The sequence below is a fragment of the Flavobacterium filum DSM 17961 genome (genome assembly GCF_000425465.1).
In the GTDB taxonomy this organism is placed as follows: domain Bacteria; phylum Bacteroidota; class Bacteroidia; order Flavobacteriales; family Flavobacteriaceae; genus Flavobacterium; species Flavobacterium filum.
Genome location: NZ_AUDM01000016.1, coordinates 1 through 57,671, shown reverse-complemented (window position 1 = coordinate 57,671; position 57,671 = coordinate 1). Strand labels below are relative to the sequence as shown.

Here is a 57,671-nt window from a genome sequence, read left to right as displayed (position 1 = left end):
AAAGTATGCAACTCAATTCCGAAATTTTATCCAAATTAGAAAATATAGTTGGTCAATCGTTTGTGTTTACAGATGAAGAAACCCGAAATCACTACGGTCATGATGAAACCGAAGATTATGTTTTTCCACCTCATGTGGTGATAAAACCATCATCAGCTTTAGAAATTTCCGAAATTCTAAAAATAGCCAATCAATATAAAATTCCGGTTGTACCAATTGGAGCTCGAACCGGTTTAAGTGGCGGTGCTTTATCCGTTCAAGGAGGAATAGGACTTTCGATGGAACGATTCAATAAAATTCTAAACATTGACGAACAAAATCTACAAGTTATCACAGAACCCGGAGTGATTACGCAAGTGCTTCGCGAAGCCGTTGCCGAAAAAGGATTATTCTATCCGGTTGACCCCAGTAGCATGGGAAGTTGTTTTATTGGTGGAAATGTAGCCGAAAATTCCGGCGGAGCTAGAGCTGTAAAATATGGCGTTACCAAAGATTATGTTTTGAATTTAGAAGTGGTTTTACCAACCGGAGAAATCATTTGGACCGGAGCGAATACACTAAAAAATTCAACGGGATATAATCTCACGCAATTGATGGTGGGGAGTGAAGGAACGCTGGGAATCGTTACAAAAATTGTATTAAAATTACTTCCTAAAAATACGCATAACGTTTTAATGTTGGTTCCGTTTTACAAAGCCAATGAAGCGTGTGAAGCAGTTTCAGCTATTTTTAGAGCTGGAATTGTTCCAAGTGCGTTAGAGTTCATGGAACGCGATGCCATTGATTGGACACTTCAATTTGTAGAAGGGTTGAACGTTCAAGTCAAATCGGATATTCAAGCACATTTGTTAATCGAAGTCGATGGAAATTATCCCGATATTTTGATGGTGGAAGCCGAAAAAATCATGACAGTGGTAGAACAATTTCATATAGATGACATTCTTTTTGCCGATACCGTAGACGAAAAAAATGCCTTGTGGAAAATGCGTCGCAGTGTGGCGGAAGCAGTGAAAGCCAATTCAGTTTATAAAGAAGAAGACACCGTTGTGCCGAGATATGAATTGCCAAAATTATTAGAAGGTATAAAATCCATCGGAAAAAAATATGGTTTTCAATCGGTTTGTTATGGTCATGCAGGCGATGGGAATTTGCATGTAAACATCATCAAAGGAAACCTAAGCGATGAAAATTGGAAAACAGAAGTGCCCAAAGGCATTCGGGAAATTTTTGAATTAACCGTCTCTTTAAACGGTACGTTGTCCGGCGAACACGGTATTGGTTTTGTTCAAAAAGACTTTATGGACATTGCTTTTTCGAAACCTCATTTAGAATTGATGGAGCGGTTAAAATATGTTTTTGACCCCAATGGAATATTAAATCCCGGTAAAATTTTGCCTTAAAATCAATAAAAAAGGGATTGATTTTTTAATCCCTTTTGTTTTTCTTCTCGCGTTTGGCCTCTTTTTTTTCCTTAGCTGTTTTTAAAGGCTCTTTTTTTACGTTTTTCTTTGCATCTTGACCTTTTGCCATATTTTTTTGGGAATACTATTTGAAGTACCAAGGTAAAGGTAGTGTTTATTTTTTGAGAAAACTATAATCCCAATTGTTTTTGAATTTCAGGAGCCAATACTTCATCAATAGAACGAAATTTTGAATTTTGTTCTATAAATTTCCATTTGTCCATGGATGAAGAATGGAAAAAAGCTACCCAAATCACATTCTCTTCAATGAAAAAACTATTGCGTTTGGCTTCATATTTCACAGACTTTATTTTAGGATTGGTTTGAAAGGAAGCTATGTTTTTTTGGATTTCCGCATCCGATAATTTATCGATAAAATTCACTCGATACGTATTTTTAAAAGAAATCACGCAATATTTTTTACCTTCAATTTCTTGTATCGTTCCAAATGTAAAATTCATGGTTGGAAAAACGAATCGTATTCCTGTTTTATCATTTTGAAATTGTTCATCTAATTTAGCGGTTATTTCCTCTTTCGTTATTTTTTCAAAATAACCGGGATGGTATAATCCTGCAATCCCTTCAAAATCCATGTTGTAATGAGCATCATAGAACTTTTTTGTTTCTAATTTTAATTGCTCCATCGTTTGGGAATAACCGTTCAAAAAAACCAAAAGAAATAAGTAAACTATATTTTTCATGTGATGAGATTTTTAACAAATATAAAAATCCCTGACAATTAATGTGCCAGGGATTTTAAAAAATGATTATAATTTAAGTTTATACTAAAACCCATTCACCACTTGCAATCAAGCTTTCCGCTTTTTTGTATTTCATGGATTCTGTTTTGCCGCTCATCACATGTTTTATCGTAACAGTGTCATTTCGATTGATTTTTGGCATTTCGCGAACTATCGTTTCGGTTACCGCTGGTCGCTGACTAGCCATTTCTCCGGCTTGTCTGTTGGCTTGAGCTCCGTCATTTATTTCAGTGGATGCTTTCGTTTCTGTATAATTTTCTTTTCTACGAACCTCTCGAGCTTCTTGAATATTGGTTTCATTACGATTAGGTAAATCACCTTTGAACAAGAAAGAAATTACTTCTTTATTAACCCCATCCAACATCGCTCTAAACAAATTGAACGCTTCAAATTTATAAATCAGCAACGGATCTTTTTGTTCGTGAACGGCCAATTGAACCGATTGTTTCAATTCATCCATCTTGCGAAGGTGTTTCTTCCAAGCTTCATCCACAATAGCCAACGTGATATTTTTCTCAAAATCAGCAACCAATTGTTTTCCTTCACTATCATACGCTTTTTTCAAGTCAGTCACCACATTCAACGTTTTTTGTCCGTCACTAAAAGGAACAATGATTCGCTCGTAATGATTATTTGGATTTTCATACACGTTTTTGATGATTGGAAACGCTTCTCTGGCATCACGTGCATTTTTTTCTTCGTAATGTGCCAAAACTGCTTTATATACTTTTCCTGTAATTTCCATCTCACTCAACTTATTGAATTCGCTTTCCGAAATCGGAGAAGTGATAGAAAAATAACGAATCAATTCAAATTCAAAATTCTTGAAATTAGAAGTTGCTTTGTTCTCATTCGTAATGTTTTCACATGTGTCATACATCATGTTTGCGATGTCCACTTTCAAACGTTCGCCATGCAAAGCGTGTCTTCTGCGTTTGTAAATTACTTCCCTTTGCGAATTCATTACATCATCATATTCCAACAAACGTTTACGCACACCAAAGTTATTTTCTTCCACTTTTTTCTGAGCCCGTTCAATCGATTTGGTCATCATGGAATGTTGAATTACTTCACCTTCTTTCAAGCCCATTCTGTCCATTACCTTGGCCACGCGTTCAGAACCAAATAAACGCATCAAATTATCCTCTAACGATACATAAAACTGCGAACTTCCCGGATCTCCTTGACGTCCCGCACGACCACGTAACTGTCTGTCCACTCGACGTGAATCATGACGTTCTGTACCAACGATGGCTAAACCACCGGCTGCTTTTACTTCCGGAGTCAATTTAATATCCGTTCCACGACCAGCCATATTGGTTGCAATTGTTACCACTCCGGGTTTTCCGGCTTCGGCTACAATTTCAGCTTCTTTTTTGTGCATTTTCGCATTCAAAACATTGTGCGGAACGTTTCTCATTTTCAACATTCTACTCAATAACTCTGAAATTTCAACCGAAGTAGTACCAATCAACACCGGTCTTCCGGCTTGCGAAAGTTTGGTTACATCTTCAATTACGGCGTTAAATTTCTCGCGTGTGGTTTTATAAATCAAATCTTCTTGGTCTTTTCTAGAAATCGGACGGTTAGTTGGGATTTCCACAACATCCAATTTGTAAATTTGCCATAACTCGCCGGCTTCTGTTACCGCTGTTCCCGTCATACCGGCTAATTTGCTGTACATACGGAAATAGTTTTGCAACGTTATCGTAGCAAATGTTTGGGTAGCCGCCTCAATTTTTACATTTTCTTTGGCTTCAATCGCTTGATGTAATCCGTCAGAATAACGACGGCCATCCATAATACGACCGGTTTGTTCATCAACGATTAAAATTTTATCGTCCATGATTACGTATTCTACGTCTTTTTCAAAAAGCGTGTAGGCTTTTAATAATTGAGTAAGCGTGTGAATACGTTCCGATTTGATAGAGAAATCTTGGAATAATTTTTCTTTTTCTTCGGCTTCTTGGTCTTTACTTAAATTTTGTTTTTCAATTCGAGCTATTTCAGTTCCAATATCCGGTAAAACGAAGAAGTTTTCATCTGTATCTGTAGATAAAAATTTTATTCCGTTATCGGTTAATTCAACCTGATTATTCTTTTCTTCAATCACAAAATACAAAGCTTCATCAACTTTTGGCATTTCGCGATTGTTGTCTTGCATGTATTGATTTTCGGTTTTTTGAAGTAATTGTTTGATTCCTTCTTCACTCAAAAATTTAATCAAAGGCTTACTTTTAGGCATGGCTCTGTAGGCTCTTAACAAGCTAAAACCACCGTCTTTTGTATTGCCTTCTTTGATTAATCGTTTCGCTTCGGTTAAAAATTGAGTCGCTAAATTGCGTTGTAAATTAACCAAATGATCCACTTTCGGTTTCAACTCATTAAATTCATGTCGGTCTCCTTGTGGAACCGGACCGGAAATAATCAATGGGGTTCTGGCATCGTCAATCAAAACTGAATCCACCTCATCCACAATCGCATAGTTGTGTTTGCGTTGTACTAAATCGTTTGGCGAATGAGCCATGTTGTCTCTCAAATAATCAAAGCCAAATTCATTGTTGGTTCCATACGTGATATCGGCCTCATAGGCTTTTCTTCTTGCATCAGTGTTGGGTTGATGATTGTCAATACAGTCAACAGTTAACCCATGAAATTCAAATAAAGGAGCTTTCCAAGTGCTGTCACGTTTGGCTAAGTAATCATTCACGGTAACCAAATGCACCCCGTTTCCGGTTAATGCATTCAAATAGAGTGGGAGTGTAGCTACCAACGTTTTTCCTTCACCCGTTTGCATTTCGGCAATTTTTCCTTGATGCAACACCACACCACCAATCAACTGCACATCGTAGTGAATCATGTCCCACGTAATTTCTTTTCCGGCAGCGTTCCAAGAATTAGCCCAAACAGCGTTATCACCTTCAAGGGTAATGTATGATTTTGAAGCCGAAAGTTCAATATCTTTTGGAGTAGCTTTTACTGTGATAGAGGTATTCTCTTTGAAGCGTTTGGCTGTTTCTTTTACCACCGCAAAAGCTTCCGGTAGGATTTCGTTCAAAACTTTTTCTGAAATCTCGTAAGCTTCTTTTTCTAATGCATCAATAGCTGTATATACCTCTTCGCGTTTATCAATGTCGGCTATTTTTTCAACTTCTGCTTTTAAAGAAGCAATTTTCGCATCTTTTTCCGCACGAGCTTGTTTAATTTTTTCTTTGAATGAAGTAGTTTTGGCTCTCAATTCGTCATGTGAAAGCGAAGAAAGACTGCTTTCAAATGATTTTATTTTGGTGATTAGCGGTTGAATCGCTTTTACATCTTTCTCCGATTTATCTCCTACTAATGCTTTGAGAATGCTATTGATGAAACTCATTTTATGTTGATTTATTTAATTATAAATTCCCGACACTTCGGGAGGCAAATTTATACAAAAAAAAAGCCTCAAATGAGACTCTTTTTAGTTGATTGTTTATTTTTGTCTAATATTCATCCTCGTTCCAAAGATAATCTTCGTCGGTTGGATAATCCGGCCAAATTTCTTCCATCGATTCGTAGATTTCTCCTTCATCTTCAATAGATTGAAGGTTTTCCACTACTTCAAGGGGAGCACCCGTTCTGATGGCGTAATCAATTAGCTCATCTTTGGTGGCTGGCCACGGTGCATCACTTAAATAGGATGCTAATTCTAATGTCCAATACATCTTCTATCGATTTAATTTTATGCAAAAATAAATTTTCTACTGAAATAGTCAAGTAAAAAGTAATTTATTTTACCAAAAAGTAATTTTTCATACTTTTTTAAAGGTAAGAACGTATTTGAAACAGTGTTCTGTGTTTAGTTTTTGAGCGGTCAATATCTAACTGAAAACTGACAACCGACAACAGTCTACTACTTCCTCGGAATCCATTTTACTTCATCCGCATGAAGGTCAAATGACAACTTTCGTGCCAAGACAAAAAGGTAGTCAGAAAGTCGGTTTAAGTATTTTAAAACCTGCTCATCTGTCGGTTCTAATTCGTGAAGGTGCACTGATAGGCGTTCGGCTCTTCGGCAAACACAACGAGCAATATGACAATATGACACGGTTGTATGTCCGCCAGGAAGAACGAAATGCGTCATTGGAGGCAAACTATCATTCATGGTATCAATTTCATTTTCCAATAATTGAATATCTTCTTCCGAAATTCGATTAATGTTTAAACGAGGTTGACCGTTTTTTAAAACTTCTTTTTCAGGTGGTGTAGCCAAAATAGCTCCAACGGTAAAAAGGCGGTCTTGCACTTCAATTAATACATTTTTATATAATGGATTGATGTCTTGGTCGCGAATTAATCCAATGTGCGAATTCAACTCGTCCACTGTTCCGTAACTTTCAATTCGAATGTGGTGTTTAGGAACACGTGTTCCGCCAAAAAGTGCTGTGGTTCCGCTATCGCCGGTTTTGGTGTATATTTTCATAAGTTAGTTGCTGAGGTTCTGAGTAGCTAAGTTGCTGAGTTTTTATTTGGCTAATTTACGAAGTTTTTTTTACTCAGCCACTCAGTATCTCAGCTACTCAATAACTTTTAAAAAAGCTTCCACAAATCGTTCTCTTGCTCCATCCGCTAAATCAAAATACAAATCGGGTTCAATGAGTTCGATTTCCATTAAATGAAGTTTGTTTTCAATGACAATGCCATCCACACGAGCATAAAGCAATTTTTCAGGAATTTTTGATAGAATTAATTCAGCTTGAAGTAGTAAATCAGCATTGGGTTCAATTAATGTATATTTTCCACCGTATTGAATTTGAACTCGAAAATCATTTTCTACCGGTTTTTTGTTAACAGCGTGCGAAAATTTCCCATCAAAAAAGATAAAAGAGGTTTCGCCCAATTCTTTTATTTCCGGACGAAATTCCTGAATGAGAAAATCTTTGGTTGCAAAATGTTCTTTGAATTCTGTTTGGATGGATTCAATTTCAGTTCGGTCAATTAATTTTGTTAAATAACTTCCGGCAGAAAATGCTGGTTTGATAACCATTTTCTCCCAACTTTTCGGAATTACATTGTGTAAATTTGAAGTTGAATTTTTTTCTAAAAAAATCGAAGGAAGTATTGAAATTCCTTCTTTTTCTAATTCTTTTAAATAAAATTTATGTTTGTTTTTTTGGATAACTGAAATCGGGTTGAACGTTTTAATTCCCAATAATTCAATTTTATGTAACCATGAATTAAATACTTCTTCTTTTTGATAATAATCCCATGTATTTCTGAAAATAAGGTAGTCAAATTCGGTCCAATCAACCGTTTCATCATCCCAAATAGCGGCTTTTGCAGTAATATTTTCCTTCGCAAAAAGCGGAATTAATTGTTGATCCGATTCTAAAAGTTCAGGTAATCGGGCACAAGTAAGTATTCCAATTTTCATTTTGAATCTTGTTTCTTTTTGGAATAATAATTCGTTTTGAAGTTGCGATTACGGCGAGTTCCTCTTTGTTTGTTGGCCATTCGAGTGACAATGATAACCGCCACAAAAAGAACGACCATGACAATAATTAGGGTTTTCATAAGGGATAAACTTTATGTAACAAAGTTACAAATTGTTTATTTTATCCGTTCGTCTTTTTCAATAATTCCGTCTCGCAAACGAATAATTCGGTGAGCATAAGCGGCAATTTCTTCTTCGTGCGTAACCAAAATAACCGTATTTCCATTTTTGTGAATTTCGCCAAACAAAGCCATGATTTCTTCCGATGTTTTGGAATCTAAATTTCCGGTGGGTTCATCGGCCAAAATGATAGAAGGCTTGTTTACTAAAGCTCTTCCAACTGCCACACGTTGCCGTTGACCACCCGAAAGTTCGTTGGGTTTGTGATCCATTCTATCGGCTAATCCCACTTGTGTTAAAACTTCTGTGGCACGCTCGTAACGTTCAGATTTGGAATAACCGGCATAAACCATAGGTAATGCAACGTTGTCTAAAGCCGTAGTTCTTGGCATCAAATTGAAGGTTTGAAATACAAATCCGATTTCTTTGTTACGGATTTCAGCCAACTCATCATCGTGCATTTTGCTCACATCTTTTCCATTCAAAATATAGGTTCCCGATGTGGGTGTATCCAAACAGCCCAAAAGGTTCATCAAAGTAGATTTTCCGGAACCGGAAGGTCCCATCAACGCTACATATTCTCCTTTGTTAATTTCCAAATCAATTCCTTTTAAAACATAAATCGTTTCACTTCCCAATACAAAGTTTCGTTTTAAAGCAGAGATTTTTATTAATGGATTGGCCATTGGATTGCAGATTTTAGCATTTTTACATTCAATATTGGATTAGTAGAAAAAAGTTGGTTTTTGTTACAAATCAAATTCGAATTCGTTCAAAAAGATGTGAACTGATGGTTTTATTTGGATTAATAATGAAATGTTCTTTGGTTTGTTCTGTTCTGAAAAAGACGATTCCCCATTGAAAAGTATCAATAGTAACGGTGACTTTTGGATGATTTTTAATGATTTCCCAAGCTTCTTCCATGTCTTTGGACCAGTGAATGTCATCGAAAATCCAAATGGTTTTATTTGTAGTTGTTTCAATTAGAATATCAAAGTATTTTAAAGTTGCTACTTTAGAGTGATTTCCATCAAAATAAACCATATTCCAATCGGTATCCGAAAATGACGATTTATCAAAATTATGGAGAAATATTTCAAATTCTGAATTAATAAAATTTATATTTTTTAACTGTTCTAAATTAAAACATTTTAAAAATTTATTGCTTGTGAATAGTGAAGTTTCCTTACATCCTTCAACTGAAATAATTTTTGTGTTTTTTAAAGCAATTGATGCAGAATATGTGGCAATACCTAAAGATGTTCCAAGTTCTAAAAATGTTGATGGTTGAAAATAATTAATTAATCTAAATAGTAGTTTTGCTCTGTAAGTTGAAATACCGGCAACTTTAGCAATTTTTGATACTTCTCGTTGATTGGTTTTGAAAACTCGTGAACCTGCTCCAAAATCAGTTACGTTAATTTTAGTTTTGTCTGCTATTAAAGATTTTTTATAATCAATAATATTTTCATATTCATAGTAATTCGTTTTATCATAAAAACATTTCGTCACCAAATCAAACACAAATGGAGAATGTATTCCATGTTCGTTTTTGGAATTTAGTAGAAATTTAAAATATGATTTAATAATTTGTATCATTTTTAGTCTCAGTCTCAGTCTCAGTCACAGTTTTCAGTCACAGTCACAGTCACAGTTTTCAGTTATAGTTTCTTAGTCTCAGTTTGGATTACAGCCAAATTTATCTGGATTATTAATCATGAAATTAATTAATTTTCCAATTTCTTTTGATTTTGATGTTAAATCTAAATGAATTTCATTTGAAATATAACCACATTCCAATGAAAAATCTAGCCAAACAGTAGTTTCAGAATTTTCTCCATCGCAATCCGTAAGCTTACTTATAAAATGATTAACATATCTCCTTTTTCGATAGGCTTCCGCCATATTAGCACAAACACTTCTTGATGATCGTCGTACTTGATCAGTTAATGAATATTTTTCTTCTTTTGGAAATAGATTACTGATTTTATAAATTTCCATGGCTAATAAAAATGCTTTTTGATAGGCTAATAATTCTTTGAAATCCATTTTTTATTCTTTTTATACTATATCATAATCAAATTGCGACTGAAAACTACAATTGAAAACTGCGACTGCGACTGCGACTGAAAACTGCGACTGCGACTGCGACTGAAAACTGCGACTGCGACTGAAAACTAATTATTCCATTTTTGAAGAAAGTTCAAACCAACGCTCTTCTTTATCTTCTAATTTCTTGATAATTGCTTTAAGCTCATTTGCTTTTTTCTCAATAGCATCATCAGCTACTTTTCCATCGGCAAATAGTTGTTCAATTTGCTTTTTCTCAAATTCTAAATCTTTGATTTCGCGTTCGATTTTTTGAAATTCTTTTTGTTCGTTAAATGTTAGACCTTCTTTAACTTGCTTTTCTTTCCAGTTTGTTTTTTCGGTACTTACGTTCGATAAATTTTTGGGTTCGGCACTATCTTCATACGCTCTAAAATCAGAATAATTTCCGGGAAAATCTTCAATGACTCCTTCGCCTCTAAATACGAACAAGTGATCGACGATTTTATCCATAAAATAACGATCGTGCGAAACCACCAATAAACAGCCGGGAAAATCCAATAAAAAACTTTCCAAAACATTCAACGTTACAATATCTAAATCATTCGTTGGTTCATCCAAAATCAAGAAATTCGGATTCTGAATCAAAACCGTACATAAATACAATCGTTTCAATTCACCACCGCTCAATTTTTCTACAAAATCATATTGCTTTTTAGCATCAAAAAGAAATCGTTCCAGCAATTGCGAAGCCGAAATGATTTTTCCTTTTGTGAGCGGAATATATTCGCCATACTCTTTAATAATATCAATCACTTTCTGACCCGGTTTTGGATTAATGCCGCTTTGCGTATAATAACCCACCTTAATCGTATCACCAATCACCACTTTTCCGGCATCAGGCAACATCGTTTTGGTTAAAATATTTAAGAAAGTCGATTTTCCGGTGCCGTTTTTTCCAATAATTCCAATGCGTTCGCCACGCTGAAAATCGTATGAAAAATTGTCTAAAATCACACGGTCTTTAAACTTTTTATACAATTTATGAAGCTCAATAATCTTGCTTCCCATGCGTTCCATGTTGATTTCCAACTCCACCACATTTTCTTTTCGGCGGCTTTCGGCTTTTTCCTTAATTACATAAAAATCATCCTGACGTGATTTCGATTTTGTAGTTCTCGCTTTCGGTTGTCTTCGCATCCAAGCCAATTCTTTCACAAAAAGATTTTGAGCTTTGTCGATACTAGCATTTTCAGAAGCAATTCGTTCTTCCTTTTTTTGCAAATAATAGGAGTAATTTCCCTTGTATTGATATAATTTCCCGTTGTCTAATTCGAGTATTTCGTTACAAACACGTTCCAAAAAGAAACGGTCATGCGTGACCATAAACAACGTGATGTTTTCTTTGGCAAAATAATCTTCCAACCATTCAATCATCTCCAAATCCAAGTGGTTGGTTGGCTCATCCAAAATCAATAAATCCGGACGGTTAATTAAAATGATGGCCAATGAAAGTCGCTTTTTCTGACCACCCGAAAGACTTTTGACTTTCAATTTAAAATCTTCCAACTTCAATTTGAACAAGATTTGCTTGAATTGCGTTTCAAAATCCCATGCATTGTGTTGATCCATTAAATCAAACGCTTTTTGGTACGCTTCTTCATCTTCAGGGTTTTCCAATGCTTTTTCGTATTGCTCAATCACTTTCAGCGTTTCATTATCGCTGGCAAAAACGCTTTCCTCAATGGTCAATTCATCCTGCAAATTCGGTTTTTGCGACAAAAAAGCCATTCGAATATTTTTACGAACCACCACTTGACCCGTATCCGGTTCATCAAAACCATTAATAATGTTCATAATGGTTGTTTTTCCTGAACCATTTTTGGCTATAAAAGCAATTTTTTGGTCTTTGTTTATGCCAAACGAAATGTTCTCAAACAAAACGCGTTCGCCGAAGGATTTGGATATATTTTCTACGGAAAGATAATTCATTTAATGTGTCAATGTGGCAATTTGCCAATTAGTCAATGGTTTTAAATGTGCAAAAGTAATGCTTTATTTTTTCTGAAACGAATTAGTAAAACTTCTGATTTTTATATGAATCCAAATAATAAATCACTATTTTTACTTTTTAAACATAAAGCCATGAGTAAAAAGAATCTAAACCACGAAAACAAAAACATCAACAAAGTTGAAGAGCCAATATCGGAATATAATGTAGAAAAAAATACTTTTCAAGAAGAAGAGTTGCATCCGATAATGATAAAAGTTTTAGAAAAATCGATACAAGACTCCAGAGAAGGTAAAGGCATTTCGCATGAAGAAATGCAAAAAAGAATTAAGAAAAAATACCCTTTTTTGAAATGATATATCAGATAATTTGGCAACCAAATTCTGAAATGTCTTATTATGATGAAATCGATTTTATTTACCGAAAATGGAATCATAAAGAGGTTCAAAAATTTCAGGATTTAGTATTTGAAAATTTGAAAAGACTTGCAGAAAATCCATTAATTGGAAATTATGATAATACGAGAAAAATATACTCAATAGTTATTTCTAAACAAACGAAACTTTTTTATACAATTGATACAAAGTGTAAAGTAGTTGATTTGCATTTATTTTGGAACAATTCAAAAAATCCGGAAGAATTAAATAAGTTGCTGTAAATTTGTCCAATGCAACTATCTGTCATCATCCTCAATTACAACGTTCGTTATTTTTTAGAACAATCTGTGCTTAGCGTTCAAGCTGCTTTGCAACACATTGATGGTGAGATAATTGTGGTAGATAATAATTCTTCAGACGATAGTTGCCAAATGATGAAAACGCGTTTTCCGCACATCAAACTCATAGAGAATAGAGAAAATACGGGATTTCCAAAGGGAAATAATATAGGAGTGGCTCAGGCCAAAGGTGATTACATTTGCATTCTCAATCCCGATACGGTTGTTGCAGAAGATACTTTCACTAAAATTTTTACCTCTCAACTCCCAACTTCCAACTCCCAATTCGGAATAATCGGTTGCAAGTTAGTTGACGGCACCGGAAAATTCCTCCCAGAAAGCAAAAGAGGTATTCCAACACCGTGGGTGGCGTTTACCAAGATTTTTGGGTTGTATAAAATTTTTCCAAAAGTTCGACTTTTCAATCAATATTACGCTCAGTATTTAACCGAAAATCAATCCGGAAACGTTGAGATTTTAGTTGGAGCTTTTATGTTGATGAAGCGTGATTTGTATACTGAATTGGGTGGATTTGACGAAAACTGTTTTATGTATTCCGATGACATCGACTTGAGCTATAGGGTGTTGAAAAAAGATAAAGTTAATTACTATTTCGCAAAGGCCACCGTTATTCATTACAAAGGCGAAAGTACCGTAAAAGACGGAACGTATATGAAGCGATTTCAAGAGGCAATGGAATATTTTTATGCCAAACATTTCAAAAAGTCAGCTTTTTTTAATGTTTTTATGAAAGTTGGAAGTCTCTTTTTTGCTTTTTTAAAGAAAAATAAAACCACTGAAAATAATAGAAAAATTGACAAGTATATTTTGATTTCTCAAAATGAGTTATTAAAAGAAAAACTAGAAAAATTGTTAGGAAAAAATGTAAGTCGACTTTACATCAATTTTAAAAATGAATTACCTTCGCTTTTAAAAGGAATTAATTCTAATGTGGAAGTTATTTTTGATCAAAATGATTTACCTTTTTCAACAATCATTTCCATTATGGAATGCTGTAAAAGTGAAAGAGTAACATTTAAAATTATTCCCAATCAAAGCAATTTTATGATTGGAAGCAACAGTAGCAATGACAGAGGAGAAGTAATTTTGATTAACGATTAAAGAATTTTGATTGTTGATTTTTGAAATTGATATTGACATTGATTTTTGACAATGGTATTGAAAATTTATTGATAATTTCAAAAATCAATCTTTTTTTTAGTAAATTCGCAAACTGAAATAAAAAATAAACCTTTAGGTTAACGATATGGCAAAATTTGAATTGAAATTGCCCAAAATGGGAGAAAGCGTTGCAGAGGCAACGATTACCAACTGGCTCAAAAAAGTAGGTGACAAAATTGAAGCTGATGAAGCAGTCTTGGAAATCGCTACCGATAAAGTAGATAGCGAAGTGCCATCTGAAGTTTCCGGGACATTAGTTGAAATCTTATTTCAAGTGGATGATGTAGTTAAAGTGGGTCAAACCATTGCCATTATTGATACCGAAGGCGGAAGTACTCCTGTAGATTCTCCAAAAGAAGAAGTAGTTGAAGCGGTTGCTCAAATTGAAAAAGCCATTGAAGTGGTGAAAGAAACGGTTCAAGCTGCTGCTCCGGCAGAAGTTGATTTCTCCGCATCTGAAAAATTCTTTTCGCCATTAGTAAAAAATATAGCCAAAGAAGAAGGTGTTTCTATCTCAGAATTAGAAAATATAAAAGGTTCAGGTAAAGAAGGTCGTGTAACCAAAGACGATATCATTGCTTATGTAAAAGAACGAACCAATAAACCTGCTGTTGCTCCAGCTCCAAAAGCAGAACCCGTTACAGTTGAAACTCCAAAAGCGGAAGTGAAAGTTGAAACACCAAAAGTAGATCCCGAAACTTCGGGACCAAAATCAGAACCAACTCCGGAGAAAAAAATCCCGGTTTCCGTAAATGGTCAAGACGAAATCATCGAAATGGACCGTATGCGAAAACTGATTTCAGGTTATATGGTGGCATCTAAACAAACATCGGCTCACGTACAGTCGTTCATTGAAGTGGATGTAACGAGCATAGTGAATTGGAGAAACAAAGTAAAAGATGCTTTTGAAAAGAGAGAAGGTGAAAAGTTAACGTTCACACCTATATTCATGGAAGCTGTGGCAAAAGCCATTAAAGACTTCCCGATGATTAACATTTCTGTAGAAGGCGATTATATCATCAAAAAGAAAAACATCAATTTAGGAATGGCCGCTGCATTACCAAACGGAAACTTAATTGTTCCGGTTATAAAAAATGCTGATATGTTGAATTTGGTTGGATTAACTAAAACCGTTAATGATTTAGCCAACCGTGCTCGAAACAACCAATTGAAACCGGATGAAATTCAAGGTGGAACATACACCGTTACCAATGTGGGAACTTTCGGCAGCGTTTTCGGAACACCGATTATCAACCAACCACAAGTAGCCATTTTAGCATTAGGAGCCATTCGAAAAGTTCCGGCAGTTATCGAAGCTCCAACCGGAGATTACATCGGAATTCGCCACAAAATGTTCCTGTCACACAGTTATGATCACCGTGTGGTAGATGGTTCGTTGGGCGGACAATTCGTAAAACGAGTAGCCGATTATTTAGAAGGATTTAGCGAGAATAGAGAATTCTAAAAATAAAAAGATAAAATTTTAACCCTTTCTTGTGAATAACTGAAAGGGTTTTTTTACGGAATACTTAAAATACTTTTAAAAAAAGTTAACCATCGTTCAAAGGTTCATTTAATCTAGTATATTTGCCCTCTAAATTTTCAAAATGGAACTCAAATTAAACCGACCCATTTGTTTTTTTGATCTCGAAACCACCGGAGTTGATGTCGCAAAAGACCGAATTGTCGAAATTGCAATATTCAAAGTTTATCCCAACGGAAACAAAGAAAGTAAAACCTGGTTGGTGAATCCGGAAATGAAAATTCCTTTTCAAGTTTCTCAAATTCATGGAATTACTGATGAAAAAGTGGCCAACGAACCCACTTTCAAAGAACTTTCGAGTCAGATTTACAACATGATTAAAGATGCCGATTTGGCCGGATTTAATTCTGACCGTTTTGATATTCCATTATTAGCTGAAGAACTATTACGTGCAGGAGTCGATTTTGATATGAAAAACCGTGTTTCGGTTGACATTCAAACCATTTTCCACAAAATGGAAGAACGGACCTTGAGTGCGGCTTATAAGTTTTATTGTGGTCAAACACTCGAAAATGCTCATTCCGCAGAGGCTGATACTATGGCAACATACGAAATTTTGAAAGCTCAACTCGATCGCTATTCTGAGTTGGAAAACGATATGAAATCGCTTTCTGAATTTACTACTCGAAAAAAATCGGTTGATTTTGCTGGATTTATTGCCTTAAATGATAAAGGTCAAGAAATATTCACCTTTGGCAAACACAAAGGAGCTTTAGTTGATAAAGTGTTGGAAGACGAGCCAGGTTATTTCGGCTGGATTCAAAATGCCGATTTTCCACTTTATACTAAAAAAGTGCTCACCGCCATTAAACTCAGAAAATTAAACAATAAGCTAACTTAGCACCCTAGTACCTCAGAACCTCAGCACCTCAAAAAATGAAAATCATCTGCATCGGACGAAATTACACCAAGCACATCGAAGAACTCCAAAACGAGCGACCTGATGAGCCTGTGGTTTTTCTAAAACCGGACAGTGCTATTTTGCTTAAGCAACATCCATTTGTAATTCCTGAGTTTAGTGATGACATTCACCATGAAGTAGAAATTATTGTGCGTATCAACAAAGTGGGTAAATATATCGATGCCAAATTCGCTCCTAATTATTATGACGAAATTGGTCTTGGCATTGATTTTACCGCACGTGATTTACAAGCTAAATTAAAGGAGAAAGAATTGCCTTGGGAAAAAGCTAAAGCTTTTGACGGTTCAGCGGTTATTGGCAACTTTTTATCGAAAAAAGATTTTAGTTCCATAGAAAATATTAATTTTGAACTAAAATCCAACGGAATTACCGTTCAAAAAGGGAATACTAGCCACATGTTGTGGAAAATTGACGAACTTATTGCCTATGTTTCTCAGTTTTTTACACTTAAAATTGGCGATATTATATTTACCGGAACACCTGAAGGCGTGGCTCGTGTAAAACCAAATGATATTCTCGAAGGATTTATTGAAGACAAAAAAAATTTCCGAATTCAAGTAAAATAATAAAATGGCATTAAATTACAACTTAGCCAAAGTCTATGCACTTTCTGATAACGATCCAGAGTTCGTGTTGCAAATCATATCGCTGTTTGTGACCGAAGTTCCTGAAGATATGAAGTTCATCAAGCAAGGTATAGAAGAAAAAAATCACAAATTAGCTTACAGTTACGCACACAAAATCAAACCAACACTCGATTTGTTGGGAATGAATGTAGCGTATGAAGAAATCCTTCAAGTAGAAGCGTGGACCAAACGCGAAGGGAAACGCAAAGAAATCAAAGAGATTTTCAAAAGTATTGAAGACCAAGTTGAAAAAGCTGTAAAAGAAATCAATAAAGATTTCGATTTATAAGAAGCTTTTCCGGCTATCCGCTATAAGTCCTCGGCCTTAAAACCTATTTTTCTAACCCTTTTTCGTGGCTTCCTTTGGTCGCCCCAAAAAGTGAAGAAAAAAAAGTTTTAATTCCTGCGGGCTTTCCGCTTCTATCCGGGCTAAAGGAGTAGCTGAGACACTGAGTTACTAAGTAGCTGAGTGATTTAGCAAAATAAAAATCTCAGCAACTCAGTCACTCAACAACTCAAAAGAATGAAAGCAACCATCATCACTATTGGCGACGAAATTCTTATCGGACAAATTACCGATACTAATTCCGGTTTTATAGCCAAAGAATTGGAAAAAATCGGAATTCAAGTCCATGAAATGATTTCCATTAGTGATGACAAAAAGCATATTTTAGACACCTTTGCCAAAGTACAAAACAAAGTTGATTTTGTGCTTATCACCGGTGGACTCGGACCTACAAAAGACGATATAACAAAAATTACTTTTTGCGACTATTTTAATGATGTTTTAGTTCGAAATGAAGCGGTAGAAAAACACATTGAAGCGTTGTTTACAAAACTCAATTTTACGGTATCTCAAGTTAATAAAGACCAAGCTTTAGTGCCTTCTAAAGCCATAGTGCTTCACAATCAGTTTGGAACTGCACCGGGAATGTGGATGCAAAAAGAAAATACTGTTTATGTTTCCCTACCGGGTGTGCCTTATGAAATGAAAGCAATTGTTGCCAATCAACTTATTCCTAAAATTGTCAAAGAATATGAGCGACCGTATATTCTTCACAAAACCATTCTAACGTATGGTCAAGGAGAAAGTATCGTAGCTCAACGCATTGAAGAATGGGAAAATAATCTTCCTGAGTTTGTAAAATTAGCTTATTTGCCTAGTCCGGGTCGAGTACGTTTGCGGTTAACTGCCAGAGGAAAAGAAGAGCAGGTTTTGCACAACACAATTCAACAATTAGTAAGCAGTTTAACCGAAATTATCAGTGATATCATTGTTGGATTTGAAGAAGATGAACCAATTGAAGTGGTTTTAGGAAAATTATTAAAAGAAAAAGATTTCACATTAGCCACTGCAGAAAGTTGTACCGGAGGAAAAATTGCCGAAATTCTTACATCGGTAGCAGGATCTTCAGCATATTTTAGAGGGAGCGTGGTTTCCTATGCAACCGACACCAAAATTGAAATACTTGGAGTAAAACCCGAAACTATTGAAGCTTTTTCAGTAGTGAGTCAATCAGTTGCGGAAGAAATGGCCATTGGTGTTCAAAAATTAATAAAAGCTGATTTTACCATTGCTACAACTGGTAACGCCGGCCCATCAAAAGGTGATGCCGAGGCCGATTTAGGAGTGGTTTGTATCGCAATTGCAACACCAAATGGAGTTTTTTCAGAAGCTTTTAATTTTGGTCAACCCCGACAAAAAGTGATTGATAGAGCAGTAAACAAAGGGCTTGAGCTACTTTTAAAAGAAATTTTAAAAAACTACTAAAATTTGTTTGTGTAATAGATTCCTTTTTTGTTTCTTTGCACCCTGATTTTGAATAACGATAAAAGATAAGCATAATGTCAAGAGTTTGTGACCTTACAGGTAAAAGAGCGATGGTTGGAAACAATGTTTCTCACGCGATGAACAAAACGAAAAGAAAGTTTTCTGTGAACTTAGTGAAAAAACGTTTCTATTTAGCTGAAGAAGATAGATGGATTACGTTGAGAGTAGCTGCTTCTACAATTAAAACAATTAACAAAAAAGGTTTGGCGGCTGTATTGAAAGATGCAAAAGCTAACGGATTTATTTCGTAATTTAACCTTCTAAATATACATTACAATGGCAAAGAAAGGTAATAGAATTCAAGTAATTTTAGAATGTACAGAGCACAAAACATCTGGTGTTCCTGGAACTTCTCGTTATATTACAACAAAAAACAAAAAAAATACTCCAGATAGATTAGAGATTAAAAAATTTAATCCAATTTTGAAGAGAGTAACTGTTCATAAAGAAATTAAATAAGATAAGAAATGGCAAAGAAAACCGTAGCAACGTTACAGACAGCTTCAAAAAGATTAACTAAAGCCATTAAAATGGTAAAATCTCCAAAAACCGGAGCTTATACTTTTGTTGAATCTGTTATGAATCCAGAAGAAGTTGATTCTTTCTTAAATAAGAAATAATTACTTTAATCGTATTATACTTAAGCTACTTTCTCTGAGAGTAGCTTTTTTATTTTTATATTTGTGCCACAATTGACGATTTAATTCAAAAAGAATGAACTTTTTTAAACGCATATTTTCCTCAGAAAAAAAAGAAACGTTAGACAAAGGCTTAGAGCAAACTAAAACTTCATTTTTCTCTAAATTAACAAAAGCTGTTGCCGGAAAATCAACGGTTGATGAAGAGGTATTAGATAATTTAGAAGAAGTATTAGTTTCGTCTGATGTTGGCGTAAAAACCACTTTAAAAATTATTGATCGAATAGAAGACCGTGTAGCTAAAGACAAATATTTAGGAACAGAAGAATTAAATAAAATTCTTCGTGAGGAAATTGCAGGACTTTTATCGGAAACCAACACAGGTGAAGCAACAGAATTTGAAGTTCCAACCAATAAAAAGCCATATGTAATTATGGTAGTTGGGGTAAATGGAGTGGGTAAAACTACAACCATTGGTAAATTAGCGTATCAATTTAAAAAAGCGGGTCACAAAGTGGTGCTTGGAGCAGCTGATACGTTTAGAGCTGCCGCAATTGATCAATTACAAATTTGGGCGGATAGAGTAGGCGTTTCTATTGTAAAACAACAAATGGGTAGCGATCCGGCATCTGTAGCTTTTGATACGTTGCAAAGTGCTGTTACGCAAGGTGCGGATGTCGTAATTATTGATACAGCTGGTCGTTTACACAATAAAGTGAACTTAATGAACGAGCTTACTAAAGTGAAACGCGTCATGCAAAAAGTAGTTGGAGATGCACCTCACGATGTATTGTTGGTTTTAGACGGTTCAACCGGACAAAATGCTTTTGAGCAAGCTAAGGAATTTACTGCAGCCACAGAAGTTTCCTGTTTAGCCGTAACCAAATTAGACGGAACTGCAAAAGGTGGTGTGGTAATTGGAATTTCTGACCAATTTCAAATTCCGGTAAAATATATTGGCGTTGGCGAAGGAATTGAAGACCTTCAAGTATTCAATAAATATGAATTTGTAGATTCTTTTTTTAAATAATGGAGCAACCAAAAGTTTTCAATAAATATTTGGTTTCATTGACCAAAATAGTTTCTTTCTATTGCATTTTTTTTGTGTTACTTAAATCTTTGGCAATCGTTAGAGGTGCGTGGATTGTTCCGAACACAATTCTAACTGTTCCATTTGTATTATTGGGAATTTCTTCAGCTTATGTTATTTTCTTTAAAAAATACAATTGGGCTTTAGCTCTATTTGGAGCATTGTTTATCATTATCATTCGCTACTACGAAGTTGATTTAGTGTATTATCTTCAAGAAAAATACGGTACTAATTAATCACAGCATTAATTTTTGCCCATAACTGATTATCAAAATCAGACAACGCAAAATTTTCACCGTCTGCCACTTCACCTAATCGAATAATTACCATTTTTTTACTTGGGATGACATAAATTTTTTGGTCATTCTTTCCTAATCCGCATACCATATCGGCAGGAGCATTTGGTATCAAGCTACCGGAAAACTGTAATTGTGTTTGCGGTAAACGATAATTTGCTTTACCATTTAACCACCATAAATAACCGTAGGAATTATTAATGGTTTGAGATGGTGAAATCGATTCCATCATAAACGCTTCAGGAATAATCACTTCATTTTGCCATTTTCCTTTGTTTAATGCTAATAAACCAAAACGAGCTGTACTTCGAGTGGTACTCCAATAAACATTGAATTCACCACTTTCAATCCAATTACCGGTCATGCCAATTTTTGTTTTTAATTTTGAATTGAAATAAGAAACAAACGTTTGATTTGATGCATTGGCAATCACATCTTGTAATTTTTCAAAAACATTGTGATAGGCCCATCTCGTACCGGCATCCGCTTTATAAACTAAATCGCTTGGTTCGTTTCCATCACCAAACGAATCATCTAAACCGGATGTCATTGAAAGTAAATGCTTGTTAGTGATTAAATTTTCTTTTGCTAAAGGAGCAGAAGTCCAACCGGTTCCTAAGTAATCAGATACTTTATTATTGATGTTTAATAAACCTTCTTGTTGTGCAATTCCGATTGTAGCAGTGGTTAATGTTTTGCCAGAACTCGCCCAATACCAAGGTAAATTGGCATTGTGACCATTGAAATAGTTTTCCATCACAATTCTACCATTTACCAGTACAATAAATCCTTTTGTGTGTTTTTCTTCTAAATAGTCCAATAAAGGTTGCACTTGACTTTCGTTCCAACCCATTTCACTTACAGTTTTAGTTTCCCAAGCTGTTCCTGAAATCGGCGGAAAATACATGGTTTCAGTTGGTAAATCGTCGGTTGTATTTTCATCAGATGAACAATTAAAGAATACAATTACAAACAAAAAAAGGGGGAAATATTTTTTCATGACAACTTAATTTATGTACAATAAGACTTTATTATTTTCTAAAGGTTTAATCAAAATTACTTTTTATTCCTTTAAATTAATTGTAATTTTAGACTTTATTTTCACAACGATGAAACATTTTTATTATTACATTCTTTTGATAATGGTTTTTATTTCTTGTCAGGAAAAAGTTTCTCCTGAATCCATTTCAAAAATAAATGGATATTGGGAAATTGTTAAAGTACAAATGCCTGATGGTCAAAAAAAAGAATATTCCATAAATGAAATGATAGATTATATTGAATGGAATGGAAAAACCGGTTTCAGAAAGAAAGTTACTCCTCAATTTGACGGAAAATATTTAGTGAATGATGAAACTGAAAGTATTGTCGTTGCGGATAGTTTAGGTCATTTTTACATTAGCTATCAAACAAATTATGCAAAGTGGAAAGAAGAAATTCTACAAATTAAAGATTGTGTTTTAGTACTTAAAAATGATCAAGAAATAGAATATCATTACAAACGTTTCAAACCAATTTCTATTCAATAATGAGTAAAAGATTGCACAACGATAGTCCGATTTCAGAAGTGTTGAAAGCGTTTATTGAAAACAATAAACTACAATCCGGTATGGATAAAATTGACGTTGAAAAAGCATGGAAAGAGTTGATGGGCAATGGTGTGAATACCTACACAAAAGAAGTAATCTTAAAAGGTTCTACTTTGTACGTTACTTTATCTTCAGCCGTTTTGCGAGAAGAATTAAGTTATGGAAAGCAAAAAATCATAACCATGTTGAATGATGAATTGCGGAAGGAAGTGGTGAGGGAGTTGGTGTTGAGGTAGTTGTCTTGTCTCGGTTATCTGTTGTCGGTTGAGTGTTGTCAGTTGTCTGAAATCTGTCTAACATTTGTTATCAAAATAAAAAATCCCACTTCGTTTTGAAATGGGATTTTTTCTATTTTTCGGATAACCGATAACCGATAACCGACAACAGTTAACTAAAACATATCTCTTCCGGCGAAATGAAACGCTCCTTCAATAGCAGCATTTTCATCTGAATCTGAACCGTGAACTGCGTTTTCACCAATAGAAGTGGCATATTTTTTACGAATAGTTCCTTCAGCAGCTTCCGCTGGATTAGTAGCTCCAATTAATTTTCTGAAATCTTCTACTGCATTATCTTTTTCTAAGATAGCTGCAACAATTGGACCTCTTGTCATAAATTCAACTAATTCACCAAAGAATGGTCTTGCTGAATGTACTGCATAAAATTTTTGTGCATCCGCAACCGTTAATTGGGTTAATTTCAAAGAAACAATTTTGAAACCACCTTCTGTAATCATATTTAAAATTCCTCCAATGTGTCCTTTTTCAACCGCATCAGGTTTAATCATGGTAAATGTTCTATTTGTAGCCATTTTTTATATTTTTTTATTCGGGTGCAAATGTAATGTTTTTGTTTCAAGTTTCAAGTTTCAGGTTTGAAGTTTTTTTGTTTGGTTTCATGATTTTAGTTTACGTAAAGTTTACTTTTTCCCTCTTTCCATTTTAAAGTTAGAATCTTTACCAAAGATGATTTCTACTTCAATCTGAGCCTGGAAAGAAGCTATATAAGGAGTTATGGATTAAAAAAATCATTATAAAATTATTTTAAAGTATTTATATTTTTTGATATATTTATAAAATGTAAATTATCTAATTACGGGAAAAGCTGAAAACCGAACAGAGTAAGCAGTAACAAAAACAAAAATTTTATGTCAATTTTTTATTGTAAATGGTGTGGAACAAAAAAATCTAGTATTTCAGGTTTAACTTCTAGTTCATGTTCAAAAAACCCTGAAGGTAATAGACATGCACTTTATGAAGGAAGTGAAAAATCACAATACTTTTGTAAATTTTGTGGTAGTAAGCATTCAAGTATTTCTAATATGGTTTCAAGTTCTTGTTCTAAAAGTCCAACAAATAGACATCAACCAGCATTATAAGTTTACTATTTAAAAATCAAGGTGGATTTCTTCTATCTTGATTTTTAAATAATTATAATTTACAAATAGATATGACAACATCTTTAGTTTTATTAAAACAAATCGAAAATATACTAAGTAAGCATGAAAAAATGGCTGAACAAACAGGAACTCATTTTAATATTTTTGATGTTTTAGGTTTAAGAACAAAGGAGCTAATTCATTCTAAGTTTATTGGAAATCTATTAAATCAAAAGGCAAAACATGGACAGAAAGATATTTTTCTAAAATTATTTATTGATGTTTTGAAAGATAAAGTTAAAAATGATAATGAAAAGAAAAAGATTCTAAATGAATTCTTGATTCATAAAACTACCTTGTATGTCGAAAAAAGTATTGGTCAAATTAATGAAGATAAAAGCAAAGGTGGAAGAGTAGATATTTTATTAAACGATGGCAAGAACTTTATTGTAATAGAAAATAAAATTTATGCCTTAGATCAAGAAAAACAATTAGTTAGATATAGAAATCATTATGAAAATGGAGTTTTATTATATTTGACCTTAAAAGGTGAAAAACCATCATATAAATCTTCAAGAAGTGAATTAATCGATGGTGAAGATTTTATCTGTATTTCTTACGAAATAGAAATAAAAAATTGGATAGAAAAGTGCATAAAAGCAATGGCTACCAAGCCAGTCGTAAGAGAAACTCTACATCAGTATTTGTACCTAATTAAAACCCTAACAAACCAATCATTTTCAAAAGAAATTAAAATGGAAATTACTAAACTTATAATTGAAAACCTTAATGAGTCAAAGTTAATAGTTGAAAATTTTGAATATGCTAAAAATCATATAGTTTTAAATTTTTGGAAAAACTGTAATGAGAAAATTAAAGAGCAATTGACTGAATGGGTTGTTGAGTTACACTTAAACTATCATAATCTACACAACTATATTTTAATTCATAAATACGGAGATAAAAATGCTTTCTTTTATTGTAGGTATAATATAAAGGATGGAGGAATTGCTTATGGAATTACTTTAAATAAGGAGATTAAAAATATTAAAACAAATCAAATAAACGTTCAGTTGGATACTAAATCTATAGCAGGAGAATTATCAGTAATTTGGGAACTAGAGGATAATCTTAATTTAAATGTAATAGATTATTTAATAGAAATTAGAAATAGTGAAGGTGTCTTTGAACAAATGATTTCTGAAAAAATGAAAAACTATATACTTACAAATAATCATAATTACAATAAAACTTTAGAATTAGTAAAGAATTATTCGACATGAAATCAGATACAACTCTTTTAAATCAAAAACTTGAATTAATTCAATGGTTATCTACTATCGAAGATTCTTCTCTTATCAAAAAAATCATAGAATTAAGAAAGAAACTTCCGATTGGTGGAATTCAATTTCAGACGTAGAAAAAAATCCATTGATTTTGGACTCAAAGATACTGAAGAAGGTAAGTTGAATTCTCATAATAAGGCTAGAGAACTTTATGAAAAGTGGTTATAAAATTTAAAATCTTCTACAAAACCACCACTTTAAATTCCTGTTCCAACGGTTTCAATTCCGTCAATAATTTTTCAATTAATACTTCTCCAAATTCCACATAAAATTCAGCAAAATTTACTTTTCGTTCCTGTAAACTTTGGTTAGGAAATAATTCATTTTGCAATGCGATAATGCGGTTTAATTGTTCTTGGTGAACACGTTTTTCGGCTTTTAACAACCGTTTTTCTAAATTTTCTAACCCTTTGATTTGTTTTGCTTCTTGAGCTTTTACAGCTCCTAAAAAAGATTTGTCTGTTGCCACAGCTATTTTATGCAAATCTTCAAATTGTTTTTTCAATGCTTCTTTTTGAGCCGTAAAATCAATTGTAAAATCAGAAAGAATTTTCGTTTTCTGAGTAAATAATTCTTGCTGATTCATAAATAAATCTCGCCAAGTTAATTGCAATTTATCTGCTTTTGCCGCTTGTTTTTCAGTAGCCAACAAAACCGAATTACGAAGTAACAAAATCGGAAAAGTCACATTTTGAGATTCAAAAAACGATTTCAATTCCAACCAATACGCCAATTCTCCGCCTCCGCCAATGTAGCATAAATTTGGCAAAATAACTTCTTGGTATAACGGTCGCAATAACACGTTTGGACTAAATTTTTCCGGATGGTTTTCTACTTCTTTCACTATTTCATCTTCCGAAAAAGTCAGTTTTGTGTTGAGTACGGCATATTTTCCGTTTTTAAAAACAATTCGTTCACGTAAATTGTCTTCAATGTAAAACAAATTAATTTCCCTCGGATTCACTTGTGCCGAATACTTTTCCAACAATGGAATGGTTTCATTCACTTTTGCAAAAGCCGTTTGATGTAGCAATTCATTTTTGATATACGGAACGAATATTTTTTTCAAATCAGTAGCATCACCATCAATAATCACCAAACCTTCTTTGGCAAACAATTCATTCGCTAAAAAACGTGTAGCATCAGCTAAATTAGAATGTTCTACGTACGCTTTTTTGAATAAATTTTTAAGCATTTCAGCATTCTTGCCCAAACCAATTTCCGATTCAAAAACAGCCAAAACATCCTCTAAACCTTCAGTTGATAGTCGTCCAACCGGTCCAAAACTTTCTCGATTCCAACTGATTTTTTTATGTTTAAAAGTAAAATAATTGATTTCTTCAAAATCGTGATCTTCAGTTGCCATCCAATAAATGGGTACAAAATTGTGTTCAGGAAATTCATTTTTTAATTCCTTACACAAATTTATTGTCGAAATAATTTTATACAAAAAATACAACGGACCGGTAAACAAATTCAATTGATGTCCGGTTGTAATCGTAAATGTTTTTGGATTGATTAAATTTTGAATATTTTGCTTGGTTTCTTTAGAAATTCCAATCGATTCGTATTGTTTTTCTAAAACAGAAACCAAAATTTCTCTTTTGAAATTGCCATTGAAATTTTTCCCTTTTTCCTCCAACTGTAATTTAAAACTTTCCAAGTTCGGAAAACGATGATACAATGCTTTCAACTCCGGTTTTTCATTCAGATAATCGTTGATTAACGAAGTAAAATATCCGGATTCTTGATAGCTGATACAGTCGGTTGGCATAGTTTGAAAGTTTTCGTAAAATTAAAGAATATAAAAGTAATGAAAAGGTGTTTAACAAATGGTTAGGAAATTGAAAATTAAAAAATTCAGCTTACTTTTGCCAAAAGCTTTTTCCTTTGAAAGATTTATTGCTCATCACACCACCTTTCACCCAACTGAATACGCCGTATCCGGCAACAGCTTATTTGAAAGGTTTTCTCAACACCAAAAATATTTCCTCTTTTCAGATGGATTTAGGTATCGAAGTGATTCTGGAAATTTTTTCAAAAAAAGGATTGGAGCGAATTTTCCAAACTCCCAACTCCCAACTCCTAACTCCCAACCTAGAAAGAATATTTGCTTTACAAAACGATTACATCCAAACCATCGATACTGTAATTGCTTTTCTCCAAGGAAAGAATCCAACCTTAGCTCGTCAAATTTGTTCCGGCAATTTTCTTCCTGAAGCTTCTCGTTTTGAGCAGTTGGATGATATGGACTATGCGTTTGGAACTATGGGAATGCAAGACAAAGCTAAACATTTAGCTACGCTATACCTCGAAGATTTATCCGATTATATTGTGGCGTGTGTCGATGAAAATTTTGGATTCAGTCGTTATGCCGAACGATTAGGGCGAAGTGCCAATTCCTTTGACGAATTATATCATCAATTGAATCAAAAACCAACCTATATTGATGAAATTACGCTTTCCATTTTAAATCAAAAACTTACTGAAATTCAACCTAAATTGGTTTGTTTCTCGGTTCCGTTTCCCGGTAATTTGTACAGTGCTTTTCGATGTGCACAATTAATCAAAACCAATTTTTCCAACATCAAAGTAGCAATGGGAGGCGGTTTTCCCAACACAGAATTACGTGATTTAAAGGATAAACGCGTCTTTGAATTTTTCGATTTTATCACGTTGGATGATGGAGAATTGCCCATTGAACTTTTACATCGTGCAGTTTGTCATTTTGACGAAGGAAGAATATCTTCCAACCAATGTAAACGTACTTTCCTCCTCGAAAACAATCAAGTCGTTTACAAAAACAATTCCACCCAACCGGACTACAAACAATCCGAAGTCGGCACACCCAATTATTCTGATTTGCAATTGGATAAGTACATTTCCGTTATTGAAATTGCCAATCCAATGCACAGTCTATGGAGCGATGGTCGTTGGAATAAACTCACTATGGCCCACGGTTGTTATTGGGGAAAATGTACTTTTTGTGATATTTCACTCGATTATATTAAATTGTATGAACCAATAGCCGCCAAATTATTGGTCGATCGAATGGAGGAACTTATTAATCAAACAGGAGAAAACGGATTCCATTTTGTGGATGAAGCGGCTCCTCCGGCTTTGATGAAAGAAGTTGCGTTGGAAATTCTACGACGAAAACTGACTGTCAGTTGGTGGACAAACATTCGCTTTGAAAAAAGTTTTACCGCTGATTTGTGTCAGCTACTTAATGCTTCCGGTTGCATTGCCGTTTCCGGTGGATTAGAAGTGGCATCCGACCGACTTTTAGAACTCATTAAAAAAGGAGTAACAATTGAACAAGTGGCACAAGTCACCCGTAACTTGACAGAATCCGGCATTATGGTACACGCTTATTTGATGTATGGCTATCCTACGCAAACCATTCAGGAAACGGTAGATAGTTTAGAAATGGTTCGTCAATTATTTGAATTAGGAATTCTACAATCGGGTTTTTGGCATCAATTTGCCATGACAGCTCACAGTCCGGTGGGTATGTTTCCCGAAGAATTTGGTGTCATTCCGCAGCAAAACGAAATTACTTTTGCCAATAACGATATTCAGTTTACCGACAAAACCGGCATCAATCATGATAAATTCAGCTACGGATTGAAAAAATCACTTTTTAATTATATGCATGGCATTTGCTTTGATTATGAGTTGCAAGAGTGGTTCGATTTTAAAATTCCTAAAACCAAAATTGCCCCGGATTATATTCTTTCTTGTTTAGAAAAAGAAAATAATTTTCACATAAAACCATCTGCAAAAATAGTTTGGATAGGAGGGAAGCCTTCCTCTGAATCATTTACAAAATCTAAAAAAGGCCAATCGTGGGAAATGATGAAATTGACTTTTCATTCCAAAATTGAAACAGTTGAAATTTCTCTAGAAAAAGAAAAAGCAATTTGGTGGATTGAATTATTGGATAAAATTTCGGTAACCAATACCAAAACATTGACTTTTTCTCAAGTTAAGCAAGATTTTGAAAAACAATTTGATGATTTCGAATTGTTTTGGTACTCCAAACAACTTAAATCTCTTAAAGGTCAAGGATTACTTGTTTTGTAATTTTAACATGTAAGTCTTATAAGTTTTTAAATTCAAAAACTTATATGACTTATATGGTTTTTTTTTGTGTAGATTAAAATTTACTATGTTGCTATATCAATTTAGCGAAATTCTCCATTTTTACCTTTACGAAAACGTTATAAATATGTATTTTTACCACATTCAAAAATACATGTATGAATCAAAAATACAGACTGTCCGTCAACCAAAGTGAAAACTTTGAAAAAACAGAACAAGATATTGCCCAATTAGATGCCATTTACACATCTACCGATTCCTTTCACATACTTCATCAGAACAAACCTTTTTTGGCAAAAATTACAGCGGCTGATTTTCTCAAAAAAACGTACACAGTTGAAGTAAATCACAATTCCTATACCGTTGAAATTGCCAATCAATTGGATATTTTAATCAAAGAAATGGGATTTGAAGTGGGTAAAACCAAACAAATCAATGCCATCAAAGCTCCGATGCCGGGATTGATTTTAGAAATCAATGTTTCTGTTGGTCAAGAGGTGAAAGAAGGCGACAACTTACTCATTTTGGAAGCCATGAAAATGGAAAACAGTTTTGCTTCGCCTCGTGATGGAGTGATTAAGTCGATTGCTGTTTCTAAAGGAAATGCGGTTGATAAAGGCCAATTGTTGATTGAGTTTGAATAGAGTCAAAAATCAATAGCATCTAGCTTCAGCTAGATGAAAAATTAGTAAAATAATGATAAAAAAAATAACAAAAATAGTAGTTGCCAATCGAGGAGAAATTGCCATTCGAGTGATGAAAACCGCTCAGAAAATGGGAATTAAAACTGTAGCTGTTTATTCCACAATTGACCGAAATGCTCCTCATGTAAAATTTGCCGATGAAGCCGTTTGGATAGGCGAATCACCTTCTAATCAATCTTATTTATTGGGAAATAAAATCATTGAAGTAGCCAAGTCGTTGGGTGCGGATGCCATCCATCCCGGTTACGGATTTTTAAGTGAAAATGCTGCTTTTGCTGAAGAAGCGGAGAAAAATAACATCATTTTCATCGGTCCAAAATCAAAAGCCATTCATATCATGGGAAGTAAATTAGCAGCAAAAGATGCTGTGAAAGCCTATAATATTCCAATGGTTCCCGGGTATGACCAAGCGATAACTGATGTTGAAAAAGCAAAACAAGTAGCTACACAAATCGGATTTCCCATCTTAATCAAAGCATCTGCCGGTGGAGGTGGAAAAGGAATGCGAGTGGTGGAAAAAGAAGCTGATTTTGAAGCTCAAATGAATCGTGCCATCAGTGAAGCTACATCTGCATTTGGCGATGGTTCTGTTTTTATCGAAAAATACGTAGCCTCTCCACGTCATATCGAAATTCAAGTGATGGCAGATGAACATGGCAATATTTTATATTTATTTGAAAGAGAATGTAGTATTCAACGTCGTCATCAAAAAGTGGTGGAAGAAGCACCATCTGCCGTTTTATCTACTGAATTAAGAAAAAAAATGGGCGAAGCAGCTGTTCTAGTAGCCAAATCATGTGATTATCTTGGAGCCGGAACAGTTGAATTTCTGTTGGATGAAAACCTGAATTTCTACTTTTTAGAAATGAATACTCGTTTGCAAGTGGAACATCCGGTAACGGAAATGATTACCGGTGTGGATTTGGTTGAAATGCAAATTCGTGTGGCTCAGGGAGAAGTTTTATCGGTTAAACAGGAAGATTTGCAAATCAATGGTCATGCATTAGAATTACGTGTGTATGCCGAAGATCCGTTGAATGATTTTCTTCCGAGTGTTGGATTTTTAGAAGAATATACTTTGCCTGAAGGCGAAGGAATTCGAGTAGATAATGGTTTTGAACAAGGAATGGATGTGCCGATTTACTATGATCCAATGTTGGCTAAGTTAATTACGTATGGAAAAACGCGTTCGGAAGCAATTCAATTAATGAACAAAGCGATTGATGCTTATAAAGTAAAAGGTGTTCAAACTACGTTGCCATTTGGAAAATTTGTGTGTGAACACGAGGCTTTTCGTTCGGGAAATTTTGATACACATTTTGTCAAAAAGTATTATGATGCCGAAAAGCTAAAATCAAAACACAATGAAGAAGCAGAAATTGCCGCTATGGTTGCGTTAAAGCAATATCTGGAAGATCAAAAAATTGTTCGATTACCAATTCAATAAGCATGGAAAACAAGATAAAAGTATTACAAGATAAATTAGCTGAAGCAAAGCTTGGAGGAGGGAAAAAAAGAATTGAAACCCAACATGCCAAGAAAAAATTAACGGCTCGTGAAAGAGTAAATTATTTAATGGATGAAGGTTCGTTTGAAGAAATTGATGCTTTGGTCACACACCGAACCACCGATTTCGGAATGCAAGAAGAATTAATTTACGGAGATGGAGTAATCACCGGATATGGAACTGTTAACGGTAGATTAGTTTTTGTTTTTGCACAGGATTTTACTGTTTTTGGAGGAGCTTTGTCTGAAACACATGCAGAAAAAATTTGTAAGGTGATGGACATGGCACTCAAAACCGGTGCACCGATGATTGGATTGAATGATTCCGGTGGAGCCAGAATTCAAGAAGGAGTTCGTTCACTTGGTGGTTATGCTGATATTTTTTATAGAAATGTAAAATCAAGCGGAATTATTCCTCAAATTTCGGCAATTATGGGTCCTTGTGCGGGTGGGGCAGTGTATTCTCCTGCCATGACCGATTTTACGATGATGGTGGAAAATACCAGTTATATGTTTGTTACCGGTCCAAATGTGGTAAAAACGGTTACAAATGAAACGGTTACTTCGGAAGAATTAGGTGGAGCGAGTACGCATTCTACCAAATCGGGAGTGGCACATACAACTTCATCGAATGATGTAGAATGTTTAGAAGATGTGAAAAAGTTGTTGAGTTATCTTCCGCAAAGCAATAAAGAAAAAACGCCAAAAGTACCTTTTGAATTGAAAGATGAAATACGTGAACAATTAATGACGATAATTCCTGATAATCCTAACAAGCCGTATGATATGCATGAGGTGATTCAGGGAATTATTGATGAAGAATCTTTTTTTGAAATTCATAAAGACTATGCCGAAAATATTATTGTAGGTTTTGCACGCTTAGGAGGACGAAGTATCGGGATTGTGGCGAATCAACCGTTATATTTAGCAGGTGTTTTGGATGTAAATAGTTCAGTAAAAGCTGCTAGATTTACACGTTTTTGCGATTGTTTTAATATTCCTCTTTTAGTTTTAGTAGATGTACCAGGATTTTTACCGGGAACAGATCAGGAATGGACGGGAATCATTCGTCACGGAGCTAAATTATTATATGCTTTAAGCGAAGCCACCGTGCCAAGAGTAACCGTAATCACACGAAAAGCATACGGAGGTGCGTATGATGTAATGAATTCCAAACACATTGGTGCCGATATGAATTTTGCTTGGCCAACAGCTGAAATTGCTGTAATGGGAGCGAAAGGAGCGAGTGAAATCATTTTCAAAAAAGAAATTGCAGAAGCTGAAGACCCAGCGGCAAAATTGATTGAAAAAGAAACTGAATATGCCGAAAAATTCGCAACTCCTTATCGAGCTGCACAGCGTGGATTTATCGATGAGGTAATTGTGCCCAACGAAACCCGTAAAAAACTGCTAAAAGCCTTTAGTATGTTGGAACACAAAGAAGTGGAATTGCCGAAAAGAAAGCACGGAAATATTCCATTGTAACCAGTATATTTTATTTTAAAAAAAGTCAGGAAGAAATCTAATCTTCCTGACTTTTTTTAGTTTTTTTGAAGAAAACTATAAATCTCATCTTTCAAAAAAACGCGATCTTTTCGTTTATGGGTTAATTCATCATCATTGAGTGGGATTTCTCCTTTTTCAATTTCAAAAATTTCATTATCTAGCGAATTATAAGAACTCATTAAAACTTGAAATTCTTCATTGTGATGATATAAATCTTTGATTTTTTCGGCAAATTCCGGAAATTCAGTAAGTAATGGATGTTTAGTAATCATGATTGAGATGTTTTATTTTATGTAACTAAGGTAAAACATCTTATAAAAATAAAATATGACAAATGTCACATCTATATTATTTTATAGCTTTTACATCCAATGGAACTCCATACAAATCAAATTCTGTAGCATCAGAAATTGTAATCTCAACAAAATCACCTGTTTTTAAATAATATTGAGCAGCATCAATCAAGACTTCATTATCTACATCCGGACTATCAAATTCGGTTCTACCAATAAAATAAGGCCCTTCTTTTCTATCAATAATACATTTAAAAGTTTTACCAATTTTTTCTTGATTCAAATCCCAAGAAATTTGTGCTTGAATATCCATGATATCGGCTACTCGTTGTTGCTTTACTTCATCCGGTACGTTGTCTTCTAAAAGATAGGCGTGCGTATTTTCTTCATGCGAATAGGCAAAACATCCTAAACGTTCAAAACGCATTTCTTCTACCCAATTTTTTAAAATTTGAAAATCTTCCTCGGTTTCACCGGGATATCCAACAATTAAAGTAGTTCGAATTGCTATACCCGGAACTGCTTTTCTAAATTCTTTTAAAAGGTTAGTTGTTTTTTCTTGAGTAGTACCTCTTCGCATCGATTTCAGAATGTTATCTGAGATATGCTGTAAAGGAATATCAATATAATTACAAATTTTTGGTTCATTTTTCATCAATTCCAACACATCCATCGGAAATCCGGTAGGGAAGGCGTAGTGCAGACGAATCCATTCAATTCCTTCAATTTTAACTAAGTTTTCTAAAAGCTCTGCTAAATTTCTTTTTTTGTATAAATCTAAACCGTAATAGGTTAAATCTTGAGCAATTAATATTAATTCTTTTACACCTTTAGCAGCTAAACCTTGAGCTTCTTTTACTAATTTTTCGATGGGTTGCGAAACGTGTTTTCCTCTCATCAATGGAATAGCACAAAAACTACATGGTCGGTCACATCCTTCTGCAATTTTTAAATAGGCGTAATTTTTTGGAGTAGTAGTAAGGCGTTCACCTAATAATTCATGTTTATAATCTGCTCCTAAAACCTTTAATAATTGTGGAAGTTCCGTTGTTCCGAAGTATTGATCAACATTTGGAATTTCTTTCTGCAAATCGGGTTTGTAACGTTCAGACAAACATCCTGTTACAAATACTTTATCTACAAGTCCGTTTTCTTTTCGATTTACATACTCTAAAATGGTATTAACCGATTCTTCCTTTGCATTATCAATAAAACCACACGTATTAATCACTACAATATTACCCTCTTGTTCATGCACAACATCTTTACCACTGGCTTTTAGTTGTCCCATTAACACTTCACTATCATACACATTTTTGGAACATCCAAGAGTGATAACATTGATTTTATTTTTTTTAATTGATTTGGTTCTCATAGCTTTATTCCGAATTTTAGGAGTGCAAAATTAGGTATTAATATTCAAATACATAAAAAAACCATTCGTTTTTGCGAATGGTTTACATTTATGTTATTTTTTTCTATAATTCAAATAGAAGGGTAGCAGTAACAGCATTCTGTCTTGTTGTGATAAGTGAAGGTGATGTTAATCCGGTTGTAAAAAAACCTTCTCTACTTTTTCGTTGGGATAAGCTATATGATAAATCTAATTTGGTACTCCCAAAATTATACCCAATTCCGGCTGAATATGCTGTTAAATCACCAATAGTTTTGGAATCTTTATACGGACTTTCTTCAAAACGATAGCCACCTCTCAGACTCCATTCTTTTATTTTATATTCAGCCCCCAATCGAAATTCATTGGCAGTTGTGAGTAAATTACTCATCTGATCATTTACAATTCTAAATTCATTTTCCGGTCTGAATTTTATAGAACTATAGTCTTTAAATGAATAATCAAAACTAATCAAACCTCTTTTTTGAAAAACATAAGCGATACTTGCTGATACTTTTCCGGGAGTTTGTAATCTATAAGTAGGATATATAGATATAATATTTGGATCAATATTATCATTAAAAGTTTCTCCGTCAAATCTATTTACCACTTGAAGTCGTTGAGAAAACTCATCATTTAAAGACAACCATGTTGGTGATTCATAAGCGGCACCTAGACGTAAAGATTGAGTTACTTTGTAAATTGCTCCTAATTGAAATGAAAAACCTGTACCATACGTATATAAATAATTGTCAAAACGCAACTGTTGCACACCGTTTTGAGTATCATTTGAATTAGACTCAAAGAAACTGCTACTTCTTGTGAAATCTACAAAATGAGCATTTAAATTAATTCCGATGTATAATTTGTCATCATACTGAGCCGCAGCATTAAACCCTACCTTTCCATTAAAACCTTCAGTTATTACATAGTTTTCCTGATAATAATTTCCCCCTTCAGGCACTTCTGAAAGGTAGGATGTATTGGAAGAAGATGAGGTTAATGGACTAATCACATACCCTTCATACCCGAGAAAAGCTTGTTGTTCTGCATAATTTAATGAGCCAAATGAATTGCTAGTAATTGTGCCAAGCGGTATTCCATTTGCATAATTTAAAAAGTAACGATCAATTGAAGTATTCGGATTTGTTCCAGATGAAAAAATTGCATTGTTAAAATTGTTTTTATTTTCATACGTCAACGCAAACGCAATTTTTTTCCAAGTTGGATTACCGGATTCATCTTTTAAAACCCAAACACCACTTATTTGATTAAAATCGAATGCATTTTCACTTTCTCTGTTTTTGGAGCCAAAATAGTTGGTTCTATTATTAAAATTATTGTTGTTTAACGACAATCCAACTTGACTGTTCATAAAAATTGCAGAACCTGCAGGGTTAATTGCAATTGAGGATAAATCACCACCTAAAGCTCCAAACGCACCTCCCATAGCATTGAATCGTGCTGTTCCATTTAAATTTTCTTGGCTATATCGAATTGCATCTTGTATATCTTGAGCATACATAATGCTTGACAACAATAAAATAGTTGTAAATGTTATCTTTTTCATACTCTTATTTTTGTGATTTTAACCTCTTCCACCTCTTCCACCACCGCCAGAACGACCACCTCCACTGTATGATCCACCACTGGATCTTCCACTAGAATAACTACTAGAACTTGAACTACTACTTCTTCCTGAAGAATAGTTAGAAGAACGAGTTGAACTTGAAGAGGGTTGATAAGATCTAGTATTTGAGCGTGTTGAAGAATAGTTTGATTGACTTCTATTGTCTCGTGTATTTGAATTTACATTTCCACTATTGTAATCTCTTGTTCGTGTACTATTTCTAGTAGAAAATTGTGTACTTCTATTACTGTTTCTGGACGAAAATTGAGAACTATTTCTTCCTGTGTAGTATCCATTACGTGCAGTATTTCCTCTGTAACCGGTGGTATAATAACCTCTTCTTCCGCCATTATAAGCATAATGAGGATAGTTATTCCAACCCCATCCCCAACCTGGGCCATACCATGAATTCCAACCCCAGCCGGCGTTCCAGCCCCAACCGTTATTCCATCCCCAACCCCAACCAGGTCCATACCATGAATTCCAGCCCCATCCGGCATTCCATCCCCAACCGGTATTCCATCCCCAACCCCAGTTTGGTCCATACCAAGAATTCCAGTAATTCCAACCCCAACTATTGTCATAGACATTTACAGTAACTGAGGTAGGATTTGAACCCCATGAAGCATTATTGTTTTTTGCGATAGTATCATATCGGTCTGCTGAAGAATAATTTTCAACATCTGTAAACACTTCATCTGAATCAGTCGTTAATTGTTTAGCTTTAAAATAGTTTTGATAGGTTTGACTGTTATCAGTAGTTGAAACTACGGAATTATTTTGTCTTTTGGTATCTGAGTTATCATCATAAATACCATCTCTATCGTAATAAGAAGAATTATTATAAGAGCCACAAGACGAAAAAAACAACCCAATTAAGCTGAAAAGCATAAGGGGCGTTTTTTTGACGGAAAAGAAATTATTTGTTTTCATAATCAAAGCTTTTTTTGTTGTTCTTTATACAAAAATAGTTAGTTTTGCTGAACTTTTTAGTTAAAATTAGTTAAACAATTTTTATGCCAAATTATTTAAAATGAGCAAAAACCTAACCAAACGATCGGAAGATTATTCAAAATGGTACAATGAATTAGTTGTAAAAGCTGATTTAGCAGAAAACTCAGGTGTGAGAGGCTGTATGGTAATCAAACCTTATGGGTATGCTATCTGGGAAAAAATGCAAGCAGAATTAGATAGAATGTTTAAAGAAACCGGACATTCAAATGCTTATTTTCCGCTTTTTGTACCTAAAAGTATGTTTGAAGCTGAAGAAAAGAATGCTGAGGGTTTTGCCAAAGAATGTGCCATTGTGACACATTACAGATTAAAAAATGATCCTGATAACAAAGGAAAATTAATGGTTGATCCGAATGCAAAATTGGAAGAAGAGCTAATCGTTCGCCCAACTAGTGAAGCCATTATTTGGAGTACCTATAAAAATTGGATTCAATCCTATCGCGACTTACCATTGTTAATAAATCAATGGGCAAATGTTGTACGATGGGAAATGAGAACAAGATTGTTTTTGAGAACAGCTGAGTTTTTATGGCAAGAAGGACATACGGCACATGCCACTGAAAAAGAAGCAATCGAAGAATCAGTAAAAATGATGAATGTATATGCTGAATTTGTGGAGAACTTTATGGCTATTCCGGTGGTAAAAGGTGTAAAAACAGAATCTGAACGTTTTGCCGGAGCCATTGAAACGTACTGTATTGAAGCTTTAATGCAAGATGGTAAAGCTCTTCAAGCGGGAACATCACACTTTCTAGGTCAAAATTTTGCTAAAGCTTTTGATGTGAAGTTTGCTACTGCTGAAGGTAAACAAGAACATGTTTGGGGAACATCTTGGGGTGTTTCTACTCGATTAATGGGAGCATTAGTGATGACACATTCCGATGATAATGGATTGGTTTTGCCTCCAAATTTAGCTCCAATTCAAGTGGTAATTGTTCCTATTTATAAATCAGATGAACAATTGGAAGCTATTTCAACTGAAGTTGAAAGATTAGTTTCTGCTTTACGCAAATTAAAAATTTCAGTAAAGTATGATAACAGAACAACTCACAAACCGGGATTCAAATTCAACGAATATGAATTAAAAGGTGTACCTGTTCGAATTGCAATCGGACCAAATGATTTAGAAAATGGAACGTATGAGATTGCAAGAAGAGATACGCTTACCAAAGAAGTTGTTTCAAAAGATGGAATAGAAAAATATATTCAAAATCTTTTAGAAACAATTCAGAATGATTTATTTGCAAAAGCATTGGATTACAGAAATTCACATATTACGGAAGTAAACAACTTTGAAGAATTCAAATCATTATTAGATACAAAAGCAGGTTTTTTTGCCGCTCATTGGGATGGAACAGCGGAAACCGAAGAAAAGATTAAAGAGTTAACCAAAGCCACCATCCGTTGCATACCATTGAATAGAGTAGAAGAGGAGGGAACTTGCATGTTTAGCGGTAAACCATCTGTAGGTAGAGTACTTTTTGCGAAAGCTTACTAAAAAAAATCAAAAAAAGTAATTTGAACTATTGCGAGTGTAAAAAATAGTTGTATTTTTGCACTCGCAATTGATAAATGGCCCGTTCGTCTATCGGTTAGGACGCCAGGTTTTCATCCTGGTAAGGGGGGTTCGATTCCCCCACGGGCTACAAATTAAGTTCTCAAACGAAACTGAAAAGTTCAATGGTCCGTTCGTCTAGGGGTTAGGACGCCAGGTTTTCATCCTGGTAACAGGGGTTCGATTCCCCTACGGACTACAAATTAGTTGTAAATTAGTTTTATAAAACAAAAATCAGTGTCTCGGTTTTTGTTTTATTAGTTAAAACCAAAGTGATTGTTTTTCAATTGTGGGAGGTTTTTCTTTTTTAACTAGTATTTATAAATTATTACATCTAAAATTAAAGAAAATGGCAAATCATAAGTCTGCTTTAAAAAGAATCAGAAGCAACGAAAAGAAAAGAGTATTAAACAGATATCAGCACAAAACGACTAGAAACGCTATCAAAGCTTTACGTATGTCAACTGATAAATCTGATGCTGCTGGAAAATTAGCTTCTGTAATCTCTATGATTGATAAATTAGCAAAGAAAAATATTATCCATGATAATAAAGCTTCTAATTTAAAATCTAAATTGACGAAACACGTAGCAAAATTATAATTTTTAGTTACGGTTATATAATAGAAATGCTCACTGAAAAGTGAGCATTTTTTTTATGAATATAATGGTTTTAATTCTTCTAACATTTCAACCGTAATTGGTTTTGATAAAAAGTGAGAAACGATGTTTTCGTATTGTTTTGCTTTATTATGATCAGAAGGATCAATGGTAGAAGATAAAATAATCACTTTCGTTTTAGAAAAATCTTTGGCATAATTTTCTTGAAATTGCTTTAAAAAATCCCAACCATTCATAATTGGCATATTTAAGTCTAAAAAGATGAGTTGAGGCATCTCAACCTGATTATCATTTTTATGAGATGAAAAATTGTCAATCAAATCTATTGCGTCTTTTCCATTGTTAGCAAAAATTATTTCTTCGCTAAAAGCCGCTTTAATGATAACTTTTTTGCACAACATTAATGTTATTGGATCATCATCTACGCACAATACTTTTTTCAACATTCTTACTTTTTAAAGGTTAGTGTAAATTGAGTTCCTTTGTTCACTTGACTCTCAACTTCTATTGAACCACCCATTGCTTCAATTTGTGATTTAACCAAATATAAACCAAGTCCTTTACTATCCGGATGGTCATGGAATCGTTGATATAATCCAAAAATTTTGTCGTGATTTTTTTCTAAATCTATACCAATTCCATTGTCTTTAATAACCAAATTTACAAAATTATCTTTATCAAATGCTTTAATTGTGATTTTTGGAGTTTTTTCGGGTGATCTGTATTTTAAGGCATTTGATACTAAATTAAGAATGATGCTTTCCATATAGGCTTTATTAATGGTGATGCATAACTCTGGGTCAATTTCAATCTTTAGATTTGGTTTGTGTAAATTAATTTGATTGCTTAATTGAAAAAATACATTTTCAAATATCTCAATGATAGAAACCGATTCTTTTAAAATAGAAGGATTATCTTTAATAATCACAACTTTTACCAAATCATCAATAGTTTCATTTAATAATTGAGTGGAACGTCTAAATCCATTTAAAATCTCTTGCAATTCTTCATTTTCAACCGGAACATCATCTAACAAATTCAATAAACCGGTCAAGTTTGACAACGGTGCTCTGAAGTTGTGAGAGGTGATATATGAAAATTGTTTTAAATCTTTGTTGTTTTGTGTTAACTCTCTAATCAATTGCTCTCGCTCACTTTGTTGCTCTTTTTCTTTGGTCACATCTCTTTGAATGGAAATCCAGTGCGTATGTTCACCATCTTTATTGGTGACGGGGATCATAGAGAAATTAACCCAATATTCAGTACCATTCTTTTTATAACTAATCGTTTCAATAAAACACTCTTTATATTTTTGAATAGCATTGGAAAGTTTTTCTAATTCTTTCCTATCCGCTTTTGGACCGGCAAACATTATTGGAGATTTTCCAATGACTTCTTTTGGTTTGTAACCGGTCATTTTTGTAAATGCTTCATTCACAAATATAATGTTCGGTATTGGATTTTCTGAAGTATCAGTATCTGTTATGACAACGGCATCTTTTGTTTGCGTAATTACCGTTTCTAATAATTTAAGTCGCTGTTCTTCTTCTTTTTGTTTGGTGATATCTTGAATGGCTCCTATCATTCTGACGGCTTTTCCTTCATTGTCAAATAACAGAAATCCCCTATCAAAAACATATTTATAACTTCCATCCGCACATTTAAAACGGTATTCATCTTGCCAACGTTCGGTTTTTTGTTCCAAAAAGGAATAAAGCTTTACAGACATTTTTAAACTGTCTTCCGGGTGAATACGGTCAAACCACCATGTAGAAGTAGTTCCTACATCTTCTTTTTTATAACCAAAAACACCTTGAATACCTTTGTTCCAAACAAACATATCTTCTTGAATTTTCCAGTCCCAAATCGTATCACTGGTTGCTTTAGCTACAATATCATATCGTTCATTGGAATCTTTAATTTCAGTAGTACTACTTTGTAGTTGTTCTAAAATGTTGATGTTTCTTTTGTCATTTTTAGCGATTACAAATCGTATAATCAAACCCGCAATAATGATAAATAAAACATCTTTCAAAAAGTGAAAAGTGATAAGAGCTTTTGTGTTTTGTTGAAAATAATCCTTGAGTAATAAATGGGTTATAATTGCCAAAAAGAGGGAGGAAATTATAAAAACAAAACTAATGATATTCGATTTACTCTTCATTGCTCAAAAGTGTGGATAAACTTTGATTGGTTATTAGAAACTTTTTTTTGTTGAGCAATATAGTAATCATATTTAAGGTGAATTTGGGAATAATTTTTACGAATTTAAAAATTTTTTTAATTCCTCATACGTTTTAACAGTGTACTTTTCTTTTTTTAGTGTTAAAATCGATTGAATACTCGATGGAATCTCCAATTCTATATTTAAATTTTTTTCAACTGTATCTAAAAATTTTACAGGATGAGCAGTTGCTAAAAAAACACCAATCGAAGTTGAATCATTCGAAAGATAGTTTTTTAAACCTAAATAACCAATTGCTCCATGTGGTTCAGAAACATATTTGAATTGTTCAAATAATTCTTTCATTCCTTTAACTGTTTCTTCATCATTGTATGAACACGAAGAAAATTCAGCTTTCAAATGCTGTAAATCATCATTATAAAGTGCTTTTATACGAACAAAATTACTTGGATTGCTAACATCCATAGCATTGGATAATGTTGGAATTGTGGGTTTCACATCAAAATTTCCTTTTTCAAGATAATTTGGAATAGTATCATTACTGTTTGTGGCAGCAATTATATGACGGATGGGTAAACCTAATTTTTTGGCGACAATACCGGCACAACTGTTACCAAAATTTCCGCTGGGAACAGAAAAAATAAGTGGTTTATTTTCTTTTTTAAGTTTTTTATAGGTCAAAAAGTAATAGAACATTTGTGGTAACCATCTCGCAACATTGATGGAATTAGCTGAAGTTAAATTCAAATTTTGCAATTCTTCGTCCAAAAATGCTTTTTTTACCATAGCTTGACAATCATCAAAAGTACCAATAACTTCAACCGCTTTTATATTTTGTCCTAAAGTGGTAAGTTGTCGTTCCTGAATATCACTGACTTTATTTTGTGGATAAAGAATAACTACATTAACCCCTGAAACACCTAGAAAACCATTTGCAACAGCACCACCCGTATCACCTGAGGTTGCTACCAAAATGGTGTTTTTTTGAGATGGTTGTTCACGATTAAAATAGGCTAAACATCTCGACATAAATCGAGCACCAACATCTTTAAATGCCAATGTTGGTCCGTGAAACAACTCTAAACTGTAAATTGATGAACTTATCGGAATTATGGGAAACTCAAAATTAATGGTTTCCTTCACAATTTGCTTCAAAATTTCTTCCGGAATTTCATCACCGATAAATTGCTCAATAGCTTTGAAACAGATGTAGTCATCATCCAAATCCTCTATTTGTTCAAAAAATGAAGTTGGAAGACGTTCAATATTTTTTGGAAAATAAAGTCCTTTGTCAGAAGCAAGTCCGTCGGTTAACGCTTTTTTAAAATGAACATCCGGTGATTGAAGATTTAAACTTTTATATAGCATTTAGTTCGTTTTACAATTCGCCATTTCTAGGTTGTAAATATGTAAAAACTTATTCAATTATCGAAGTATGAATGATGTTTTTTTATCGCATTTATTACTATTTTTGTGAAAAATAGTCTGATGCAACTCAAAACCAAATCTTTTTTATTTCAGTTACTTTCATTTGTAGTAATTTTTCTTCCTTTTAGAATAGTGTTGGACAAATTTACTACGTTGGAAGAAATTTTTCCTTCTATTATTTCGTTTGTAATAACTTTGATTTTAGCACCAAAGTTTCAAGTGGTAAAAACCAACGAAGGAGAAAAATTATTTATGAAATGGATTTTTAAAAAAGGAGTGCAAGAATTATAAAAACTATTTTTTAGGTGTAAGTTTCTTTTTGTATATAGGAATAAAATAAGTGATAGTATAATTCATTCCTACACCAAATTTTCCACTATAAGTTCTGTTAAAACCAGGAATGTAGAGATTTTCAAAACCATTAGGTTCTTTGTTGCTCATTAAGTAATTCATTCTGAAACTAAAACCGGCATAAAAGTTAGAAATGACTTCCGCTTTTACACCAAGTAAAAATTCAACCCAAACAGCATTCAATCCATTATATTTTTTATCCGAAATAGTTGAAGGAGCTTCTCCAAAATAAGGATTTTGATTATAGATTTTATAACTGTTAAGTTCCTGACTAAAGGTTGATGAACCAACTCTCAATCCCAAATAAATTAGATTTTCCATATCTAACCAATTCTCATATAGGTTATAGTCAAACCCAACTTTCAGATAACTTCCTTTAGTGGTATAATTTAATCGGTCTTCATTGGTTGTTTTATTTTCATTTCCGATTTCAGCAGCTAAATAATAATTTTTAGAAATGCGATAATCTCCAGCAAACTCCAGTCCTTTGTAATTGTCGTTTATTACACTCAATACCAATCGATAGGCATCAACGCCCACACGAAGGCCATAACGCTCTGTTTTTGGAGTTGGTATACTATCTGATTTACTATTTTGTGCTTTTCCGAAAGAAAAAGTGCAAATCAATATAACACTAAAAATACATTTTGATATGGACATCATCTTCAGAATCAATTTTATTTTTTATCAGTTCAATGTTTTCAATCCAATATTCATCATCAGCCGGATTGGATTTTACAATACCTTCAAAAAGGTTTAGTTCAAAATTAGTTTTAAACCCGCAGCCTCTTGAAACATAAATGTCATTTCGAGTGTAGTTAAAACGCAGTATATCAATATTCGATAAAGTGGACGAGGTTGAATTGATATTTAACGAATATTGTGTGAAATTTTCATTAGTTTTTAAGGGCAGCTCAATTCGGGTAACCAAATTAAAACTCAAGGTTGAATTTGCACCTTCACCAATTACTTCTAAATTGGCTACTTGCTTTAAAACAGAAGTATTTTGACTATCATAAAAATCAATAATTAGTCGTGGAGTAGTATTTGGTTCTGTGCAAATATCATCTTTTTCACATCCTAAAACTAAGACAATAAGCCAACTGAATAGCCAGATTTTTTTCATTTATTTTTTTTCTAAAAGTACAACATTTTCAACATGATGCGTTTGTGGAAACATATCCACAGGTCTAACTCTTGTTACTTTGTAAAGTGCATCAAGAATAGCCAAATCTCTGGCTTGAGTGGCACTATTACAACTAACATATACAATTTTTTCAGGTGCAACTTTCAATAATTGCTGAACAACATCTGCATGCATTCCATCTCTTGGTGGGTCAGTAATAATAACATCAGGTTTACCGTTTTGTTGAATAAAAGAATCAGTAAAAATTACTTTCATATCGCCAACAAAGAACGAACAATTATCAATATTATTTCTTTTGGCATTTTCCTTGGCTTCGCTAATTGCTTCCGGTACCGCTTCTACACCTACTACTTTTTTTGCTTTTTTAGATACAAATTGAGCAATGGTTCCCGTTCCGGTATATAAATCATAAACGATTTCATTTCCGGTTAATCCGGCAAAGTCGCGAGTAATTTTATATAATTCAAACGCTTGCTCAGAATTAGTTTGATAAAAAGATTTGGCATTGACTGAAAAATGCAAGCCTTCCATTTCTTCTAAGATGTAATCTCTTCCGTGAAATAATTTAATTTCTTGGTCGTACAACGTATCATTTCCTTTTTCGTTGATAACATACAACAAAGAAGTGATGGATGGGAAAGTAGTTTTGATATGATTGAGCAATGCCTCACGCATGTTTTTTTCTTCTTTAAAAAACTGCAACAAAACCATAATTTCTCCAGTTGAAGAAGTTCGAATCATCAACGTTCTCAGAATACCGGTTTGATTTCGGGCATTAAAAAAAGGGATTTCATGCTGATTTGCAAAAGCCTTAATCGAATTTCGTATGGCGTTTGAAGGATCTTCTTGTAAATAACAATGTTCAATATCGAGAATTTTATCCCACATTTTAGGTATATGAAAACCTAAAGCATTTCGGTTAGTAAAAGTAGCCTCTTGTTGAATTTCATTTTCGGTCAACCAACGACTATCCGAAAAAGAAAACTCCATTTTATTGCGGTAATAAAATTGCTTTTCAGAACCTAAAATAGGCTCAAAATCAGGTAAATCGATTTTACCAATTCGTTTTAAATGATTGTAAACCTCATTGTTTTTATAATGTAATTGTTTCTCATATTGCATATTTTGCCATTTACAACCTCCACAAACGCCAAAATGAGAGCATTTTGGTTCTACTCTGTCTTTGGAATATTGGTGAAAATGAATGGCTTTCCCTTCAAAGTAGGCTTTTCTCTTCTTAAAGGTTTGAACATCAACTACATCTCCCGGCACTACATTTGGTATAAAAATGACTCTACCATCTTCTGCTTTGGCAACTGATACTCCTTTTGCACCGGCATCTAAAACGGTTACTTCTCTAAATATTATTTTATCTGATTGTTTTCTTCCCATAACGCAAAAATACTCTTTCAACACTAATTATAAACGATTACAAGAATTTATTTTCATAAAAAAAGCCTTCCAATTGAGAAGGCTTTGACTTGATTATGTAGTATCTTAATATTTAATCTTCATGGAACCATTTGTTAATGTAATCACACTGTCATCATTCATATTAATTAAATTTCCTGAAAATGTTGCTTCATAGTTTCCACTAGAATTTTTAGTAATATTTGAAATAAATGTATCTGCATTTTGTATTTCATAATAATCACTACCGGAATAATGTGAACATCTCCATATTTCACCTTCACCGGTAACATCATACTGAGAAGCGATTATTATTGATTTAGTTGGATCACTTTCCATTGTAGCTGAAATAATGATATCTTTATATTCCGTATAATCTTCTATATCAACCGAAATAATATTAAATTTCAAGTCAACACCATTAATTTTTGCCTTAATATAATTTACATCTGATTTATCACTATCGGATGAACAAGACGTTAATATGGATAGACTTGCAATAAAAAAGTAAAAAAAATAATTTTTCATAATGTACATTTTTTGTGTTTTTACAAAATTACAAAATTAAGAACAGAATTAAAAGTTAAAAAACTATTGTATCGAAGTGATATATCGTAAAATTAGTTTTTTACAATTTAAAATAATCAATACTTTTTTTGGTTAATAATTAATGCAAGATAGTAAAAAGTAAAGTTGTCAGTATTATCAAAGCAGGCCCTACTAAACCTACAAAAAATCCTCCTATTCTAAATTCTGATTGATCAATATAACCTGTGCTGTATGCAATTGCGTTTGGGGGAGTAGAAACAGGTAAAAGCAAAGCACATGAGGCACTCAGTCCTATTACAAGCGGTAAAACAATTGGGTTTAATCCACTTGAAATGCTGGAAAGAGAGATAGCAACCGGAATCAAAATGGTTGTCGCCGCTGTATTACTCATAAAATTGGATAATGTAACTGTTGTAATTGAAAATAGAAAAAGTAACAGATATACATTTAATTCTACATTGCTGATTTTTGAAATAAAATAATTGGCAATTCCTTGTTCCTGAATGGCTAACCCAAGTGCTAAACCACCCGCAACCAACATTAAGGTATCCCAAGGCAATGCTCTTACATCATCAGCATCAATAATGCCTAACATGGTTAAAGCAACAATCGGAATGCCCGAAACTGCAGAAACCGGAATACCTGTCCACTGTGAAGTTAACCATAAAATAAGAGTACTAAGCAATACTGTTAACACTATTCGCTTTCTAATTTTTTCCTCTTCTCTGAATTCTTCTTCGGTTTCAATATTGTCTTGAAGAAAATCAAGCGATACTATTTCGTTTTTGATAGCATATTTTACTACCAATACTTTCCAAAAAAGAAAAATCAATATTACAGATACCGGTACACCAATTGTCATCCATTCTATAAATGAAATTTTTACACCAATTCCTTCCAATGCTCCAACCGCAATTGCGTTGGGTGCAGAACCAATTATTGTTCCCATTCCACCAATTGAAGCTGCTGCGGGAATACCAATAACCAACATTTTTGTTATAGGTGAATTTTTTCCTAATTGCACAAACAATGGGGCTACAGTGGCAATCATCATCGCTGTGGTAGCGGTATTACTCATCAACATCGAAATAACTCCGGTTGTCATCATAATGCCTAAAACGATATTTTGGGCTTTATTTCCAAATCGAGGAGCAGCAATTTTTAACAATTGAAAATCTAATTTTGTTTTTTTCATTCCTTCAGCTAAAAAGAATCCACCTAAAAATAACCAAATTACGCCGTCCGACCACGTTTGAACATATCGTTTGGCATCCATCGTATTTTCTTGTCCCATCGTAAAAACTAAAAAACCTACAATTAAAATACCTACAGCAAATGGCGGAATAGCCTCAGTAACCCATAATCCGATAGAAAAAAACAATAAAAATAAAACATAATCTTGAGTGGGCGTGAATGATTGGTCCCTAAGTATCATAACCAACAAGATGGAAAGTACAGCCGAAAATAAAAATAAAATCGTCCGATTTTGACGGGCAACTTTTAATTCAAACTTAGTCAACTGTTTGAGCGAATAATTTCTTGAATCTGCCATTTTATTCTAATTTTCAGTAAAATTAAGCACTTTTTTTAGGTTTGAAATTGATAATAATCATTTTTATTTTAACTATCTACGCAATCGTTTTCTCTAATATTTCTTATTTTTGTAGTCAAAAGGATGATTTCTCTCCCTGTAAAAGTAGGAATGGTAAGTTACTTATTTTTTAAATTGTATAAAAATGTCAGTTTTAGAAAAAACCAATTCATCAGCATTAATCGCTTTAGAAGACCAATATGGAGCTCATAATTATCATCCGCTTCCTGTTGTATTATCCCGTGGAGAGGGAGTTTATGTTTGGGATGTAGAAGGAAAAAGATATTATGATTTTTTATCAGCCTATTCTGCTGTGAACCAAGGTCATTGTCATCCTAAAATTGTGAATGCTTTGGTAACACAAGCACAAACGTTGACCTTAACTTCTCGAGCTTTTTACAATGATAAACTAGGTTCTTATGAGAAGTTTATCACAAAAATGTTTGGTTTTGAAAAAATATTGCCCATGAATACTGGTGCAGAAGCTGTTGAAACCGCTCTCAAAATTTGTCGTAAATGGGCGTATGAAAAGAAAGGTTTAGACGAACACCAAGCCCAAATCATTGTTTGTGATAACAATTTTCATGGTCGAACTACTACAATTATCTCTTTTTCAAATGACGAAAATGCAAGAAAAAATTTCGGTCCCTACACAGAAGGATTTATTCGTATTCCGTATGATGATGTAAAGGCTCTTCAAAATGTGTTAGAAAATAATTCAAATGTTGCCGGTTTTCTGGTAGAGCCCATCCAAGGGGAAGCAGGCGTTTATGTGCCCAATGAAAGTTACTTAAAACAAGTTAAAGCTTTATGTGAAAAACATGAAGTTTTATTCATTGCGGATGAAGTGCAAACCGGAATTGCCAGAACGGGTTCTCTATTAGCTGTGTGTGGAAATTGTTCTTGCGAAAACCATTGTGAACAACAAGAAACCTATTCCAAACCGGACATTTTGATATTAGGTAAAGCGGTCTCCGGTGGTGTTTATCCGGTTTCTGCTGTTTTAGCCGATGATGAAATTATGCACGTAATTAAACCCGGTCAACATGGTTCTACTTTCGGTGGAAATCCTTTGGCTGCAGCAGTGGCAACAGCTGCTTTAGAAGTAGTATATGACGAAAACTTAGCTCAAAATGCAAAACGATTGGGTAAAATTTTCAGAGAAAAATTGAATCAGTACATTCAAACCAGTTCAATTGTAAAATTAGTGAGAGGCAAAGGTCTTCTGAATGCAATCGTAATCAACGATACCGAAGACAGCTCAACCGCTTGGGACATTTGTATGAAAATGGCTGAAAATGGACTGCTAGCCAAACCTACTCACGGAAACATCATACGTTTTGCTCCACCCTTAGTAATGAATGAAGAACAATTGAACGAATGTGTCGAAATCATTATCAAATCGGTAAAAGAATTTGAAAGATAAAAAAAAGGGGAAAACTCCCCTTTTTTTATTGTCCGAACATTTCTCTGATTTTTTCTTCCATTAATTCTTGGTCTTGCATTCCTTCAAATCCAAAAGTTAGGAACATCCAAATAACCAAAAGCAAGTACAAAATACTTAAAACCAATCCAATATAGGCCAAAACTTTTCCGGTTTTGATGTTCGAATAATTGGAATACAGTTCCGGACTTGCTAAATATAATTGAGTGTCTTTTTTAGCCAAGACAAGAGCTATAACCGCCATAATAATTCCTAAAATTCCATAACAGCAGCAGGTGAGAATCGAAAGGATTCCTAAAATTAAAACCGCTGTGGCATTGGGTAATTTTTGTTTTTCCATAAATAAGTTGATTTTTAGTATTGATTAGTAATAGATTAATTTATAAAAATAGGAAAAGACCATGATAAAAGCAGTAATGATACCCAATAATACAATAATTTTATGGTAGTCTCTTGATTTGTCCAATAAATTGATTCCAATAAAAAGAAAAAAAAGGAGCATCGAGTAAATAGCCGGATACATGTATAAAGCTCCTTCAAAATCACCATTCATCAATAAAACCAACGAACGCTGAATACCGCATCCGAAACAATCAATGCCAAAAAGCTTTTTCGACAAACAAGGTAACATGTATTCCTCCATCATTGGAAATTTTTAAAATACAATTTTACAAAAAAATGTTTTTCTTTGATTTCTTTACTATAATTATTTTTACTTTTACGAAGTAAAATATAGCCATATTTCATGAAAAATTGGTTTTTGATTCCAATGTGCATTGCACTTTTCTTTGCGTTTTATTTACCCAAAGATTCACCTTATCATCTTTTGGGAAAAACAGCAGCTATTGTTTTTGTAATGATTGGTGTCATGAAACTCATGCAAAAAATTCCCAGTAAAAACCAAAACGAAGATGAGGATGTTTAAAATTGGCGACTCGGTTATGGCTATCGATGATGATGTTAAAGGATCAATTGTGGCCATCAAAAATGATACTATTGATATTGAAACCGAAGATGGATTTTTATTGACTTTTCATCAAAAGGAATTAATTCTCGACCAGCAAAAGGCTGAATTTCATTCATTTTTTTCACGAGAAAAGGTGAACGCTGCTTTAAAAGAAAAAGCTGATTCAAAAAAAGCGATTACTCAAAAAGCTAAAAAATCCAGAAAAGAGGATTATGCTATTGAAATCGACCTTCACATCGAAAAACTCGTTCCAAACAAAAAAGGAATGAACAATTATGAGATCTTAAATATACAACTCGAAACGGCTAAACGCCAATTGGAGTTTGCTCAACGAAATAGAATTCCAAGAATAGTTTTTATTCATGGAGTAGGAGAAGGGGTCCTAAAGTATGAACTGGAAAGCTTGCTAAAACGGTATGATAACATAACCTTTCAAGAAGCCAATTTCCAAAAATATGGATTTGGTGCTACCGAAGTTTATTTTATTCAGAAAAATAGTTTCTAAAGCGGAGTAACTATTGCTCCTAATGCATACGAATCACCTAATTTAAAAGTTACTCCGTTGCGTTCCATGGTCACTTTTTTCAACGTAATGGTTTGGCGATAACCAACTAACGGACTCTGATTGTCGGTTGGAATTTCGTATTCTTCGGTTGTTACTACTTCAATGATTCCACTTACGTCGGTTACTCCATTTTGAGCTGTCCATCGTTGTAATAATGTGGGAGTTGTTGGTGTTGGACTTGCACACATAAAGGCATCGTTAATGTTGTCAGCATAATAATCCAATTGCAATTGATAGGTAGAACCGATTAAATCTTTTCTGGGATTATCTGCCGTAGTTACTTCATTAAGAAAAAGACTACCATCTGTAGTTAACCGTAGAGATTGACTACCCACCACTTTATAAACAAAATTAAAAGAAGTATCACATGCTTTCAAGGTAAAATCCACAAAATTAGCCGGTGGAGTGGCTGTTGTAATATAATTTCCAAAATCTAAAACACTATATAATTGTTGTGTTCCATTGCTTTTTTCAAAATTTACATTTCGAATGACTACTGTATGAGTATAACCGGATACAAAAGAGGAATTATCTGTGTCATTTGTAGTTTTATTGGCTGTAGTCGTAATTTCAATTGTTCCGGAAACAGCATTCCATTCTTCCGTAACGGTTGGATTGGCAGGTGGAATGGTCGTACATATTGCTCCACTTGTAACGGTACCATTATATATTCTATATATTAATTTATTGGCACCGGTAATGCTAACTGTACGAGGTTGACCATCTGGCGTTATTTCATTGATAAAATTATTTTCAGGAATTTGAAGTAAAAGCACTTCAGAACCATTTATTTTATATACAAAAAATCCGGAAGCTCCACTATTACAGGAGGCGGAAGAAACAGTTGAAAAATCAAAAGTATCGATATTGAAATCACCATCGTCACATCCAAAAAGACTTATGGTTAAAAGTAAAATCCAAAAAAAGTGTTTCATAATTCCAAAAATAATAAGCAAAAATAGAACTTTTAACTTCTCTGAAAAGCATTTATTTTTAATTAGGATGTTTTTAACCTTATTCCGTATCTTTGAAATTCAAAAAAAAATTTAAAATGAACAAAGTAGTATTGTTATTTTTTGTGATTATAACCCCTTTTGCAATGGCTCAAAAACTGAATTCGCCCAACAACCAATTGGAACTTAAAGTAGGGGTGAACAAAATTGGAAGACCTTACTATTCATTGTTGTACAAAAACAAAGCTGTTGTCGAGACCTCTTTTTTAGGATTAGTGTTGAAACAAACCAATACGTTAGCGGCTGATTTTGAAATTAAAAATCATGCTATAAAAACAGTGAATGAAAAATGGAATCCTGTGTTGGGTGAACAAAAAGAAATTACCAATCATTTTAATGAGTTAACGGTTGAATTATTTCAAAAAACTACCCAACGTAAAATGAATATCGTTTTTCGATTGTTTGATGAAGGGTTGGCTTTTCGATATGAAATTCCGGCACAAGAAAAACTGAATTACTTTGTTATTAGTGATGAAACGACCCAATTTGCCTTAACGGAAGATTACAAAGTTTTCTGGATTCCGGGCGATTATGATAGTCAGGAATATGTTTATAACGAAACCAAATTATCCGAAATTGATGTTACTAAATTGGATATGAATAACGGTATCGGCATGAAAGGACCAATGGCGAAATCTAGAATTCAATCACCGGTAATGCTAAAGTCACCCAGCGGAATGTATGTGAATATTTTTGAAGCCGCCGTAGTCAATTACCCGATTATGCATTTGGATGTAGATACGTCAACTTTTTTAATGCAATCGCATTTGGTACCCAATGCTATTGGTGACAAAGCGTATCTTCAAGCACCGGCCAATACGCCATGGAGAACTATCATGGTGAGTGATGATGCACGAAAAATACTAGCTTCAAAAATGACACTCAATTTGAATGAACCTTCAAAAATTGAAGATACTTCGTGGATAAAACCTATGAAATATGTCGGCATTTGGTGGGAAATGCACGTGGGAAAAGCTACTTGGGATTATGCCGGCTCACAAAATGCTCAGATGGCTCAGGATGCTGAATTAAAACCTACCGGAAAACATGGTGCTACCACTGAAAACACCAAAAAATACATTGATTTTGCCGCCAAACACGGTTTTGATGGCGTTTTGGTAGAAGGTTGGAATGTAGGCTGGGAAGATTGGTTTGGCAATTGGAAAGAAAATGTTTTCGATTTTGTAACGCCATATCCTGATTTCAATGTAGAAGAAGTTAAAAAATATGCACAATCCAAAGGAGTCAAAATGATCATGCACCATGAAACTTCGGGTTCGGTAGCCAATTACGAACGCCGATTGGACCGTGCGTTTTCGTTCATGAAAAAACACAATTATGATGCCGTGAAAACCGGTTATGTTGGCAAAATAATTCCGCGTGGCGAATGGCATGACGGTCAAACGATGGTGAATCATTTTAATTGGGTAGTAGAACGTGCAGCTGAATATAAAATCATGGTCAATTCTCACGAATCATCACGACCAACCGGTGTACATCGTACCTACCCCAATTACATTGCAGCCGAAGCCGCTCGTGGAAACGAGTTCAATGCCTGGAGTATAGGAAATCCACCTGCTCATGAAACGATTTTACCGTTTACTCGCTTTTTGGGAGGACCAATGGATTATACACCGGGGATTTTTGAAATCAAAATGAGTCATTATGATGCAGCTAAAAAAGAACAAGTCCATACCACTTTAGCCAAGCAATTGGCCTTGTATGTTACGATTTACAGTCCGTTACAAATGGCAGCTGATTTACCTGAAAATTACGAACGTTATCCGGATGCCTTTCAATTCATCAAGGATGTAGAAGTAGATTGGGACGATACCCGAATTTTGGAAGCCGAACCCGGAGATTTCGTTACTATCGCCCGAAAAACTAAAGGAAAAGAAACCTGGTTTTTAGGAGCCATCACCGATGAAAATCCAAGAAGTACTGAAATAACAGTAGACTTCCTAACACCGGGTAAAAAATACAAAGCCACCATTTACCAAGACGGAAAAGACGCTCATTGGGAAAAAAATCCTAAAGCATATACCATCAAAACCATCGAAGTAACCGCAAAGTCTAAAATAAAATTGAACCTAGCAGCAGGTGGAGGAACAGCGATTAGTTTCTTTCCTCTTTAAGGGAAATAGGTATTAGGAGATAGGCAATAGGCAATGGGTAATAGGTAATAGGTAATGGGTAATAGGTAATAGGTAATGGGTAATAGGTAATACGAAAGTGAAATTCTATCTTTTTGTCATTCCGCAAGATGACGAAGTCGAAATAGGAACCTCCTGCTTAGCAGGACAAAAAGCAAGATAATCCATCTTTTTGTCATTCCGCAAGATGACAAAGTCGAAATAGGAACCTCCTGCGAAGCAGGACAAAAAGCAAGATAATCCATCTTTTTGTCATTCCGCAAGATGACGAAGTCGAAATAGGAATCTCCTGCGAAGCAGGTCAAAAAGCTACGTAATAAATGAACAAAATATACCTCGATAACGCCTCCACCACCTCCATCCGTCCTGAAGTCATTCAGGAAATGGTAAAGGTGATGCAAACTGAATTCGGCAACCCGTCTTCAACGCACAGCTATGGTCGGGGAGCCAAAGTGATTTTGGAATCGGCACGCAAAAGCATAGCCAAGCAACTGAATTGTTCCGCTCAGGAAATTATTTTCACTTCTTCCGGTACAGAAGCCGATAATTGGATACTCCAAAATGCAGTACAAAAATTAGGAGTAAAACGCATTATTACTACCAAAATCGAACACCATGCTGTATTGTATCCGGTGTTGGCTTTACAAAAAGAATACGGAATTACAGTTGAATTTCTTTCCATTTTAGAAAACGGGCATATCGATTATCGCCAACTTGAACAATTATTAGAGACAAATATCCCAACCCTGGTATCCTTAATGCAGGTGAACAATGAAACCGGTGTGGTATTGGATATGGAGCGAGTGGCGTCACATTGTAAAGACCACAAAGCCTATTTTCATTCTGATACGGTACAATCCATTGGGAAAACAGAAATAGATGTACAACAATTACCCATCGATTTTTTAACGGCTAGTGCTCATAAATTCCACGGACCAAAAGGGGTTGGCTTTGCTTTTGTGCGAAAAAATACGCCCATGCAATCGCTGCTTTTAGGTGGTGAACAAGAAAAAGGTTTACGTGCCGGAACCGAATCAGTCCATCAAATTGCCGGAATGGCTAAAGCACTCGAAATCGCTTATCAAAATTTAGATACCGAACGAAATGCGATTTTTGAATTGAAAAAATACGCCATTGAAAAATTGACTGCTCAATTTCCAACAATTAAATTCAATGGGGGTTTGGAAACGTTTTACTCTATTCTGAATGTGCAATTGCCTTTACCCAAAGAAAAATCAGCGTTGATTTTGTTTGAATTAGACATGAAAGGAATTGCAGTTTCCAGAGGAAGTGCTTGCCAATCGGGAAGCAGTAAACCTTCTCACGTATTGGCCGAATTTTTAACGGTGGAAGAATTAGAATGCCCCAGTATTCGACTGTCCTTCAGTCACGAAAATACAAAAGAAGAAATCGATTATTTTGTGTCGTGTTTGGTAGCGATGTAAGCGGGATTCCTTATTTTTGTACCACAACAACACAACCATGTATAAACTACTGATTCGACCTCTATTATTCTGTTTCGATCCGGAACGAGTACATTATTTTACCTTTTCATTGATTCGTTTTTTACATCAAATACCCGGCATGGGAAAATTATTTCAATCACTGTATGAAGTGAAACATCCGAAATTAGAACGGGAAGTTTTCGGATTGAAATTCAAAAATCCGGTAGGATTGGCAGCAGGATTTGATAAAGATGCAAAGTTATATCAAGAGTTGTCCAATTTTGGTTTTGGATTCATCGAAATAGGAACCTTAACCCCAAAACCGCAAGAAGGTAATCCCAAAAAAAGACTATTTCGGCTCAAAGAAGATGCGGCCATCATCAACCGTATGGGATTTAATAATGGAGGAGTAACACAAGCAGTTGAGCGTTTGAAAAAAAACAAAGGCGTATTAATTGGCGGAAACATCGGGAAGAATAAAAATACACCCAACGAGGAAGCTACTTCTGATTACGAAATCTGTTTTGAAGCCTTATTCCCTTACGTGGATTATTTTGTGGTGAATGTGAGTTCACCAAACACGCCCAATTTACGAGCCTTGCAAGACAAAGAACCCCTTACGCAATTGCTGCAAACCCTTCAAAACCGAAATGAAACCAAAGCTAAATCTAAACCTATTCTTTTAAAAATTGCCCCTGATTTGACGGATGAGCAATTGTTAGACATCATAGACATTGTCAAATCCACTAAAATAGCAGGGGTCATTGCCACAAATACCACACTTTCTCGAGAAGGCCTAAAATCACAAAACAAAACCGAAATGGGCGGATTAAGCGGTAAACCGCTAACCAAACGTTCTACTGAAGTCATTCGCTTCTTGAGTGAGAAAAGCAATCGTGCCTTTCCTATCATTGGAGTAGGAGGGATTCATTCAGCAGATGATGCGATAGAAAAATTAGAAGCCGGTGCCAGTTTAGTCCAACTTTACACCGGATTCATTTATGAAGGTCCGAGATTAATAAAGGAGATTAACCAAAGGATTTTGAAGAATGGTAAATTTTAAATAATTAGTGATGAAAAAAATATTTAAATTTTCACTTATTACTGCAGTAGTTCTTTATTCAATTTATTTTATCCTAAACATAACGGGCGTTTTAAGTATTTATAACAATTCTACTGTTGCTAATGAGCCTAATTTGAAAATGAATTCTAAAATTCTGATTTCAAATTTGATAAACCCTATAAATGGTGATTTTGTATCATTCAAGTTTGAAGATGCTAAGTTTGGAAAAGCGGTTAGAATTTTCAGATTGTGTGGAAAAGAAAACGATATAATTGAAATTAAAAATGGAGTTGTATTTATAAATAACGAAAATAGAGATAAAGATGTAAACTTCATTCACAACTATTTTTTAACTTCTAATAATTATCAAAATTTAGCTTTAAATGAAAAGCAACATTACATATCTATTTCTCAATTCATTAATAATGACAGCCTAATAGTATCGATTGATGATAATTTTGCCAATAAAAAGGGTTTTGGTCATAAAAGAGTTACTGAAAAAGATACTGATAAGAATATAAAAAGTATTTTCAAACATGATTGGAATAAAGATAATTTTGGTCCGATTAAAGTACCTGAGGGTAAAGTTTTTCTGTTAGGTGATAACAGAGATAATTCTGAAGATTCAAGATATTTGGGATTCATAAATTTTTCGGATATTATAGGAACAGTTTTGTTTAATAATTAACTTTATTGAGTATGCTCAATAAACTGTGTCAAATATAAAAAATAGAAGGATGAATTTTTTAAATTTGATTTATTATGAGCGAACAATTCGATTTTGAGTCTTTCTCTAAGTCAGCTATAGAGAAATTAAAGCAAGGTAAACCCTTGACAGGTGCAGATGGTGTTTTTACACCGCTTTTAAAAATGATTTTAGAAGCTTCACTTGAGAGTGAAATAACAGATCACGTCCAAGAGACTAAATCAGAAAAAAATAGGCGTAACGGTAAAGCAAAGAAAACAATTACCAGTGGTTTAGGAAGTTTTGAATTAGAAACACCCAGAGACC

Annotated in this window: 60 protein-coding genes and 2 tRNA genes; 34 read left to right on the top strand and 28 right to left on the bottom strand. The window is 34.1% G+C overall.

Annotation, left to right across the window (positions count from 1 at the left end; genetic code table 11):
• Positions 1-5: 5 nt before the first annotated feature.
• The gene (locus H601_RS0110835) at positions 6-1,400 is read left to right on the top strand and encodes an FAD-binding oxidoreductase (RefSeq protein ID WP_026711539.1); all 1,395 of its coding nucleotides are present in this window, start codon (positions 6-8) and stop codon (positions 1,398-1,400) included.
• 191 nt (positions 1,401-1,591) lie between these two features.
• On the opposite strand, the gene H601_RS0110825 is transcribed toward H601_RS0110835, so the two are convergent.
• From H601_RS0110825 to H601_RS0110780, 10 genes are all read right to left on the bottom strand, one after another.
• Positions 1,592-2,161 (bottom strand): hypothetical protein, encoded by a 570-nt coding sequence (locus H601_RS0110825; protein ID WP_026711538.1) that lies wholly within the window; start codon positions 2,159-2,161, stop codon positions 1,592-1,594.
• Positions 2,162-2,240: 79 nt separating this feature from the next.
• Positions 2,241-5,591, bottom strand: a complete 3,351-nt coding sequence (secA, locus tag H601_RS0110820; RefSeq protein ID WP_026711537.1) for a preprotein translocase subunit SecA — start codon at positions 5,589-5,591, stop codon at positions 2,241-2,243.
• A 106-nt stretch (positions 5,592-5,697) separates the two neighbouring features.
• Positions 5,698-5,919 carry a DUF2795 domain-containing protein gene (locus H601_RS0110815; RefSeq protein WP_002986941.1) on the bottom strand — a complete coding sequence of 74 codons (222 nt, stop codon included), beginning with the start codon at positions 5,917-5,919 and terminating at the stop codon, positions 5,698-5,700.
• A 188-nt stretch (positions 5,920-6,107) separates the two neighbouring features.
• On the bottom strand, positions 6,108-6,677 hold the full coding sequence (locus H601_RS0110810; RefSeq protein WP_026711536.1) for a cob(I)yrinic acid a,c-diamide adenosyltransferase: 570 nt from the start codon (positions 6,675-6,677) through the stop codon (positions 6,108-6,110).
• 93 nt (positions 6,678-6,770) lie between these two features.
• Complete coding sequence (locus H601_RS0110805) at positions 6,771-7,628, bottom strand: ATP-grasp domain-containing protein (protein ID WP_026711535.1); 858 nt, start codon at positions 7,626-7,628, stop codon at positions 6,771-6,773.
• The gene (locus H601_RS16515; protein WP_156900391.1) at positions 7,625-7,768 is read right to left on the bottom strand and encodes a hypothetical protein; all 144 of its coding nucleotides are present in this window, start codon (positions 7,766-7,768) and stop codon (positions 7,625-7,627) included. Before H601_RS16515 ends, H601_RS0110805 begins: the two co-directional genes overlap by 4 nt.
• A gap of 36 nt (positions 7,769-7,804) precedes the next feature.
• A complete protein-coding gene (locus tag H601_RS0110795; RefSeq protein ID WP_026711534.1) occupies positions 7,805-8,494 on the bottom strand; it encodes an ABC transporter ATP-binding protein in 690 nt (229 codons plus the stop codon).
• A gap of 70 nt (positions 8,495-8,564) precedes the next feature.
• Positions 8,565-9,407: a class I SAM-dependent methyltransferase gene (locus H601_RS15605; protein ID WP_051220724.1), complete on the bottom strand. Its 843-nt coding sequence runs from the start codon at positions 9,405-9,407 to the stop codon at positions 8,565-8,567.
• 78 nt (positions 9,408-9,485) lie between these two features.
• Positions 9,486-9,857, bottom strand: a complete 372-nt coding sequence (locus H601_RS0110785) for a four helix bundle protein (RefSeq protein WP_026711533.1) — start codon at positions 9,855-9,857, stop codon at positions 9,486-9,488.
• A gap of 132 nt (positions 9,858-9,989) precedes the next feature.
• A complete protein-coding gene (locus H601_RS0110780; protein ID WP_026711532.1) occupies positions 9,990-11,849 on the bottom strand; it encodes an ABC-F family ATP-binding cassette domain-containing protein in 1,860 nt (619 codons plus the stop codon).
• 153 nt (positions 11,850-12,002) lie between these two features.
• Between H601_RS0110780 and H601_RS0110775 the strand changes: the two genes are divergently transcribed.
• The 13 genes from H601_RS0110775 (at position 12,003) to H601_RS15600 (ending at position 20,651) form a co-directional block, all read left to right on the top strand.
• Positions 12,003-12,224 (top strand): hypothetical protein, encoded by a 222-nt coding sequence (locus H601_RS0110775; RefSeq protein ID WP_156900390.1) that lies wholly within the window; start codon positions 12,003-12,005, stop codon positions 12,222-12,224.
• Entirely contained in the window at positions 12,221-12,526 is a 306-nt protein-coding gene (locus H601_RS0110770) for a type II toxin-antitoxin system RelE/ParE family toxin (RefSeq protein WP_026711530.1), read from the top strand. The genes H601_RS0110775 and H601_RS0110770 overlap by 4 nt, the downstream gene beginning before the upstream one ends.
• A gap of 9 nt (positions 12,527-12,535) precedes the next feature.
• Positions 12,536-13,705, top strand: coding sequence for a glycosyltransferase family 2 protein (locus H601_RS0110765; protein WP_026711529.1), 1,170 nt, complete (start codon positions 12,536-12,538; stop codon positions 13,703-13,705).
• A 145-nt stretch (positions 13,706-13,850) separates the two neighbouring features.
• Positions 13,851-15,230 carry a dihydrolipoamide acetyltransferase family protein gene (locus tag H601_RS0110760; protein ID WP_026711528.1) on the top strand — a complete coding sequence of 460 codons (1,380 nt, stop codon included), beginning with the start codon at positions 13,851-13,853 and terminating at the stop codon, positions 15,228-15,230.
• Between the two features lie 142 nt (positions 15,231-15,372).
• Positions 15,373-16,149: a 3'-5' exonuclease gene (locus tag H601_RS0110755; protein WP_026711527.1), complete on the top strand. Its 777-nt coding sequence runs from the start codon at positions 15,373-15,375 to the stop codon at positions 16,147-16,149.
• A 35-nt stretch (positions 16,150-16,184) separates the two neighbouring features.
• Positions 16,185-16,796: a fumarylacetoacetate hydrolase family protein gene (locus tag H601_RS0110750; protein WP_026711526.1), complete on the top strand. Its 612-nt coding sequence runs from the start codon at positions 16,185-16,187 to the stop codon at positions 16,794-16,796.
• A gap of 4 nt (positions 16,797-16,800) precedes the next feature.
• Complete coding sequence (locus H601_RS0110745; protein ID WP_026711525.1) at positions 16,801-17,145, top strand: Hpt domain-containing protein; 345 nt, start codon at positions 16,801-16,803, stop codon at positions 17,143-17,145.
• Positions 17,146-17,379: 234 nt separating this feature from the next.
• Positions 17,380-18,627, top strand: a complete 1,248-nt coding sequence (locus H601_RS0110740; RefSeq protein ID WP_026711524.1) for a CinA family nicotinamide mononucleotide deamidase-related protein — start codon at positions 17,380-17,382, stop codon at positions 18,625-18,627.
• A gap of 74 nt (positions 18,628-18,701) precedes the next feature.
• Entirely contained in the window at positions 18,702-18,938 is a 237-nt protein-coding gene (gene rpmB, locus H601_RS0110735) for a 50S ribosomal protein L28 (RefSeq protein ID WP_026711523.1), read from the top strand.
• A 25-nt stretch (positions 18,939-18,963) separates the two neighbouring features.
• A complete protein-coding gene (gene rpmG / locus H601_RS0110730; RefSeq protein ID WP_008253902.1) occupies positions 18,964-19,146 on the top strand; it encodes a 50S ribosomal protein L33 in 183 nt (60 codons plus the stop codon).
• An 8-nt stretch (positions 19,147-19,154) separates the two neighbouring features.
• Positions 19,155-19,307: a DUF4295 domain-containing protein gene (locus tag H601_RS16375; protein ID WP_084139973.1), complete on the top strand. Its 153-nt coding sequence runs from the start codon at positions 19,155-19,157 to the stop codon at positions 19,305-19,307.
• Positions 19,308-19,401: 94 nt separating this feature from the next.
• On the top strand, positions 19,402-20,355 hold the full coding sequence (ftsY, locus tag H601_RS0110720; RefSeq protein WP_026711522.1) for a signal recognition particle-docking protein FtsY: 954 nt from the start codon (positions 19,402-19,404) through the stop codon (positions 20,353-20,355).
• Positions 20,355-20,651, top strand: coding sequence for a hypothetical protein (locus H601_RS15600; RefSeq protein WP_035655861.1), 297 nt, complete (start codon positions 20,355-20,357; stop codon positions 20,649-20,651). The genes ftsY and H601_RS15600 overlap by 1 nt, the downstream gene beginning before the upstream one ends.
• Here H601_RS15600 and H601_RS0110710 read toward each other — a convergent pair.
• Complete coding sequence (locus tag H601_RS0110710; protein ID WP_026711521.1) at positions 20,644-21,711, bottom strand: serine hydrolase domain-containing protein; 1,068 nt, start codon at positions 21,709-21,711, stop codon at positions 20,644-20,646. The genes H601_RS15600 and H601_RS0110710 overlap by 8 nt on opposite strands.
• A gap of 109 nt (positions 21,712-21,820) precedes the next feature.
• Here H601_RS0110710 and H601_RS0110705 point away from each other — a divergent pair, with 109 nt between their 5' ends.
• Both H601_RS0110705 and H601_RS0110700 read left to right on the top strand, forming a co-directional pair.
• On the top strand, positions 21,821-22,240 hold the full coding sequence (locus H601_RS0110705; protein WP_026711520.1) for a hypothetical protein: 420 nt from the start codon (positions 21,821-21,823) through the stop codon (positions 22,238-22,240).
• On the top strand, positions 22,240-22,536 hold the full coding sequence (locus tag H601_RS0110700) for a DciA family protein (protein ID WP_026711519.1): 297 nt from the start codon (positions 22,240-22,242) through the stop codon (positions 22,534-22,536). The genes H601_RS0110705 and H601_RS0110700 overlap by 1 nt, the downstream gene beginning before the upstream one ends.
• A 155-nt stretch (positions 22,537-22,691) precedes the next feature.
• On the opposite strand, the gene H601_RS0110695 is transcribed toward H601_RS0110700, so the two are convergent.
• Positions 22,692-23,111 carry a nucleoside-diphosphate kinase gene (locus H601_RS0110695; RefSeq protein ID WP_026711518.1) on the bottom strand — a complete coding sequence of 140 codons (420 nt, stop codon included), beginning with the start codon at positions 23,109-23,111 and terminating at the stop codon, positions 22,692-22,694.
• A gap of 638 nt (positions 23,112-23,749) precedes the next feature.
• On the opposite strand from H601_RS0110695, the gene H601_RS0110690 reads away from it, so the two are divergent.
• The gene (locus H601_RS0110690) at positions 23,750-24,961 is read left to right on the top strand and encodes a PDDEXK-like family protein (RefSeq protein ID WP_026711517.1); all 1,212 of its coding nucleotides are present in this window, start codon (positions 23,750-23,752) and stop codon (positions 24,959-24,961) included.
• A gap of 244 nt (positions 24,962-25,205) precedes the next feature.
• On the opposite strand, the gene bshC is transcribed toward H601_RS0110690, so the two are convergent.
• Entirely contained in the window at positions 25,206-26,798 is a 1,593-nt protein-coding gene (bshC, locus tag H601_RS0110680; protein ID WP_026711516.1) for a bacillithiol biosynthesis cysteine-adding enzyme BshC, read from the bottom strand.
• A 116-nt stretch (positions 26,799-26,914) separates the two neighbouring features.
• On the opposite strand from bshC, the gene H601_RS0110675 reads away from it, so the two are divergent.
• From H601_RS0110675 to H601_RS0110660, 4 genes are all read left to right on the top strand, one after another.
• Positions 26,915-29,110 carry a B12-binding domain-containing radical SAM protein gene (locus H601_RS0110675; protein ID WP_026711515.1) on the top strand — a complete coding sequence of 732 codons (2,196 nt, stop codon included), beginning with the start codon at positions 26,915-26,917 and terminating at the stop codon, positions 29,108-29,110.
• A 176-nt stretch (positions 29,111-29,286) separates the two neighbouring features.
• Entirely contained in the window at positions 29,287-29,772 is a 486-nt protein-coding gene (locus H601_RS0110670; protein ID WP_026711514.1) for an acyl-CoA carboxylase biotin carboxyl carrier protein subunit, read from the top strand.
• A gap of 64 nt (positions 29,773-29,836) precedes the next feature.
• On the top strand, positions 29,837-31,279 hold the full coding sequence (gene accC / locus H601_RS0110665) for an acetyl-CoA carboxylase biotin carboxylase subunit (RefSeq protein WP_026711513.1): 1,443 nt from the start codon (positions 29,837-29,839) through the stop codon (positions 31,277-31,279).
• Between the two features lie 2 nt (positions 31,280-31,281).
• A complete protein-coding gene (locus H601_RS0110660) occupies positions 31,282-32,823 on the top strand; it encodes an acyl-CoA carboxylase subunit beta (protein WP_026711512.1) in 1,542 nt (513 codons plus the stop codon).
• A 56-nt stretch (positions 32,824-32,879) separates the two neighbouring features.
• Here the strand turns inward: H601_RS0110660 and H601_RS0110655 are convergent, their stop codons facing one another.
• The 4 genes from H601_RS0110655 to H601_RS0110640 all read right to left on the bottom strand — a co-directional run bounded on the left by H601_RS0110655 (position 32,880) and on the right by H601_RS0110640 (position 37,093).
• On the bottom strand, positions 32,880-33,116 hold the full coding sequence (locus H601_RS0110655; RefSeq protein WP_035655858.1) for an HP1242/YdcH family protein: 237 nt from the start codon (positions 33,114-33,116) through the stop codon (positions 32,880-32,882).
• 76 nt (positions 33,117-33,192) lie between these two features.
• Complete coding sequence (gene rimO / locus H601_RS0110650; protein WP_026711510.1) at positions 33,193-34,512, bottom strand: 30S ribosomal protein S12 methylthiotransferase RimO; 1,320 nt, start codon at positions 34,510-34,512, stop codon at positions 33,193-33,195.
• 103 nt (positions 34,513-34,615) lie between these two features.
• Positions 34,616-36,100, bottom strand: coding sequence for an OmpP1/FadL family transporter (locus tag H601_RS0110645; RefSeq protein ID WP_026711509.1), 1,485 nt, complete (start codon positions 36,098-36,100; stop codon positions 34,616-34,618).
• Between the two features lie 18 nt (positions 36,101-36,118).
• A complete protein-coding gene (locus H601_RS0110640; protein WP_026711508.1) occupies positions 36,119-37,093 on the bottom strand; it encodes a hypothetical protein in 975 nt (324 codons plus the stop codon).
• Between the two features lie 100 nt (positions 37,094-37,193).
• On the opposite strand from H601_RS0110640, the gene proS reads away from it, so the two are divergent.
• From proS to rpsT, 4 genes are all read left to right on the top strand, one after another.
• Positions 37,194-38,672 carry a proline--tRNA ligase gene (gene proS / locus H601_RS0110635; RefSeq protein WP_026711507.1) on the top strand — a complete coding sequence of 493 codons (1,479 nt, stop codon included), beginning with the start codon at positions 37,194-37,196 and terminating at the stop codon, positions 38,670-38,672.
• Positions 38,673-38,748: 76 nt separating this feature from the next.
• Positions 38,749-38,820: transfer RNA gene (locus H601_RS0110630), tRNA-Glu, on the top strand.
• A 36-nt stretch (positions 38,821-38,856) separates the two neighbouring features.
• Positions 38,857-38,928, top strand: a tRNA-Glu gene (locus H601_RS0110625).
• 150 nt (positions 38,929-39,078) lie between these two features.
• Positions 39,079-39,330 (top strand): 30S ribosomal protein S20, encoded by a 252-nt coding sequence (rpsT, locus tag H601_RS0110620; RefSeq protein WP_026711506.1) that lies wholly within the window; start codon positions 39,079-39,081, stop codon positions 39,328-39,330.
• A 53-nt stretch (positions 39,331-39,383) separates the two neighbouring features.
• Here the strand turns inward: rpsT and H601_RS0110615 are convergent, their stop codons facing one another.
• From H601_RS0110615 to thrC, 3 genes are all read right to left on the bottom strand, one after another.
• Positions 39,384-39,794, bottom strand: coding sequence for a response regulator (locus H601_RS0110615; RefSeq protein WP_026711505.1), 411 nt, complete (start codon positions 39,792-39,794; stop codon positions 39,384-39,386).
• A gap of 2 nt (positions 39,795-39,796) precedes the next feature.
• Complete coding sequence (locus H601_RS0110610) at positions 39,797-41,458, bottom strand: PAS domain-containing sensor histidine kinase (protein WP_245571644.1); 1,662 nt, start codon at positions 41,456-41,458, stop codon at positions 39,797-39,799.
• Between the two features lie 150 nt (positions 41,459-41,608).
• Positions 41,609-42,901 (bottom strand): threonine synthase, encoded by a 1,293-nt coding sequence (gene thrC / locus H601_RS0110605; RefSeq protein WP_026711503.1) that lies wholly within the window; start codon positions 42,899-42,901, stop codon positions 41,609-41,611.
• Positions 42,902-43,021: 120 nt separating this feature from the next.
• On the opposite strand from thrC, the gene H601_RS0110600 reads away from it, so the two are divergent.
• Complete coding sequence (locus H601_RS0110600) at positions 43,022-43,252, top strand: hypothetical protein (protein ID WP_026711502.1); 231 nt, start codon at positions 43,022-43,024, stop codon at positions 43,250-43,252.
• Between the two features lie 3 nt (positions 43,253-43,255).
• Here H601_RS0110600 and H601_RS0110595 read toward each other — a convergent pair whose 3' ends face one another.
• The 5 genes from H601_RS0110595 to H601_RS0110575 all read right to left on the bottom strand — a co-directional run bounded on the left by H601_RS0110595 (position 43,256) and on the right by H601_RS0110575 (position 47,970).
• Positions 43,256-43,975 (bottom strand): DUF6048 family protein, encoded by a 720-nt coding sequence (locus tag H601_RS0110595; protein WP_026711501.1) that lies wholly within the window; start codon positions 43,973-43,975, stop codon positions 43,256-43,258.
• Positions 43,947-44,438 carry a DUF6452 family protein gene (locus H601_RS0110590; RefSeq protein ID WP_026711500.1) on the bottom strand — a complete coding sequence of 164 codons (492 nt, stop codon included), beginning with the start codon at positions 44,436-44,438 and terminating at the stop codon, positions 43,947-43,949. Before H601_RS0110590 ends, H601_RS0110595 begins: the two co-directional genes overlap by 29 nt.
• Positions 44,439-45,851 carry a 23S rRNA (uracil(1939)-C(5))-methyltransferase RlmD gene (rlmD, locus tag H601_RS0110585; protein WP_026711499.1) on the bottom strand — a complete coding sequence of 471 codons (1,413 nt, stop codon included), beginning with the start codon at positions 45,849-45,851 and terminating at the stop codon, positions 44,439-44,441. It lies immediately after the preceding gene.
• 105 nt (positions 45,852-45,956) lie between these two features.
• Positions 45,957-46,397 carry a hypothetical protein gene (locus tag H601_RS0110580; protein ID WP_026711498.1) on the bottom strand — a complete coding sequence of 147 codons (441 nt, stop codon included), beginning with the start codon at positions 46,395-46,397 and terminating at the stop codon, positions 45,957-45,959.
• Positions 46,398-46,536: 139 nt separating this feature from the next.
• Entirely contained in the window at positions 46,537-47,970 is a 1,434-nt protein-coding gene (locus H601_RS0110575; RefSeq protein ID WP_211223547.1) for an SLC13 family permease, read from the bottom strand.
• A gap of 184 nt (positions 47,971-48,154) precedes the next feature.
• Between H601_RS0110575 and rocD the strand changes: the two genes are divergently transcribed.
• On the top strand, positions 48,155-49,435 hold the full coding sequence (gene rocD, locus H601_RS0110570) for an ornithine--oxo-acid transaminase (protein ID WP_026711496.1): 1,281 nt from the start codon (positions 48,155-48,157) through the stop codon (positions 49,433-49,435).
• 25 nt (positions 49,436-49,460) lie between these two features.
• Here rocD and H601_RS0110565 read toward each other — a convergent pair whose 3' ends face one another.
• Complete coding sequence (locus H601_RS0110565; protein ID WP_026711495.1) at positions 49,461-49,793, bottom strand: CCC motif membrane protein; 333 nt, start codon at positions 49,791-49,793, stop codon at positions 49,461-49,463.
• Between the two features lie 24 nt (positions 49,794-49,817).
• Positions 49,818-50,099: a DUF2752 domain-containing protein gene (locus H601_RS0110560; protein WP_342663353.1), complete on the bottom strand. Its 282-nt coding sequence runs from the start codon at positions 50,097-50,099 to the stop codon at positions 49,818-49,820.
• A gap of 99 nt (positions 50,100-50,198) precedes the next feature.
• On the opposite strand from H601_RS0110560, the gene H601_RS16510 reads away from it, so the two are divergent.
• Complete coding sequence (locus H601_RS16510; RefSeq protein ID WP_026711493.1) at positions 50,199-50,378, top strand: hypothetical protein; 180 nt, start codon at positions 50,199-50,201, stop codon at positions 50,376-50,378.
• Positions 50,365-50,925 carry a Smr/MutS family protein gene (locus H601_RS0110545; RefSeq protein ID WP_342663352.1) on the top strand — a complete coding sequence of 187 codons (561 nt, stop codon included), beginning with the start codon at positions 50,365-50,367 and terminating at the stop codon, positions 50,923-50,925. The genes H601_RS16510 and H601_RS0110545 overlap by 14 nt, the downstream gene beginning before the upstream one ends.
• Here H601_RS0110545 and H601_RS0110540 read toward each other — a convergent pair.
• Complete coding sequence (locus H601_RS0110540; RefSeq protein ID WP_026711491.1) at positions 50,922-51,920, bottom strand: hypothetical protein; 999 nt, start codon at positions 51,918-51,920, stop codon at positions 50,922-50,924. The two genes, H601_RS0110545 and H601_RS0110540, sit on opposite strands and share 4 nt — an antisense overlap.
• A 116-nt stretch (positions 51,921-52,036) precedes the next feature.
• Here H601_RS0110540 and H601_RS0110535 point away from each other — a divergent pair, with 116 nt between their 5' ends.
• The 5 genes from H601_RS0110535 to H601_RS0110515 form a co-directional block, all read left to right on the top strand.
• Positions 52,037-54,133: a glycoside hydrolase family 97 protein gene (locus tag H601_RS0110535; protein ID WP_026711490.1), complete on the top strand. Its 2,097-nt coding sequence runs from the start codon at positions 52,037-52,039 to the stop codon at positions 54,131-54,133.
• 338 nt (positions 54,134-54,471) lie between these two features.
• Entirely contained in the window at positions 54,472-55,596 is a 1,125-nt protein-coding gene (locus H601_RS0110530) for a cysteine desulfurase family protein (protein WP_026711489.1), read from the top strand.
• Between the two features lie 37 nt (positions 55,597-55,633).
• Positions 55,634-56,659 carry a quinone-dependent dihydroorotate dehydrogenase gene (locus H601_RS0110525; RefSeq protein ID WP_026711488.1) on the top strand — a complete coding sequence of 342 codons (1,026 nt, stop codon included), beginning with the start codon at positions 55,634-55,636 and terminating at the stop codon, positions 56,657-56,659.
• A gap of 10 nt (positions 56,660-56,669) precedes the next feature.
• Positions 56,670-57,347 carry a signal peptidase I gene (gene lepB, locus H601_RS0110520; protein WP_026711487.1) on the top strand — a complete coding sequence of 226 codons (678 nt, stop codon included), beginning with the start codon at positions 56,670-56,672 and terminating at the stop codon, positions 57,345-57,347.
• Positions 57,348-57,421: 74 nt separating this feature from the next.
• Positions 57,422-57,671, top strand: a 250-nt coding sequence (locus H601_RS0110515; protein ID WP_026711486.1) for a transposase, incomplete at its 3' end; no start/stop codon positions are given.

What these genes read in the sequence shown, in the direction of transcription:
- H601_RS0110835 (WP_026711539.1), top strand. Translation starts at nt 6, where the DNA reads ATGCAACTCAATTCCGAAATTTTATCCAAATTAGAAAATATAGTTGGT.
- H601_RS0110825 (WP_026711538.1), bottom strand. Translation starts at nt 2,161, where the DNA reads ATGAAAAATATAGTTTACTTATTTCTTTTGGTTTTTTTGAACGGTTAT.
- secA (WP_026711537.1), bottom strand. Translation starts at nt 5,591, where the DNA reads ATGAGTTTCATCAATAGCATTCTCAAAGCATTAGTAGGAGATAAATCG.
- H601_RS0110815 (WP_002986941.1), bottom strand. Translation starts at nt 5,919, where the DNA reads ATGTATTGGACATTAGAATTAGCATCCTATTTAAGTGATGCACCGTGG.
- H601_RS0110810 (WP_026711536.1), bottom strand. Translation starts at nt 6,677, where the DNA reads ATGAAAATATACACCAAAACCGGCGATAGCGGAACCACAGCACTTTTT.
- H601_RS0110805 (WP_026711535.1), bottom strand. Translation starts at nt 7,628, where the DNA reads ATGAAAATTGGAATACTTACTTGTGCCCGATTACCTGAACTTTTAGAA.
- H601_RS16515 (WP_156900391.1), bottom strand. Translation starts at nt 7,768, where the DNA reads ATGAAAACCCTAATTATTGTCATGGTCGTTCTTTTTGTGGCGGTTATC.
- H601_RS0110795 (WP_026711534.1), bottom strand. Translation starts at nt 8,494, where the DNA reads ATGGCCAATCCATTAATAAAAATCTCTGCTTTAAAACGAAACTTTGTA.
- H601_RS15605 (WP_051220724.1), bottom strand. Translation starts at nt 9,407, where the DNA reads ATGATACAAATTATTAAATCATATTTTAAATTTCTACTAAATTCCAAA.
- H601_RS0110785 (WP_026711533.1), bottom strand. Translation starts at nt 9,857, where the DNA reads ATGGATTTCAAAGAATTATTAGCCTATCAAAAAGCATTTTTATTAGCC.
- H601_RS0110780 (WP_026711532.1), bottom strand. Translation starts at nt 11,849, where the DNA reads ATGAATTATCTTTCCGTAGAAAATATATCCAAATCCTTCGGCGAACGC.
- H601_RS0110775 (WP_156900390.1), top strand. Translation starts at nt 12,003, where the DNA reads ATGAGTAAAAAGAATCTAAACCACGAAAACAAAAACATCAACAAAGTT.
- H601_RS0110770 (WP_026711530.1), top strand. Translation starts at nt 12,221, where the DNA reads ATGATATATCAGATAATTTGGCAACCAAATTCTGAAATGTCTTATTAT.
- H601_RS0110765 (WP_026711529.1), top strand. Translation starts at nt 12,536, where the DNA reads ATGCAACTATCTGTCATCATCCTCAATTACAACGTTCGTTATTTTTTA.
- H601_RS0110760 (WP_026711528.1), top strand. Translation starts at nt 13,851, where the DNA reads ATGGCAAAATTTGAATTGAAATTGCCCAAAATGGGAGAAAGCGTTGCA.
- H601_RS0110755 (WP_026711527.1), top strand. Translation starts at nt 15,373, where the DNA reads ATGGAACTCAAATTAAACCGACCCATTTGTTTTTTTGATCTCGAAACC.
- H601_RS0110750 (WP_026711526.1), top strand. Translation starts at nt 16,185, where the DNA reads ATGAAAATCATCTGCATCGGACGAAATTACACCAAGCACATCGAAGAA.
- H601_RS0110745 (WP_026711525.1), top strand. Translation starts at nt 16,801, where the DNA reads ATGGCATTAAATTACAACTTAGCCAAAGTCTATGCACTTTCTGATAAC.
- H601_RS0110740 (WP_026711524.1), top strand. Translation starts at nt 17,380, where the DNA reads ATGAAAGCAACCATCATCACTATTGGCGACGAAATTCTTATCGGACAA.
- rpmB (WP_026711523.1), top strand. Translation starts at nt 18,702, where the DNA reads ATGTCAAGAGTTTGTGACCTTACAGGTAAAAGAGCGATGGTTGGAAAC.
- rpmG (WP_008253902.1), top strand. Translation starts at nt 18,964, where the DNA reads ATGGCAAAGAAAGGTAATAGAATTCAAGTAATTTTAGAATGTACAGAG.
- H601_RS16375 (WP_084139973.1), top strand. Translation starts at nt 19,155, where the DNA reads ATGGCAAAGAAAACCGTAGCAACGTTACAGACAGCTTCAAAAAGATTA.
- ftsY (WP_026711522.1), top strand. Translation starts at nt 19,402, where the DNA reads ATGAACTTTTTTAAACGCATATTTTCCTCAGAAAAAAAAGAAACGTTA.
- H601_RS15600 (WP_035655861.1), top strand. Translation starts at nt 20,355, where the DNA reads ATGGAGCAACCAAAAGTTTTCAATAAATATTTGGTTTCATTGACCAAA.
- H601_RS0110710 (WP_026711521.1), bottom strand. Translation starts at nt 21,711, where the DNA reads ATGAAAAAATATTTCCCCCTTTTTTTGTTTGTAATTGTATTCTTTAAT.
- H601_RS0110705 (WP_026711520.1), top strand. Translation starts at nt 21,821, where the DNA reads ATGAAACATTTTTATTATTACATTCTTTTGATAATGGTTTTTATTTCT.
- H601_RS0110700 (WP_026711519.1), top strand. Translation starts at nt 22,240, where the DNA reads ATGAGTAAAAGATTGCACAACGATAGTCCGATTTCAGAAGTGTTGAAA.
- H601_RS0110695 (WP_026711518.1), bottom strand. Translation starts at nt 23,111, where the DNA reads ATGGCTACAAATAGAACATTTACCATGATTAAACCTGATGCGGTTGAA.
- H601_RS0110690 (WP_026711517.1), top strand. Translation starts at nt 23,750, where the DNA reads ATGACAACATCTTTAGTTTTATTAAAACAAATCGAAAATATACTAAGT.
- bshC (WP_026711516.1), bottom strand. Translation starts at nt 26,798, where the DNA reads ATGCCAACCGACTGTATCAGCTATCAAGAATCCGGATATTTTACTTCG.
- H601_RS0110670 (WP_026711514.1), top strand. Translation starts at nt 29,287, where the DNA reads ATGAATCAAAAATACAGACTGTCCGTCAACCAAAGTGAAAACTTTGAA.
- H601_RS0110660 (WP_026711512.1), top strand. Translation starts at nt 31,282, where the DNA reads ATGGAAAACAAGATAAAAGTATTACAAGATAAATTAGCTGAAGCAAAG.
- H601_RS0110655 (WP_035655858.1), bottom strand. Translation starts at nt 33,116, where the DNA reads ATGATTACTAAACATCCATTACTTACTGAATTTCCGGAATTTGCCGAA.
- rimO (WP_026711510.1), bottom strand. Translation starts at nt 34,512, where the DNA reads ATGAGAACCAAATCAATTAAAAAAAATAAAATCAATGTTATCACTCTT.
- H601_RS0110645 (WP_026711509.1), bottom strand. Translation starts at nt 36,100, where the DNA reads ATGAAAAAGATAACATTTACAACTATTTTATTGTTGTCAAGCATTATG.
- H601_RS0110640 (WP_026711508.1), bottom strand. Translation starts at nt 37,093, where the DNA reads ATGAAAACAAATAATTTCTTTTCCGTCAAAAAAACGCCCCTTATGCTT.
- proS (WP_026711507.1), top strand. Translation starts at nt 37,194, where the DNA reads ATGAGCAAAAACCTAACCAAACGATCGGAAGATTATTCAAAATGGTAC.
- rpsT (WP_026711506.1), top strand. Translation starts at nt 39,079, where the DNA reads ATGGCAAATCATAAGTCTGCTTTAAAAAGAATCAGAAGCAACGAAAAG.
- H601_RS0110615 (WP_026711505.1), bottom strand. Translation starts at nt 39,794, where the DNA reads ATGTTGAAAAAAGTATTGTGCGTAGATGATGATCCAATAACATTAATG.
- thrC (WP_026711503.1), bottom strand. Translation starts at nt 42,901, where the DNA reads ATGCTATATAAAAGTTTAAATCTTCAATCACCGGATGTTCATTTTAAA.
- H601_RS0110600 (WP_026711502.1), top strand. Translation starts at nt 43,022, where the DNA reads ATGCAACTCAAAACCAAATCTTTTTTATTTCAGTTACTTTCATTTGTA.
- H601_RS0110595 (WP_026711501.1), bottom strand. Translation starts at nt 43,975, where the DNA reads ATGATGTCCATATCAAAATGTATTTTTAGTGTTATATTGATTTGCACT.
- H601_RS0110590 (WP_026711500.1), bottom strand. Translation starts at nt 44,438, where the DNA reads ATGAAAAAAATCTGGCTATTCAGTTGGCTTATTGTCTTAGTTTTAGGA.
- rlmD (WP_026711499.1), bottom strand. Translation starts at nt 45,851, where the DNA reads ATGGGAAGAAAACAATCAGATAAAATAATATTTAGAGAAGTAACCGTT.
- H601_RS0110580 (WP_026711498.1), bottom strand. Translation starts at nt 46,397, where the DNA reads ATGAAAAATTATTTTTTTTACTTTTTTATTGCAAGTCTATCCATATTA.
- H601_RS0110575 (WP_211223547.1), bottom strand. Translation starts at nt 47,970, where the DNA reads ATGGCAGATTCAAGAAATTATTCGCTCAAACAGTTGACTAAGTTTGAA.
- rocD (WP_026711496.1), top strand. Translation starts at nt 48,155, where the DNA reads ATGTCAGTTTTAGAAAAAACCAATTCATCAGCATTAATCGCTTTAGAA.
- H601_RS0110565 (WP_026711495.1), bottom strand. Translation starts at nt 49,793, where the DNA reads ATGGAAAAACAAAAATTACCCAATGCCACAGCGGTTTTAATTTTAGGA.
- H601_RS0110560 (WP_342663353.1), bottom strand. Translation starts at nt 50,099, where the DNA reads ATGATGGAGGAATACATGTTACCTTGTTTGTCGAAAAAGCTTTTTGGC.
- H601_RS16510 (WP_026711493.1), top strand. Translation starts at nt 50,199, where the DNA reads ATGAAAAATTGGTTTTTGATTCCAATGTGCATTGCACTTTTCTTTGCG.
- H601_RS0110545 (WP_342663352.1), top strand. Translation starts at nt 50,365, where the DNA reads ATGAGGATGTTTAAAATTGGCGACTCGGTTATGGCTATCGATGATGAT.
- H601_RS0110540 (WP_026711491.1), bottom strand. Translation starts at nt 51,920, where the DNA reads ATGAAACACTTTTTTTGGATTTTACTTTTAACCATAAGTCTTTTTGGA.
- H601_RS0110535 (WP_026711490.1), top strand. Translation starts at nt 52,037, where the DNA reads ATGAACAAAGTAGTATTGTTATTTTTTGTGATTATAACCCCTTTTGCA.
- H601_RS0110530 (WP_026711489.1), top strand. Translation starts at nt 54,472, where the DNA reads ATGAACAAAATATACCTCGATAACGCCTCCACCACCTCCATCCGTCCT.
- H601_RS0110525 (WP_026711488.1), top strand. Translation starts at nt 55,634, where the DNA reads ATGTATAAACTACTGATTCGACCTCTATTATTCTGTTTCGATCCGGAA.
- lepB (WP_026711487.1), top strand. Translation starts at nt 56,670, where the DNA reads ATGAAAAAAATATTTAAATTTTCACTTATTACTGCAGTAGTTCTTTAT.